General features: G+C 40.4%; 53 protein-coding genes and 1 pseudogene (1 of these 54 running past the window's edge). 45 read left to right on the top strand and 9 right to left on the bottom strand.

Annotated elements, in window-relative coordinates:
- From EAF07_RS06840 to srtB, 27 genes are all read left to right on the top strand, one after another.
- Positions 1 to 952, top strand: the 3' portion of a protein-coding gene (locus EAF07_RS06840) for an alpha-ketoacid dehydrogenase subunit beta (protein ID WP_121835855.1). Its footprint begins 47 nt before the window's first position; only the last 952 of its 999 coding nucleotides appear in the window; its start codon lies beyond the left edge, outside the window; the stop codon is at positions 950 to 952.
- Positions 953 to 1,121: 169 nt separating this feature from the next.
- Entirely contained in the window at positions 1,122 to 2,507 is a 1,386-nt protein-coding gene (locus EAF07_RS06835) for a dihydrolipoamide acetyltransferase (RefSeq protein ID WP_121835849.1), read from the top strand.
- Between the two features lie 282 nt (positions 2,508 to 2,789).
- The gene (lpdA, locus tag EAF07_RS06830) at positions 2,790 to 4,556 is read left to right on the top strand and encodes a dihydrolipoyl dehydrogenase (protein ID WP_121835848.1); all 1,767 of its coding nucleotides are present in this window, start codon (positions 2,790 to 2,792) and stop codon (positions 4,554 to 4,556) included.
- 853 nt (positions 4,557 to 5,409) lie between these two features.
- Positions 5,410 to 6,366, top strand: coding sequence for an ABC transporter permease (locus EAF07_RS06825; protein WP_121835847.1), 957 nt, complete (start codon positions 5,410 to 5,412; stop codon positions 6,364 to 6,366).
- On the top strand, positions 6,359 to 7,327 hold the full coding sequence (locus EAF07_RS06820) for an iron chelate uptake ABC transporter family permease subunit (protein WP_121835846.1): 969 nt from the start codon (positions 6,359 to 6,361) through the stop codon (positions 7,325 to 7,327). Before EAF07_RS06825 ends, EAF07_RS06820 begins: the two co-directional genes overlap by 8 nt.
- Entirely contained in the window at positions 7,327 to 8,079 is a 753-nt protein-coding gene (locus EAF07_RS06815) for an iron ABC transporter ATP-binding protein (protein WP_183121672.1), read from the top strand. Before EAF07_RS06820 ends, EAF07_RS06815 begins: the two co-directional genes overlap by 1 nt.
- Positions 8,080 to 8,092: 13 nt before the next feature.
- Complete coding sequence (locus tag EAF07_RS06810) at positions 8,093 to 9,094, top strand: siderophore ABC transporter substrate-binding protein (RefSeq protein WP_121835844.1); 1,002 nt, start codon at positions 8,093 to 8,095, stop codon at positions 9,092 to 9,094.
- Positions 9,095 to 9,435: 341 nt separating this feature from the next.
- The gene (locus EAF07_RS06805) at positions 9,436 to 9,753 is read left to right on the top strand and encodes a PadR family transcriptional regulator (protein WP_121835843.1); all 318 of its coding nucleotides are present in this window, start codon (positions 9,436 to 9,438) and stop codon (positions 9,751 to 9,753) included.
- Positions 9,750 to 10,859 (top strand): DUF4097 family beta strand repeat-containing protein, encoded by a 1,110-nt coding sequence (locus tag EAF07_RS06800; protein WP_121835842.1) that lies wholly within the window; start codon positions 9,750 to 9,752, stop codon positions 10,857 to 10,859. Before EAF07_RS06805 ends, EAF07_RS06800 begins: the two co-directional genes overlap by 4 nt.
- A gap of 93 nt (positions 10,860 to 10,952) precedes the next feature.
- The gene (gene lplA / locus EAF07_RS06795) at positions 10,953 to 11,942 is read left to right on the top strand and encodes a lipoate--protein ligase (protein ID WP_121835841.1); all 990 of its coding nucleotides are present in this window, start codon (positions 10,953 to 10,955) and stop codon (positions 11,940 to 11,942) included.
- A gap of 11 nt (positions 11,943 to 11,953) precedes the next feature.
- The gene (locus tag EAF07_RS06790) at positions 11,954 to 12,625 is read left to right on the top strand and encodes a hypothetical protein (RefSeq protein WP_121835840.1); all 672 of its coding nucleotides are present in this window, start codon (positions 11,954 to 11,956) and stop codon (positions 12,623 to 12,625) included.
- A 110-nt stretch (positions 12,626 to 12,735) separates the two neighbouring features.
- Positions 12,736 to 13,932, top strand: a complete 1,197-nt coding sequence (locus EAF07_RS06785; RefSeq protein WP_121835839.1) for an argininosuccinate synthase — start codon at positions 12,736 to 12,738, stop codon at positions 13,930 to 13,932.
- Positions 13,933 to 15,315, top strand: coding sequence for an argininosuccinate lyase (gene argH / locus EAF07_RS06780; RefSeq protein WP_183121671.1), 1,383 nt, complete (start codon positions 13,933 to 13,935; stop codon positions 15,313 to 15,315).
- A 93-nt stretch (positions 15,316 to 15,408) separates the two neighbouring features.
- Positions 15,409 to 15,675, top strand: a complete 267-nt coding sequence (locus EAF07_RS06775) for an ACT domain-containing protein (protein WP_121835837.1) — start codon at positions 15,409 to 15,411, stop codon at positions 15,673 to 15,675.
- A 10-nt stretch (positions 15,676 to 15,685) separates the two neighbouring features.
- On the top strand, positions 15,686 to 17,023 hold the full coding sequence (locus tag EAF07_RS06770) for a PFL family protein (protein WP_121835836.1): 1,338 nt from the start codon (positions 15,686 to 15,688) through the stop codon (positions 17,021 to 17,023).
- A 189-nt stretch (positions 17,024 to 17,212) separates the two neighbouring features.
- A complete protein-coding gene (locus EAF07_RS06765; protein ID WP_121835835.1) occupies positions 17,213 to 18,175 on the top strand; it encodes an alcohol dehydrogenase catalytic domain-containing protein in 963 nt (320 codons plus the stop codon).
- Between the two features lie 46 nt (positions 18,176 to 18,221).
- On the top strand, positions 18,222 to 18,683 hold the full coding sequence (locus tag EAF07_RS06760) for a MarR family winged helix-turn-helix transcriptional regulator (protein WP_121835834.1): 462 nt from the start codon (positions 18,222 to 18,224) through the stop codon (positions 18,681 to 18,683).
- Positions 18,670 to 19,398, top strand: a complete 729-nt coding sequence (locus EAF07_RS06755; protein ID WP_121835833.1) for an ABC transporter ATP-binding protein — start codon at positions 18,670 to 18,672, stop codon at positions 19,396 to 19,398. The genes EAF07_RS06760 and EAF07_RS06755 overlap by 14 nt, the downstream gene beginning before the upstream one ends.
- The gene (locus tag EAF07_RS06750) at positions 19,391 to 20,917 is read left to right on the top strand and encodes an ABC transporter permease/substrate-binding protein (RefSeq protein WP_121835832.1); all 1,527 of its coding nucleotides are present in this window, start codon (positions 19,391 to 19,393) and stop codon (positions 20,915 to 20,917) included. Before EAF07_RS06755 ends, EAF07_RS06750 begins: the two co-directional genes overlap by 8 nt.
- Positions 20,918 to 20,926: 9 nt before the next feature.
- Positions 20,927 to 21,448, top strand: a complete 522-nt coding sequence (locus EAF07_RS06745; protein ID WP_121835831.1) for a DinB family protein — start codon at positions 20,927 to 20,929, stop codon at positions 21,446 to 21,448.
- Between the two features lie 10 nt (positions 21,449 to 21,458).
- Positions 21,459 to 22,283: an SDR family oxidoreductase gene (locus EAF07_RS06740; protein ID WP_121835830.1), complete on the top strand. Its 825-nt coding sequence runs from the start codon at positions 21,459 to 21,461 to the stop codon at positions 22,281 to 22,283.
- Between the two features lie 8 nt (positions 22,284 to 22,291).
- Positions 22,292 to 23,152 carry a hypothetical protein gene (locus EAF07_RS06735; RefSeq protein ID WP_121835829.1) on the top strand — a complete coding sequence of 287 codons (861 nt, stop codon included), beginning with the start codon at positions 22,292 to 22,294 and terminating at the stop codon, positions 23,150 to 23,152.
- A gap of 126 nt (positions 23,153 to 23,278) precedes the next feature.
- On the top strand, positions 23,279 to 23,635 hold the full coding sequence (locus tag EAF07_RS06730; RefSeq protein WP_121835828.1) for a MerR family transcriptional regulator: 357 nt from the start codon (positions 23,279 to 23,281) through the stop codon (positions 23,633 to 23,635).
- 156 nt (positions 23,636 to 23,791) lie between these two features.
- Positions 23,792 to 24,838: a zinc-binding dehydrogenase gene (locus EAF07_RS06725; RefSeq protein WP_121835827.1), complete on the top strand. Its 1,047-nt coding sequence runs from the start codon at positions 23,792 to 23,794 to the stop codon at positions 24,836 to 24,838.
- A 319-nt stretch (positions 24,839 to 25,157) separates the two neighbouring features.
- Positions 25,158 to 25,841: a histidine phosphatase family protein gene (locus EAF07_RS06720; RefSeq protein ID WP_425452096.1), complete on the top strand. Its 684-nt coding sequence runs from the start codon at positions 25,158 to 25,160 to the stop codon at positions 25,839 to 25,841.
- A 646-nt stretch (positions 25,842 to 26,487) separates the two neighbouring features.
- Positions 26,488 to 26,913 (top strand): hypothetical protein, encoded by a 426-nt coding sequence (locus EAF07_RS06715; protein WP_121835825.1) that lies wholly within the window; start codon positions 26,488 to 26,490, stop codon positions 26,911 to 26,913.
- 89 nt (positions 26,914 to 27,002) lie between these two features.
- Positions 27,003 to 27,836 carry a class B sortase, LPKTxAVK-specific gene (gene srtB / locus EAF07_RS06710; protein ID WP_245962709.1) on the top strand — a complete coding sequence of 278 codons (834 nt, stop codon included), beginning with the start codon at positions 27,003 to 27,005 and terminating at the stop codon, positions 27,834 to 27,836.
- Between the two features lie 178 nt (positions 27,837 to 28,014).
- Here srtB and EAF07_RS06705 read toward each other — a convergent pair.
- A pseudogene (locus tag EAF07_RS06705) lies at positions 28,015 to 28,423 on the bottom strand (type II toxin-antitoxin system death-on-curing family toxin).
- Positions 28,420 to 28,641, bottom strand: a complete 222-nt coding sequence (locus tag EAF07_RS06700) for an AbrB/MazE/SpoVT family DNA-binding domain-containing protein (protein WP_121835823.1) — start codon at positions 28,639 to 28,641, stop codon at positions 28,420 to 28,422. Before EAF07_RS06700 ends, EAF07_RS06705 begins: the two are co-directional and overlap by 4 nt.
- 834 nt (positions 28,642 to 29,475) lie before the next feature.
- On the opposite strand from EAF07_RS06700, the gene hrcA reads away from it, so the two are divergent.
- From hrcA to EAF07_RS06660, 8 genes are all read left to right on the top strand, one after another.
- Positions 29,476 to 30,510 (top strand): heat-inducible transcriptional repressor HrcA, encoded by a 1,035-nt coding sequence (gene hrcA, locus EAF07_RS06695; RefSeq protein WP_121835822.1) that lies wholly within the window; start codon positions 29,476 to 29,478, stop codon positions 30,508 to 30,510.
- A gap of 2 nt (positions 30,511 to 30,512) precedes the next feature.
- Positions 30,513 to 31,076: a nucleotide exchange factor GrpE gene (gene grpE / locus EAF07_RS06690; RefSeq protein ID WP_121835821.1), complete on the top strand. Its 564-nt coding sequence runs from the start codon at positions 30,513 to 30,515 to the stop codon at positions 31,074 to 31,076.
- A 533-nt stretch (positions 31,077 to 31,609) separates the two neighbouring features.
- A complete protein-coding gene (gene dnaK / locus EAF07_RS06685; RefSeq protein ID WP_121835820.1) occupies positions 31,610 to 33,433 on the top strand; it encodes a molecular chaperone DnaK in 1,824 nt (607 codons plus the stop codon).
- A 525-nt stretch (positions 33,434 to 33,958) separates the two neighbouring features.
- Entirely contained in the window at positions 33,959 to 35,095 is a 1,137-nt protein-coding gene (gene dnaJ, locus EAF07_RS06680; protein ID WP_121835819.1) for a molecular chaperone DnaJ, read from the top strand.
- Between the two features lie 231 nt (positions 35,096 to 35,326).
- Positions 35,327 to 37,333, top strand: coding sequence for a hypothetical protein (locus EAF07_RS06675; RefSeq protein ID WP_121835818.1), 2,007 nt, complete (start codon positions 35,327 to 35,329; stop codon positions 37,331 to 37,333).
- Between the two features lie 212 nt (positions 37,334 to 37,545).
- Entirely contained in the window at positions 37,546 to 38,994 is a 1,449-nt protein-coding gene (locus tag EAF07_RS06670) for an amidase (protein WP_121835817.1), read from the top strand.
- Positions 38,995 to 39,094: 100 nt separating this feature from the next.
- Positions 39,095 to 39,955, top strand: coding sequence for a transporter substrate-binding domain-containing protein (locus EAF07_RS06665; RefSeq protein ID WP_121835816.1), 861 nt, complete (start codon positions 39,095 to 39,097; stop codon positions 39,953 to 39,955).
- Positions 39,956 to 40,048: 93 nt separating this feature from the next.
- The gene (locus tag EAF07_RS06660; protein WP_121835815.1) at positions 40,049 to 40,720 is read left to right on the top strand and encodes an amino acid ABC transporter permease; all 672 of its coding nucleotides are present in this window, start codon (positions 40,049 to 40,051) and stop codon (positions 40,718 to 40,720) included.
- A gap of 131 nt (positions 40,721 to 40,851) precedes the next feature.
- Here the strand turns inward: EAF07_RS06660 and EAF07_RS06655 are convergent, their stop codons facing one another.
- Together EAF07_RS06655 and pdxR are read right to left on the bottom strand one after the other, a co-directional pair.
- On the bottom strand, positions 40,852 to 41,313 hold the full coding sequence (locus tag EAF07_RS06655; protein ID WP_121835814.1) for a hypothetical protein: 462 nt from the start codon (positions 41,311 to 41,313) through the stop codon (positions 40,852 to 40,854).
- A gap of 347 nt (positions 41,314 to 41,660) precedes the next feature.
- Complete coding sequence (gene pdxR, locus EAF07_RS06650) at positions 41,661 to 43,061, bottom strand: MocR-like pyridoxine biosynthesis transcription factor PdxR (protein ID WP_121835813.1); 1,401 nt, start codon at positions 43,059 to 43,061, stop codon at positions 41,661 to 41,663.
- A 188-nt stretch (positions 43,062 to 43,249) separates the two neighbouring features.
- On the opposite strand from pdxR, the gene truA reads away from it, so the two are divergent.
- The 4 genes from truA (at position 43,250) to EAF07_RS06630 (ending at position 45,856) form a co-directional block, all read left to right on the top strand.
- On the top strand, positions 43,250 to 43,999 hold the full coding sequence (gene truA, locus EAF07_RS06645; RefSeq protein WP_121835854.1) for a tRNA pseudouridine(38-40) synthase TruA: 750 nt from the start codon (positions 43,250 to 43,252) through the stop codon (positions 43,997 to 43,999).
- Positions 43,989 to 44,753, top strand: coding sequence for a bifunctional hydroxymethylpyrimidine kinase/phosphomethylpyrimidine kinase (locus EAF07_RS06640; protein ID WP_121835812.1), 765 nt, complete (start codon positions 43,989 to 43,991; stop codon positions 44,751 to 44,753). Before truA ends, EAF07_RS06640 begins: the two co-directional genes overlap by 11 nt.
- Complete coding sequence (locus tag EAF07_RS06635) at positions 44,740 to 45,201, top strand: ECF transporter S component (protein WP_121835811.1); 462 nt, start codon at positions 44,740 to 44,742, stop codon at positions 45,199 to 45,201. Before EAF07_RS06640 ends, EAF07_RS06635 begins: the two co-directional genes overlap by 14 nt.
- Positions 45,202 to 45,292: 91 nt before the next feature.
- Complete coding sequence (locus tag EAF07_RS06630; RefSeq protein ID WP_121835810.1) at positions 45,293 to 45,856, top strand: TIGR01440 family protein; 564 nt, start codon at positions 45,293 to 45,295, stop codon at positions 45,854 to 45,856.
- Between the two features lie 302 nt (positions 45,857 to 46,158).
- Here EAF07_RS06630 and EAF07_RS06625 read toward each other — a convergent pair whose 3' ends face one another.
- Entirely contained in the window at positions 46,159 to 46,989 is an 831-nt protein-coding gene (locus EAF07_RS06625) for a mechanosensitive ion channel family protein (protein WP_121835809.1), read from the bottom strand.
- Positions 46,990 to 47,084: 95 nt separating this feature from the next.
- On the opposite strand from EAF07_RS06625, the gene tig reads away from it, so the two are divergent.
- Positions 47,085 to 48,368, top strand: a complete 1,284-nt coding sequence (gene tig, locus EAF07_RS06620; protein WP_121835808.1) for a trigger factor — start codon at positions 47,085 to 47,087, stop codon at positions 48,366 to 48,368.
- A 76-nt stretch (positions 48,369 to 48,444) separates the two neighbouring features.
- Here tig and EAF07_RS06615 read toward each other — a convergent pair whose 3' ends face one another.
- On the bottom strand, positions 48,445 to 49,161 hold the full coding sequence (locus EAF07_RS06615) for a class I SAM-dependent methyltransferase (protein ID WP_121835807.1): 717 nt from the start codon (positions 49,159 to 49,161) through the stop codon (positions 48,445 to 48,447).
- Between the two features lie 73 nt (positions 49,162 to 49,234).
- Between EAF07_RS06615 and EAF07_RS06610 the strand changes: the two genes are divergently transcribed.
- Positions 49,235 to 49,630 (top strand): single-stranded DNA-binding protein, encoded by a 396-nt coding sequence (locus tag EAF07_RS06610; protein ID WP_121835806.1) that lies wholly within the window; start codon positions 49,235 to 49,237, stop codon positions 49,628 to 49,630.
- A 73-nt stretch (positions 49,631 to 49,703) separates the two neighbouring features.
- Here the strand turns inward: EAF07_RS06610 and pflB are convergent, their stop codons facing one another.
- Positions 49,704 to 52,031 (bottom strand): formate C-acetyltransferase, encoded by a 2,328-nt coding sequence (gene pflB, locus EAF07_RS06605; protein ID WP_121835805.1) that lies wholly within the window; start codon positions 52,029 to 52,031, stop codon positions 49,704 to 49,706.
- A gap of 230 nt (positions 52,032 to 52,261) precedes the next feature.
- Here pflB and dinB point away from each other — a divergent pair, with 230 nt between their 5' ends.
- Positions 52,262 to 53,356, top strand: coding sequence for a DNA polymerase IV (dinB, locus tag EAF07_RS06600; protein WP_121835804.1), 1,095 nt, complete (start codon positions 52,262 to 52,264; stop codon positions 53,354 to 53,356).
- 117 nt (positions 53,357 to 53,473) lie between these two features.
- Here the strand turns inward: dinB and EAF07_RS06595 are convergent, their stop codons facing one another.
- The gene (locus tag EAF07_RS06595) at positions 53,474 to 53,953 is read right to left on the bottom strand and encodes a hypothetical protein (protein ID WP_121835803.1); all 480 of its coding nucleotides are present in this window, start codon (positions 53,951 to 53,953) and stop codon (positions 53,474 to 53,476) included.
- Between the two features lie 69 nt (positions 53,954 to 54,022).
- Complete coding sequence (gene yaaA, locus EAF07_RS06590) at positions 54,023 to 54,736, bottom strand: peroxide stress protein YaaA (protein WP_121835802.1); 714 nt, start codon at positions 54,734 to 54,736, stop codon at positions 54,023 to 54,025.
- A gap of 77 nt (positions 54,737 to 54,813) precedes the next feature.
- Between yaaA and EAF07_RS06585 the strand changes: the two genes are divergently transcribed.
- From EAF07_RS06585 to EAF07_RS06575, 3 genes are all read left to right on the top strand, one after another.
- Entirely contained in the window at positions 54,814 to 55,245 is a 432-nt protein-coding gene (locus tag EAF07_RS06585) for a hypothetical protein (RefSeq protein ID WP_121835801.1), read from the top strand.
- A gap of 61 nt (positions 55,246 to 55,306) precedes the next feature.
- Positions 55,307 to 56,380 (top strand): M24 family metallopeptidase, encoded by a 1,074-nt coding sequence (locus tag EAF07_RS06580; RefSeq protein ID WP_121835800.1) that lies wholly within the window; start codon positions 55,307 to 55,309, stop codon positions 56,378 to 56,380.
- Between the two features lie 10 nt (positions 56,381 to 56,390).
- Positions 56,391 to 56,843: a deoxycytidylate deaminase gene (locus tag EAF07_RS06575; protein WP_121835799.1), complete on the top strand. Its 453-nt coding sequence runs from the start codon at positions 56,391 to 56,393 to the stop codon at positions 56,841 to 56,843.
- Positions 56,844 to 57,671 lie beyond the last annotated feature (828 nt).

Genomic DNA, 57,671 nt, shown 5'->3' with positions numbered 1-57,671 from the left:
AATGAGCGAAGAAATGCGTAAAGATGAGAACATCTTCCTTATGGGTGAGGACGTTGGTATCTATGGTGGTGACTTCGGGACATCTGTAGGTATGCTTGCTGAGTTTGGTGAGAAGCGTGTTAAAGACACCCCAATCTCTGAAGCAGCGATTGCCGGTGCGGCAGTTGGTGCTGCGATTACTGGACTTCGTCCAATCATCGACCTTACTTTCATGGACTTTATCACTATTGCGCTTGATGCGATTGTCAACAATGGTGCGAAAAACAACTACATGTTTGGTGGTGGTTTGAAAACTCCTGTTGTTTACCGTGTGGCTTCAGGTTCAGGTATTGGTTCAGCAGCGCAACACTCACAATCACTTGAAGCGTGGTTGACACACATTCCAGGGATTAAAGTGGTTGCTCCAGGTAATGCTAACGATGCTAAGGGGCTTTTGAAATCAGCTATCCAAGATAACAACATCGTTATCTTCATGGAGCCAAAAGCGCTTTACGGTAAAAAAGAAGAAGTGACTCAAGACCCAGATTTCTACTTGCCACTTGGTAAAGGTGAAATCAAACGCGAAGGTACAGATATCACTATCGTATCTTACGGTCGTATGCTTGAGCGCGTGTTGCAAGCGGCTGAAGAAGTTGCTGCAGATGGTATCAATGTTGAAGTTGTTGACCCACGTACGCTTATCCCACTTGATAAAGAAATCATTATCAACTCAGTTAAGAAAACTGGTAAATTGATGCTTGTCAACGACGCCTACAAGACTGGTGGTTTCATCGGAGAAATCGCAACAATCGTTACAGAAAGCGAAGCCTTTGACTACCTTGACCACCCAATCGTACGTTTGGCGTCAGAAGATGTGCCAGTACCGTACGCACGCGTTCTTGAACAAGCAATCTTGCCAGACGTTGCCAAAATCAAAGCAGCGATTTACAAAATGGCAAACAAAGGAAACTAATTTTCCAACTTAGACGTTTAGGGCTAAAGCTGACGAAAGTTAGCTTTAGCTCGATAGTTTCTGTGTAGTGAGATTATGAGTATTGAATTGGTATTTGAACTAATTGCCTTTTCTCACCACAAGGAATTATCATAAAAGAAACTTTCTAATAAAACTGAAAGGAAAAAACATGGCTTTTGAAGTAATCATGCCGAAACTCGGTGTTGACATGCAAGAAGGTGAAATCATCGAGTGGAAAAAAGCTGAAGGTGACACGGTCACTGAAGGCGAAGTCCTTCTTGAAATCATGTCAGATAAGACAAATATGGAGCTTGAAGCAGAAGAATCAGGTGTTCTTTTGAAAATCACTCGCCAAGCTGGTGAGGTTGTTCCAGTTACTGAAATTATTGCTTATATTGGTGAAGCTGGTGAGAGTATTTCGACGTCAGCTTCTGAAACAGTTACTGAGGTGGCAGATCCAGTTGAAGCAGCTGTTGTTGCACCTAAAGTAGAAGCGCCAGCAGTTGTTGCAGCTACACCACAAAATCATGGTGGTAAGGTTCGTGCAACGCCAGCAGCTCGTAAATTAGCTGCTGAACAAGGTGTTGACCTTGGTCTTGTACCTGGAACGGGTGCGAATGGTCGTGTGCATAAAGAAGATGTTGAAAACTTTAAAGGTGCACAACCTAAAGCAACTCCACTTGCTGCTAAAATTGCAGCTGATAAAGGAATTGACCTTGCAACTGTTGTTGGAACAGGTGCTCGTGGTAAGATTACCAAAGAAGATGTCCTTGCTCTTGTAGCGCCAGCAGTTGTTGCAGAAGCAGTACAAGCACCAAAAGCTGAAGAAAAACCGGCTAAAGAATTGCCAGAAGGTGTTGAAATCATCAAGATGTCAGCAATGCGTAAGGCTATTTCGAAAGGTATGACGCACTCATACTTGACGGCTCCAACCTTTACGCTTAACTACGACATTGACATGACGAACCTTATGGCGCTTCGTAAACAAGTGCTTGAACCAATCATGAATAAAACAGGTCTTAAAGTGACCTTTACAGACCTTATCGGTCTTGCTGTTACACGCACGTTGATGAAAGAAGAACACCGTTATCTTAACGCTTCTCTTATCAATGATGCTCAAGAAATTGAGCTGCACAAGTTTGTAAACATTGGTATTGCAGTTGGTCTTGATGAAGGCTTGGTTGTACCAGTTGTTCATGGTGCGGATAAGATGAGCTTGTCAGACTTTGTGGTGGCGTCTAAAGATGTCATTAAAAAAGCACAAACTGGTAAGTTAAAAGCAGCAGAAATGTCAGGTTCAACCTTCTCAATCACTAACTTGGGAATGTTTGGTACGAAGACATTTAATCCAATTATTAACCAACCTAACTCAGCAATCTTGGGTGTTGCCTCAACAGTTCAAACTCCAGTTGTTATTGATGGTGAAATCAAAATCCGTCCAATCATGGCACTTTGCTTAACAATTGACCACCGTATTGTGGATGGTATGAATGGTGCTAAATTCATGGTTGACCTTAAGAACTTGTTGGAAAACCCATTAGAATTGTTAATCTGATAAGAACATGCTGCTATCCCATTAAGGGAGTCCGGTAATAATCGTCACTCTTGATGGGATGGCTTTGAGGCGACGAAGTCGCTAATACTTGCTTTGTACCATAGTGGAAATTAAGCTCTTATCGTAGTAAAATAAAAATAAGAAGCTGGGCTATTATCAGTGGTATCGTTTGTAATTCTCCAACAGAAATGAATTGACGGTACTGATTGATGGTCTTTGCTCTGCTATGTGACGAAAGCAAAAAAGAGAAATAAAGCTTTAACCGAAAGGAAACTAAATAAAATGGCTTTTGAAGTAATTATGCCTAAACTTGGCGTTGATATGCAAGAAGGTGAAATCATCGAGTGGAAAAAAGCTGAAGGTGATACAGTCACTGAAGGTGAAGTTCTTCTTGAAATCATGTCAGATAAAACAAATATGGAACTTGAAGCAGAAGAATCAGGTGTTCTTTTGAAGATCACTCGCCAAGCTGGTGAAGTTGTTCCTGTTACCGAAATCATTGCTTACATTGGTGAAGCTGGTGAGACTATCGCAGACGCGTCTGCTGCAACTCCAGCTCCTGCTGAAGTAGCACAAGCTACAGCTGATCTTAAAGCAGCTGGTCTTGAAGTGCCTGCTGCACCTGCTGTTGCAGCGGCCCCTGCTGCTGATAAAGCTCCGCTTGCAGACAATGAGTACGATATCGTTGTTGTTGGTGGTGGACCTGCTGGTTACTACGCAGCTATCCGTGGTGCTCAACTAGGTGGTAAAATTGCTATCGTTGAAAAATCAGAATTCGGTGGTACTTGTTTGAACGTTGGATGTATCCCAACGAAAACTTACCTTAAAAATGCTGAAATTCTTGATGGTCTTAAAATTGCAGCAGGACGTGGTATCAACCTTGCTTCTACGAACTATGCGATTGATATGGATAAGACTGTTGACTTCAAAAACTCAGTTGTTCGTACCTTAACAGGTGGTGTTAAAGGTCTTTTGAAGGCTAACAAAGTAACGATGTTCAACGGACTTGGTCAGGTGAACCCAGACAAGACAGTTACTATCGGTTCAGAAACCATCAAAGGTCGCTCTATCATCCTTGCAACAGGTTCAAAAGTATCACGTATCAATATCCCTGGTATCGAATCACCACTTGTATTGACTTCAGATGATATCCTTGACCTTAAAGAAATGCCAAAATCACTTGCTGTTATGGGTGGAGGTGTCGTTGGTATCGAGCTTGGACTTGTTTGGGCATCATATGGTGTGCCAGTTACTGTTATCGAAATGGCCGACCGCATTATCCCAGGTATGGATAAAGAAGTGTCACTTGAACTTCAAAAAATCCTTGCTAAGAAAGGCATGACCATCAAGACGAACGTTGGTGTGTCAGAAATTGTTGAAGCTAATAACCAATTAACATTGAAACTTAACAATGGTGAAGAAGTTGTTGCTGAAAAAGCTCTGCTTTCTATCGGACGTGTCCCACAATTAGCAGGACTTGAAAACCTTAACCTTGAAATGGATCGTAACCGTATCAAAGTTAATGCCTACCAAGAAACATCAATTCCAGGTATCTATGCTCCAGGTGATGTGAATGGTACGAAAATGCTTGCTCACGCTGCTTACCGTATGGGTGAAGTGGCTGCTGAAAATGCAATGCATGGTAACGTTCGTAAAGCAAAACTTGACTACACACCAGCCGCTGTTTACACACACCCAGAAGTGGCTATGGTTGGTTTGACTGAAGAACAAGCGCGTGAACAATATGGAGATGTTCTAGTTGGACGTTCTAGCTTTGCTGGAAATGGTCGTGCCATCGCTTCTAATGAAGCACATGGTTTTGTTAAAGTGATTGCAGAGCCAAAATACCATGAAATCCTAGGTGTTCACATCATCGGACCTGCAGCAGCAGAACTTGCTAATGAAGCATCAACAATTATGGAAGCTGAATTGACAGTTCATGATGTTGCACAATCAATCCACGGACACCCAACCTTCTCAGAAAACATGTATGAAGCCTTCATGGATGTTCTTGGAGAAGCTATCCATAACCCACCACGTCGTAAATAAGAAATGACTTAAAGATTCTAGTATATAGTGCTAGAGTCTTTTTATGCTTGTTCAGAACAGGAATAGTCCTTTTTATAGTGTTTTATCTTTAATACTTAACAAAAATCAAAAATTACTTTTTTGCTTCTTTCTTAGAAAGGTGCGGACGCAAGCAACCTCCTTTGGAGTTTCATTGCTACTTTTTGAGCCTAGGTCTCAAAAAGTCCGTTATAATCAAGAGTTTACTCTTGATTATAATACCACCATGGCGAAAGAAGCGCTGGGAAATTGATACCTTTATTGGTCCTTTAGTTTGCTCAATATGCTAATTTTGATTTTTATAGAGTATAAAATAGTAAACTCGTTTAAGATAAATTGTCTCAGTCACAATGAATTCCCCTTCAATATATGGTTGTTTTATCATATCTTATTGCTGGTATTTTCTGCAATCATTACGAGCGACGAAGTCGCCACAACTAGCACTTTCCGCAGTGGTGATAACACTAAAACTAATAAGTTTTAGTGTGTGTGGGTGAAATTGTCCAGTGGACAGTTTCAGCCTGAGCTTAGAAACCTGGGAGCGAAGGAAACCTAGGCTTGCCAAGAAGGAATGGAACTCTGTAGGAGGGGAGGTTCTGATACTGACTTCGTCAGCTTCATTTCCCACCTCAAAAGGTCTCCTAGACCTTTTGAGCGCCCCACACCCATTAGGAGAAGTGCTAACAAAAATACTAAATAAAAACTAATTGATTTTATCAGTATTTAGAATCACTTTAATGTTATTTAAAATGCTTAGATTAACTTGACGACGATTTGATATTTTGTTAATTTAAGAGGTATTGCAATGCTTTGTAGGCTTTGAGGGAGGTAACTCATGAAAGCATTAAATGGGTTAGTCCCTGTGTTATTTATATTGATTTTTTTATCTTTAACGATTGGGGCTAGTTCCCAGTTTTCTTGGCTAGGCTTATATCAAGGTGATGATATGGCTAGTCACGTTTTTTGGCAGTCACGTTTGCCAAGAACTTTAGCTATTTTATTATCAGCTGGAGCGATGAGTTTATCTGGCTTACTCATGCAGACAATTACACAAAATCACTACGCAGCGCCATCAACTGTAGGAACTGTCGAGGCGGCACAATTAGGGATGTTAGTGTCACTCTTCTTTTTTCCACGGGCGACCTTGTTTCAGAAAATGGTCTTTGCCTTTAGTGCTGCTATGTTAGCCACGCTCTTTTTTATCAAGGTTGTGCGTCGGTTACAGTTTAAGGAGAAATGGCAGTTGCCTTTAGTTGGAATGATTTATGGTGGGATGATAGGGGCCTTTGCACAAATGATTGCTTATCGTTTTAATCTGGTACAGTCTATGTCCTCCTGGACGCAGGGATCATTTGCCATGATTCAGACGAAGCAATATGAATGGCTTTTCTTAAACCTTGTGATTTTAGGAGCCGTTTGGTATTTTTCAGAAGGATTCTCGCTGATGAGTCTAGGTGAGGATACAAGTCGTGTACTAGGTCTTCCCTTTGAACGTATGGAAGGACTTGCCTTATTGTTGATTTCGCTGACGACAGCAACAACGATGATTACAGTTGGAGGTCTTCCCTTTATTGGGATTATTATTCCTAACTTGGTGCGTTTGCATATTAGCGAACACTTGAAAAATTCTCAGGCTGTAGTGGTGTTAGCGGGTTCTTGCCTCGTACTAGCTTGCGATATCTTTGCACGGTTAGTCATCCGTCCTTATGAGGTATCAGTTTCTCTAATTTTAGGTATTTTAGGGTCATTGGTCTTCATTTTACTCTTGTGGCGAGGTGAGCGACATGGGTAAGATGCAATCTAAACGTCGGCAGTTATTGTGGTTACTGATTATTTTGGCAATAGGCTGTGCAGTACTCTATACTTATCCTTTTGGTGGTCGTGTGGTTCCTTATATTTTGAAGTTGCGGCTACGGAAAGTTTTGACTTATGCCCTTGTGGCTGTTATTGCAAGCTTTTCAACCATTAGTTTTCAGACTATCACAGGAAATCGCTTTTTAACCCCATCAGTTCTCGGGCTAGAAAGTCTTTACGTTCTCATGCAATCTGTTTATCTTTTTTTCTATTGGAAATGGATTGAGCAACAGGCACCGAATCCCATTGTGGAATTCCTCGTGGTTTTGCTGATTCAATTGCTGTTCTTTGGTCTTTTGCAACCGATTATTCGTAACTTATTGACCAAGGGATTTGGAACGATTTTACTCATCTGTATGTCATTAGGAACCTTGTTTAGAAGTTTTTCGACTTATTTGCAGGTACTTATGGATCCTAATGAGTATGACAAATTGCAGGGCAAACTTTTTGCTTCCTTGCAACATGTTAATACCGATGTGCTTGCTATTGTAACGGTTCTTGTGGCCAGCTCTGCTATTTTCCTTTATCGTAAAAGTGCGATTCTGAATGTCTTTTATCTTGGGAAATCTAATGCGACGCTTCTTGGGGTTGATGTGGAAAAAACGCAACAGACGGTCCTGTGGGTGGTAGTGCTATTGGTGTCTGCCTCGACAGCCATGGTTGGTCCGATGAGTTTTTTTGGCTTTATGGTGGTCAATATCGTCCATCAGTTGCTTAACTATTATGAACACAAGTGGTTGTTTGGTGTGGCTAGTTTGTTAGGATTTGTGGTCTTAGTGATAGGCCAAGGTGTTTTAGAGCGGTTATTTAACTACCAGATCACGATTGCCATGTTGGTGGAACTATTAGGTGGAGCCTTTTTCTTCTATTTATTGTATAAGGAGCGGATGACATCATGATGAAGATGGCACAAATTGTAAAATCTTACGGAGACAAAGCTATTTTAAAGGCTGTTAATCTGGATATTGCTCATGGGCAATTTACGGCTTTTATTGGACCGAATGGAGCTGGAAAATCAACACTTCTGTCAATCATGAGTCGGCTCTTGGTTAAGGATGAAGGGCTCTTGATGATCAAGGGTCAGGAAATTGAGGCTTGGCATTCGGCTGAGTTGGCAAAAGAATTGACCATGCTCAAACAGCAAATTCATTTTCAAGTCAAGTTCACTGTCGAAGAGCTAGTTGCTTTTGGGCGCTTTCCTTACAGTCAAGGTCGTCTGACAGCAGAAGACCATGCTAAAATTAATGAAGCACTGACTTATATGGACTTGCAGGATTTACGTAGTCGGTTGATTGACACCCTGTCAGGTGGGCAATTACAGCGGGTCTATATTGCGATGGTCTTGGCACAAGATACTGATATTGTCTTGTTGGATGAACCTTTGAATAACCTTGACATTAAGCAAGGGATTGCGATGATGAAAACTTTGAGACGTTTGGTTGATGAATTAGGGAAAACAGTCGTTATCGTCATCCATGATATTAATATTGCCAGTCAATTTGTCGATCAGATGGTTGGTTTTAAAGAGGGGGAAATCTTTTGCCGTGGAACCCCTCAAGAGGTGATGACAAAAACGATTTTGGATGACCTCTATAACATGGATGTTATTGTTGATGAAATCCATGGCAAACGCATTTGTATTTATCACTAAAAAGGAGACAGATATGTCAAAAACAATGAAACGATTACTTAGTGCAGTAGCACTTGTTGCAACATTTATTTTAGTAGCTTGTGGTTCAAAAACAGCTAAAGAGGAGACACCAAAGGAAACGAAAGCAGTTCCAGCAGAAGTAACGATTAAAGCGGAAAATGGGGATATCACTGTTCCAACGAACCCTAAAAAAATTGTTGTTCTCGATTTGGGAATGGCCGATACCTTACGTGCATTGGGGCATGAAGATGCGATTGTTGGTATGCCGTCTCAATCTTTACCAACTTACTTAGCTGACCTTGGTAAGAAGGATTCTGTCACAAATGTTGGTAACTTGAAAGAAGTTAATCTCGAAGCGATTGCTGAATTGGCACCTGATGTCATTATTGCTTCAGGCCGAACTCAAGGGAAAATTGCAGAATTTGAAGAAATTGCACCGACAGTTTACTTTGCTACAGATAGCGCTGACTATCTTAATTCGGTTAAAAACAATGTGACAGAAGTGGCTAAACTGTTTGGCGATGAAGCAGTAAAAACAGCCAAAAAAGAATTGGCAGAGCTAGATAATATTGTTTCTATTGCCACAAAAGCTAATGACGGAACAGCTCAAACAACCTTGATGGTTCTTTTGAATGAAGGAAATATTGCAGGTATCGGATCGGAAGGTCGCTATGGCTTTGTCTATAATACTCTAGGTTTCAAGCCAACAAGTCTTGAGATTAAAGAAGAAGCGCGTGGCGGTCGCCGTGGTGGTGGCCATGGACAAGGGCTCAGCTTTGAATCAATTGCAGAAGTTAATCCAGATACGATTTTTGTTGTAGATCGCACCCTTGCTATTGGTGGTGATACGTCAACCAATGCGGACGTCCTTAATAACGCGTTGTTACAAGGAACAAAGGCTGGTCAGAACAAACGTATCATTACGCTAACATCAGACCTGTGGTACCTATCAGGTGGTGGACTTGAGTCAACACGCCTCATGTTTGAAGAAGTTGCTGAACACGCAGGAAAATAATTAATAAGATGAACTCAGACAGGAAAAGTAGTCTGAGTTTTTTGCTGTGCAAAATTGTCTAGTTTCCAAATTATAATAGACTGAGAAAGGAATAGGACAAGAAAAGGAGCTACTGCTAGAACTAGCTTTCATCCCATTTTTTAACGATATCCTAACCTTTACTCAATTCACTATCGAAAGGGCTTTCTTAGGTACTTGTCACCCACATAATCCAAGGATAAGCGTTGATAAGCAATTCAGGGTGTCAATTATTTTTCAGTTTTTACTTGCTTTTATGGAATTATAGGTTTATAATCTATATATACTTAAATTAAGCATATGTAAAAATTAAGGAGGTTGATATGTATTACCCTATTCCATCCCCTGTGATTGAGTTTCTGGTGCTGGGGATTGTGGCTGAGCAAGATTCTTATGGCTATGAGATTAGTCAGACCTTGAAATTGCTCACTCCCATCAAAGAGTCAACGCTTTACCCTATTTTGAAGAAAATGGAGCTGAGCGCTTATCTCGAAACCTATTCGGAAGCTCATCAAGGAAGACAACGCAAATATTATCGTAGAACCACTCTAGGGAGCCAACAGTTTACGTATTTAGAAGAAGAATGGCTGCGCTACTCAGCAGCAATTCTTGACATGGCGAAAGGAAGATTGAAAAAATGACAGGACAAGAATTTTTACAGCGTTTAGAAATGGCTTTGGCTAGTTTAACAGACAGTCAAAAGCAAGAAGTAATGGCTTATTTCAAAGAATACCTTGCAGAAGCTGGGGATAATGCGGAGGCAATTGCTGAGCTTGGTCATCCAGAAGAAGTGGCTAAAGAACTGGTTGGGCAATTTCAAGAAAAAGGCATTTTAGAAGAAAGAGCCCAAGAGCTAACCGTTCGTGAGTCATTGGCTGATGTGACAACTCTTCAAATCACTTTACACGATTTTGATGTGATTGTTGAGCAGGATGATGTGTCAGAAGTTGTTATCGAAGCGGTAGAAGAGGTGAAAGAACTCTTAGCCATCTCAAGAGAAAATGGTAAGGTCACTATTGCGCAAACTTCTGATACGGCACGTTATAAAACCATTTCTATTTTAGGGTTATTTTCAGTCAAGACAAGAATGGCGTCTGGAGTAACGGTAAAAGTACCACGAAGTACGAGTTTTAAAACGGTTACGGTGACGTCAAGGGATGGCGATGCAACATTATCAGGAGTGACTGCTAATCAGGCTGTTGTGACATTAACAAATGGTGATTTAGAGTTAAAAGATTGTCGCATTGCTGATCTCAAAATGACCTTGCAAAATGGTGATGGAGAAGTAATCCATAGTACTATGGAGAATGTTTTAGGAAATTTGCAAAATGGTGACTGTGAGATTGCTGAGTGCCAACTGGGAGTAGCTGAGTTTTATTTAGCCAATGGTGATTTAGAATTAGAAAAGGTGGAAAGTCACGAAACTCTCGAATTACAACTGTCAAATGGTGACCTGATCTACCGTCACGGTAAGGCTGATCATGCAAGGGCAAAATTATCCAACGGAGACGCAACGGTGTCAGATCTTGATTTTAAAGATTTAATGCTAACACATCATTGTGGAGATGCCGCTGTTTCCTTAAAAGACGGCCAGGCAGAGGACTTAGCTATAGTGGTTGAAACAAAATTTGGAGATTATCGCGTGTTAGGTCATTCTGGAGAAAATGGTCGGTATACTCATATCAATCATCAAGCGACTCGCCAACTAACAATCACCAATCACTTTGGAGATGTTTCAGTTAACTAATACCTCTTCACTTTTTAGAGTAAGTGAAGGCTTTGGGCTTGTCTTTTGCGACCGTTTTCACTAAAATAGAAGTATCTATAGGAGGATTAACCTGTGAAATATATTGTTAACACATCAAATAACCCAGCTTATAATATTGCTCTTGAAGCCTATGCTTTTAAAGAATTGCAAGGTGAGGATGAGCTTTTTATCCTTTGGATCAATGAGCCTGCCATTATCATCGGAAAACACCAAAATGCGGTGCAAGAAATCAATAAGGAATACACAGATGCTCACGGTATCCATGTGGTTCGTCGTCTGTCAGGTGGCGGAGCTGTTTACCATGACCTTAATAACTTGAACTACACCATCATTTCTAACAAGGCTGACGAGGGGGCATTTGACTTTAAAACCTTCTCACAACCTGTGATTGAAACCTTGGCTGACCTTGGGGTAACAGCCTCATTTACGGGACGTAATGACCTTGAGATTGACGGTAAGAAATTCTGTGGTAATGCGCAAGCTTATTACAAAGGGCGCATGATGCACCACGGTTGTCTACTCTTTGATGTGGATATGACTGTTCTTGGCGATGCCCTCAAAGTCTCAAAAGATAAGATTGAATCTAAGGGAGTAAAATCTGTCCGTGCGCGCGTGACGAACATTTTAAATGAGTTGCCAGAGAAAATCACCGTTAATGAATTTTCAGATAAGCTTTTAGATAAGATGAAAGAGCATTATCCTGATATGACAGAGTATGTTTTGTCAGAAGATGAGTTGGCTAAAATCCAACAATCTTACGAAGAACAATTCTCAACCTGGGACTGGAACTATGGTACGGCACCAGATTACACCGTCGAACGTTCGGTGCGTTACCCAGCAGGTAAAATTACAAGCTATATTAAGACTGAAAACTCTGTAATCGAGACTATCAAGATTTACGGGGACTTCTTTGGAATCGGCGACGTCTCAGATATTGAGCAGCTCCTTATCGGCACGCGCTATGAGTATGCGGATGTTTTGGAGAAATTGCAGAGCATTGACACGACACACTACTTCTCACGGATGACAACAGAAGAAGTCGCAAAAGCAGTTGTGGCATAGGACAGGAATAGATGAAAAAGTTAGGAATTTTAAGTCTTGTGGTTTGTGTCACTTTACTTTTTTCTGCCTGCCAGAAAGGAAATAAATTAAATCAGGGAAACATTGAGAGAGATACTGAGAAGGTTGTTGAAGCCAAGACAGAATCGTCACAAACTACGGTATCTACTAGCTCAGAAATCCGTCAGGAGGCGCAAACCACTATTGCTGAAACATCAGAAGTTGCGGCTATTGAGAGCAATCGTAAGTGGGAAAATGCCTACGCCTGGTCTTTAGAACAAATTGGATCGGACCAGACCGAAGGGCATGCGACTCATTATGCCTTTTATGATATTGATAATGGTAGCATGGAACTGATTACAGGTCATGCTGGCAGTGATGGACAGATGTTTCTGGCATCAATTTATTACCTCAAGTCAGGGGTTTCGACCTATCTAGCTGAGTCCTATGTTCGCTCTGCTGGAGGTGGCCGAGCTGCTGCTATCATCTTTACTGACGGAATAGTTTCTCAATATTTTTGGCATTCTGGATCTGGAAATGGCGAAGCCTATCTCTATCGTTTACGGGCTGATAATAGTGGCCATGATATTCTTGACCAACAGTCCTTTGAACAAATTCAGTTCCCGGATTATCAGACAGGCCGAGATGAGGTGGACATTCAGCGTTTTGATTGGCATACATTTTAGAATAAAGATACGAATAAACAGGGAAAATTTCCCTGTTTTTGCTTTTTTATATTGACAAAGGAATAAATATGCAATAAAATGGCTTTATTCTCAAAAAAGGAAGTATATTTATGTCAAAAGAAAAAGTGATTTTAGCCTATTCAGGTGGTCTTGATACGTCCGTAGCTATTACTTGGTTGAAAAAAGATTATGATGTCATTGCCGTTTGTATGGATGTTGGTGAAGGAAAAGACCTAGAATTTATTCATGATAAGGCTTTGACTGTTGGTGCCATTGAATCGTATGTGCTTGATGTTAAGGATGAATTTGCTGAAGAGTATGTTCTCCCAGCCCTTCAAGCCCATGCCATGTATGAGCAAAAATATCCTTTAGTATCTGCTCTTAGCCGTCCTATTATTTCTAAAAAATTGGTGGAAATTGCTCACAAGACAGGTGCGACAACGATTGCTCATGGTTGCACTGGTAAAGGAAATGACCAAGTGCGTTTTGAAGTTGCTATTGCAGCACTTGATCCAAACTTGAAAGTGGTAGCTCCAGTCCGTGAGTGGAAATGGTCACGTGAAGAAGAAATTGAATATGCTAAAGCAAATGGTGTTCCAGTTCCAGCTGACCTTGATAATCCTTATTCTGTTGACCAAAACCTTTGGGGTCGTGCCAATGAATGTGGTGTCTTGGAAAATCCATGGAACCAAGCACCAGAAGAAGCCTTTGGAATTACAACCTCACCAGAACAGGCACCAGATACTCCTGAATTTGTAGATATTACCTTTGTATCTGGAAAACCTGTTGCCATCAATGGTGAAAAAATGAAACTAGCTGACCTTATTCAAACATTAAACGTGATTGCTGGTGCGCATGGTGTTGGTCGTATTGACCATGTTGAAAATCGTTTAGTGGGTATCAAATCACGTGAAATTTATGAATGCCCAGGAGCCATCACATTGTTGACTGCTCATAAAGAAATTGAAGACTTGACCTTGGTACGTGAAGTGTCTCATTTCAAACCAATCCTTGAAAATGAATTATCAAACTTGATTTACAATGCTCTTTGGTTTAGCCCAGCAACTAAAGCCATCATTGCTTATATTAAAGAAACGCAAAAAGTGGTTAATGGGACAGCTAAGGTGAAGCTTTATAAAGGACATGCTCAGGTTGTGGCTCGGAAATCTCCGAACTCTCTTTACGATGAAAATTTAGCAACCTACACGTCAGCAGATAGTTTTGACCAAGACGCAGCAGTTGGCTTCATCAAACTGTGGGGGCTTCCTACTCAAGTAAATAGTCAAGTTAATGGAACTAAGGATTAAATCATGGTAGGAAATCATAAATTATGGGGTGGTCGCTTTGAAGCTAGCCTCGAAAAATGGGTGGAAGAATTTGGGGCGTCAATTTCCTTTGACCAGAAAATGGCAGAGCAGGACATAACAGGATCCCTTGCTCATGTCACGATGCTCGGTGAGAAAGGTATTATTGCTAAAGAAGAAGCAGAGCAGATAAAATCTGGCTTAGAGGAACTTTTGATAGATTACAAAAATGGGCAACTTACCTTTGATGTAACCAACGAAGATATTCACATGAACATAGAAGCCTTACTAACCGCTAAAATTGGTCCAGTGGCTGGTAAGCTCCACACAGCTCGCTCGCGTAATGACCAAGTGGCAACGGACATGCACCTTTATTTAAAAATGAAGTTAGACGAAGTCCTAGCTAAATTAAAAAATCTTCGTCAGGTTTTGGTGGACTTAGCTGACAAGCATGTGGAAACCATCATGCCAGGCTACACGCATTTGCAGCATGCGCAGCCGATTTCGTTTGGGCACCATCTGATGGCTTATTATAGTATGTTTACTCGTGATGCGGAGCGTTTTGAATTTAATGTGAAACATACTGATTTATCACCACTGGGAGCAGCAGCCTTGGCAGGAACAACCTTTCCGATTGACCGTGAGAGGACAGCGCAGCTTATGGGCTTTGCCAAACCTTACAGCAACTCCTTAGATGCTGTATCTGACCGTGATTTTATTTTGGAATTTTTAGCCAATAGCTCTATTTTGATGATGCACATGAGCCGTTTATGTGAGGAAGTCATTAACTGGTGTAGTCACGAATACCAATTTGTGACCCTGTCAGATACCTTTTCAACAGGTTCTTCTATCATGCCTCAGAAGAAAAATCCTGATATGGCGGAGCTGATTCGGGGGAAATCAGGTCGTGTTTATGGTAATTTAATTGGGCTTTTGACGGTTATGAAATCCCTGCCTCTGGCTTATAACAAAGACCTCCAAGAGGATAAGGAAGGTATGTTTGATACGGTGGAAACCATTACAGTATCCCTTGATATTTTAGCTGGCATGCTGAGCAGTATGACTGTAAATGATAAGCGTATGGCAGAGTCAACCGAAAAAGACTTTTCAAATGCGACAGAGTTAGCAGATTACCTTGCTACTAAAGGATTGCCTTTCCGTGAAGCCCATGAAATCGTAGGTAAATTAGTCCTAGAATGTACCAAGGCAGGACACTATTTGCAAGATGTTCCCTTGGCACGTTATCAAGAAATCTCTGACTTGATTGAAGAAGATATCTATGTAGCTTTACAATCAAAAACAGCAGTTGAGCGCCGTAACTCACTTGGAGGCACAGGATTTGAACAGGTGAGATGGCAGATTGAGATGGCGAAGAAGGAATTTTAAAATAAAACGTTCGATTTATACGGACGTTTTTTGGTTTAAATAGAATGTTTGGAAAGTTTATGCTAAAATAAACAAAAAGATAAGGAGTTTGATATGAAAGCTATTGTAACGGTTGTTGGTAAAGATGGAAAAGGGATTGTAGCAGGCGTGGCAGGTAAATTGGCTGAGCTAAATCTGAACATTGATGATATTTCTCAGACGGTTTTGGATGAGTATTTTACCATGATGGCGGTGGTATCATCTGAGGAGAAACAGGATTTCACGGCTTTGCGTAGCGACTTGGAGGCCTTTGGACAAACGCTGAATGTCAAAATCAATATTCAAAGCGCAGCTATTTTTGACGCCATGCACAATTTGTAAGAGGTGACCTATGGATATTAGACAAGTTCGTGAAACAATTGATATGATTGAGGAGCAGCACTTCGATATTAGGACCATTACGATGGGGATTTCCCTCTTGGATTGTATTGATTCGGATATTGAAAAAGCTGCGCAGAAAATTTATGACAAAATTACAACTAAGGCAGCGAATTTGGTAGCGGTGGGTGATGAGATTGCAGCAGAGCTGGGGATTCCCATTGTCAATAAACGTGTCTCTGTAACGCCAATTGCGCTTATCGGAGCTGCAACGAATGCGACAGATTATCTTCCGCTAGCACATGCGCTTGACCGTGCAGCAAAGACGATTGGCGTTGATTTTATCGGTGGCTTTTCAGCTTTAGTACAAAAGGGTTACCAAAAAGGGGACGAGATTCTCATCAACTCCATTCCGCAAGCCCTAGCTCAGACAGATAAGGTCTGTGCGTCTGTCAATATTGGATCAACCAAGTCGGGTATCAACATGACCGCCGTCCGTGACATGGGGCGTATTATTAAGGAAACAGCTGACGCTTCTGACATGGGGGCAGCTAAATTGGTGGTATTTGCCAATGCGGTTGAAGACAACCCTTTTATGGCGGGTGCTTTTCATGGGGTCGGCGAAGCTGATGTCGTGATCAATGTTGGGGTCTCAGGACCTGGTGTGGTAAAGCGTGCTCTGGAAAAGGTGCGTGGTGAGAGCTTTGATGTTGTGGCTGAAACGGTCAAGAAAACAGCCTTCAAGATTACTCGTATCGGTCAATTGGTCGGTCAGATGGCGAGTGAGCGCCTTGGTGTTAAGTTTGGGATCGTTGACCTCTCGCTTGCTCCAACACCAGCAGTAGGTGATTCTGTGGCGCGTGTGCTTGAAGAAATGGGCTTGGAAACTGTCGGCACACACGGGACAACAGCTGCGCTTGCGCTTCTTAATGATGCTGTTAAAAAAGGTGGCGTGATGGCATGTAACCAAGTCGGTGGACTCTCAGGTGCCTTCATTCCTGTCTCAGAAGATGAGGGAATGATTGCGGCGGTGCAGAGTGGCTCTCTTAACTTGGAAAAACTAGAAGCTATGACGGCTATCTGTTCCGTTGGTTTGGATATGATTGCCATTCCAGAGGACACGCCTTATGAGACTATTGCAGCTATGATTGCTGATGAAGCAGCTATCGGGGTCATCAATCAGAAGACAACAGCTGTTCGCATTATTCCAAAAGGCAAAGAAGGCGACATGATTGAGTTTGGAGGGCTTTTAGGAACAGCTCCGGTTATGAAGGTCAATCAGAACTCATCAGCAGATTTCATCCATCGAGGCGGACAGATTCCTGCACCAATTCATAGTTTTAAGAATTAGTTCATCAACAGATATCAGTAGAGAAATTTATAAGAATAACAAATGAAGATTGGAGAAACACTCAAAAGGGTCTTTCTCAGTCTTCTTTTTATTTTTTCAAAAAAATAGTAAAAATGTTTGACTGTTTTCCAGATGAAGTGTACAATGTCTTTAAATAGTAAAAATATTTGACTAAATAAGGAGGTTGTGATGAAAGCCGTGGTAGTTAATCGTCCAGGTAGTTCCGATGTTTTAGAGTTAGTTGAGAAAAGCATTCCAAAGGTTAGAAATGGGTGGTCCCTAATCTGTGTCAAAGGTTTTGGCATTAATCGTTCAGAAATTTTCACGAGACAAGGTCACTCTCCTAGCGTCTCCTTTCCTCGTGTGCTTGGTATAGAGTGCGTGGGAGTAATTGTTGAAACGACGGATCATAGTCGCTTGCCTGTCGGTCAGAAGGTCTTGTCAACTATGGGCGAAATGGGGCGAGCTTTTGATGGTTCTTATGCGGAGTATGTTTTAGTACCAAATGAGCAAATTTATCCAGTGGAAACCAATTTGACTTGGGAGGAATTTGCGGCTGTTCCGGAAACCTTTTTCACAGCTTATGGGTCTATGCAGCAGCTACGTTTAGAAGATGGTGATCGGATTTTGGTCCGTGGAGCCTCTTCGGGTGTCGGTGTGGCTTTTACAAAATTAGTCAAGGCGATTTTCCCTAAGTGTCAGGTTTATGGGTCTGTCCGTAATCGTCAGAAAGAAGCGCAGCTTTTAGCCGTTGGCTATGATGGCGTTATTGTCGATAAGGATGGGAAACTGGAAACGGACCTGACCTTCCATAAGGTGTTTGAGCTAGTAGGGCCAAGCAGTATCAAAGATTCCATTGCTCACATGGAGATGTATGGCATTGTTTGCAGCACGGGGCTTCTGGGAAACCAGTGGTATTTGGAAGAGTTTGACCCGACTTATGAGTTGAGAAAAAATATCTATCTGACCACTTTTTATTCTGGTAATGTTTCGGAGGAACAATGGCAGAGCTTGTTTGACGTGATTGAGCACTATCAGATTGATGTCAAGCCAGAGAAGGTGTTTAGTCTAGATGATATCAGATTGGCACATGATTATCTTGAAAGCTCACAAGCATTTGGCAAAGTCATTGTGAGAAATAAAGAACGCTAATCCCATTTATAATGGATGTGCTGTCACCAAATTGAAAGGAAATCTTATGAAAACCGATTTAGAAATGAAATCCTATGTGCGTATCATGGATGAACAAGCTGCGCTTTATGAAAACTACGCGAGAAAACATGGCATGCAAAGCAAATCCTTGCAGCTCTTGCTATGGGTGACGAATTATCCACTAGCGACTGGAAACTATGTGACTCAAAAATTGCTAGCAGAGAAAACGTACTCAACCAAGCAGGTTGTCAATGCCACTGTTAAGAGTTGGCAGAAACAAGGCTATGTCGAATTGCGAGAAAATGCCAGTGACAAACGCCATAAATTAGTCGTTCTGACTGAAAAAGGCAGAGAGTTTGCCTCAAGTGTTGTTGAGAAACTCAATCGTATTGAAAATGAAGCGGTTCAGGTATTGACAGAAGAAGAACAACAGACCCTGACAGCCCTGACTGCCAAGTATAATGCTGCTTTGAAATTAGAAATGGAGAAGGCCTATGATAAGATTTGAAGAGGTAACGAAACGCTTTGGAAGTAAGACCGTTCTGGACCATCAAACATTTGACATTGCGGATGGGGAATTCTTAGTTTTGGTTGGGCCATCAGGCTCAGGGAAAACGACCATTCTCAAGTTGCTTAATCGTCTGGTTGATTTGACTGAAGGGAAAATCATCATTGATGGCAAGCAACAAAATCAACTGGATTTACGTGAACTGCGCCTGTCTATGGGCTATGTCTTGCAACAAATTGCACTTTTTCCAAATCTGACTGTGGCTGAAAATATTGCCGTTATTCCAAAAATGAAAGGCTGGAGTAAGGACAAAATTGCAGAAAAAACACGTGATTTACTTGAAAAGGTTGGACTACCTGCGGCTGCTTACTTGAACCGTTACCCAAAAGATTTATCGGGTGGTGAACAACAAAGGGTTGGAATTGTTCGTGCGATTATTGCCGAGCCAAACTTTTTACTGATGGATGAACCTTTTTCTGCTCTGGATCCGATTAGCCGTGAACAGTTGCAGAAATTGACTAAGGCACTCCATGATGAGTTTCAGATGACGACAATATTTGTCACGCACGATGTTCGCGAAGCCTTAGAATTAGCAGATCGTATTGCCGTTCTTAATCAGGGACGTATTGTACAGTTAGCGACACCGCAAGAGCTGTTAAGCCACCCTGCTGATGCCTTTGTTCAAGAATTATTTGGAGGTGTGCTTGATGACTAATTTAATAACGACATTCCAAGATAGATTTGATGAATGGCTGCTAGCCTTGATTGAGCACTTACAAATTTCCTTGATTGCTCTTTTGATTGCTATTGTGATTTCGGTGCCACTTGCTATTTTACTGAGCAAAAATAAACGCTGGGCAGAGCTGTCCTTGCAAATGACAGGTATCTTTCAAACCATACCTTCTCTGGCCTTGCTAGGACTTTTCATTCCTTTTATGGGAATTGGGACGTTGCCTGCGGTAGTAGCGCTAGTGACTTATGCGATTTTCCCGATTATGCAAAATACCATTACCGCCCTAGATAGCATTGATCCTAGTCTGGTTGAAGCCGGTACAGCTTTTGGGATGACTAAGTGGGAACGGCTAAAAACTTTTGAAGTTCCTATCAGTCTTCCGATTATCATGTCAGGGATTCGGACGTCAGCTGTGATGATTATTGGTACGGCAACCTTGGCGTCACTCATTGGGGCTGGGGGCTTAGGTTCCTTCATCATGCTGGGAATTGACCGCAACAATTCCTCGCTCATTCTTCTTGGTGCCCTGTCTTCTGCGGTGTTGGCTGTCCTCTTTAATGCGGTTTTGAAGCTTTTGGAAAAGGCAAAGCTGAGAACCATTTTAGTTACCCTGTTGGCCATTGTGTCTGGACTCTTTGTCTCCTATGCGCCAGCCCTTTTCCCCAAAAATGAACCGACTAAGGAAACGATTACCGTTGCAGGAAAATTAGGGGCAGAGCCTGAAATCCTAATCAATATGTATAAGGAACTCATCGAGCAGGACACTGATATAAGGGTTGAGTTGAAACCAAGTTTTGGGAAAACCAGTTTTCTCTACGAGGCTCTTAAAGCTGGTCAGATTGATATCTATCCTGAATTTACAGGGACAGTGACAGGTTCTTTATTGAAAAATTCGCCCCAACTATCAAATGACCCTGAAACGGTTTTTGAAGCAGCGCGTGAAGGCATTTTAGCGCAGGACAATCTGGTCATGTTAAGGCCGATGGCTTATCAAAACACTTACGCTCTTGCAGTGACACGTGACTTTGCAGAGGAGCATGGCCTGACAAAAATTTCAGATTTGGCTAAGGTACAAGACCAATTAGTTGCAGGATTTTCATTGGAGTTTAATGACCGTGCAGATGGCTATCCTGGCTTACAAAAACTGTATGGATTAAATTTCAAGGTAAACACTATGGAGCCAAGCCTTCGCTATCAAGCTATTCAAACAGGAGATGTGAACCTTATTGACGCTTATTCAACAGATAGTCAAATCAAGCAATATGATTTAGTGGTCTTAGAAGATGACAAACAGCTCTTCCCGCCATATCAGGGAGCACCGCTTTTGAAAAAAGAGTTATTAGACAAGTATCCAGAACTGGAAAAAGTCCTAAACCGGTTAGCTGGCAAAATTTCTGAGAGCGATATGTCCGAGATGAACTACCAAGTTGATGTCAAAGGAAAACCAGCGGCGGAAGTCGCACATACTTATTTAGTGGAAAATGGATTTATTGAAAACTAGGAGAAAATGATGACAAGATACAAAGAATTATTGATTGATGACCTCACACGCGCCTACGAGCGGTTTGGAAGAGCTTTTGAAGGTGTGACTGTGGAGCAGGCTAATGCCTTTCCAGCTGCACAAATTGCTCCGCAGATTAAGTCAATGACCTGGCTACTTTGGCACACGGCAATGGTCTTGGATATTCAGATAGCAGAGTTAGCTGGTACCGAATGGCTTTATCACCAAGATTGGAAGACAAAGTTACCAGAAAACAAAAGTCAAAATCCAAGTTGGTTACATACGCTAGAAGAGGCACAAACCATCACAGTGGATAATTTTGACGATCTCTTTGCTTATTTCAAGGCAGCAAAAGAGCAAGCAGTTGCTTATATTGACAGTCTGACTGAAGACAGCCTTGATGATATTGTGGATGAGTCTTGGACACCAGCGGTAACTCGTGGGGTACGCTTGGTATCAACTTTAGATGATGTGACCATGCACTCAGGTCAGGTCTTTTATGCACGTCGCCTTTTGGGATTGACAGATTAAGGAGGAAATGATGATTGCTATTACTGGAGTGACTGGACATTTAGGAAGTCAGTTGGCACGTGGTTTATCAGAAAAAGGAATTTCAGCTAGACTTTTAGCTCGCCGACCAGAGGCTGTTGAGGTCTTACCTCACACGACCATTCACAGAGCTTATTATGATAATAGCCAAATCACTATTGATAGTCTATCTGGTGTGGATGTTCTTTTTATGGTATCAGCACGAGAGTCAGTTAATCGTGTCAAAGAACATAAAGACTTGATTGATGCCGCAAAAACGGCTGGGGTCAACCATATTATCTATACAAGTTTTTACAACGCAGCTCTTGATGCGACCTTTACCTTGGCGCGTGACCATGCCATGACTGAGGATTACATCAAACAAAATGGTTTTACCTATACCTTTTTACGTGATAATTTTTATATGGATTTCTTTGTTGATTTGGCTAATACTTACGGTGAGATAAAAGGACCCGCTGGTAAGGGAAAGGTGTCTGCTGTTGTTCGTGACGATGTTGTCAGCGTTGCGCTAGCCATTCTTCAAAATCCTGAAAAATGGGAAAATGAAACCTTGGATATGACGGGTCCTGAAGAATTGACCTTGTCAGAAATGGCAGAGCAAATTAGTAATATATGGGATAAGAAGATTTCATATGTTGAAGAAAGTGTTGACGAAGCCTACGTCTCTCGTAAAGTCTGGGAAGCAGAAGATTGGGAATACGACAGTTGGGTATCTACTTACACGGCTATTGCCAGAGGTGAACAGGCTGGAGTATCACATGATATAGAGAGGGTTTTGGGCAGAAAGGCAACAAGTCTTTCTCAGTTTCTAGAGTGAGCATAATGATGTCAAAAAAAGAAACCAATCACATAAGAATTGTCCCAGCTGGTAAATTTTTAAAACTCTTTAAAAAGGACTCCCTCTACCAGACACCGATTTTTAGAAGAAATAAAGATCGTAAAAACCTCTACTTCATCATTGTGTTTAAGTTGGATGACAAAGACAGTCTGTACGTGTTGAACCGATCAAAATTGGGCTACAGCGACAATTGGCAACGTATCAAAACCTTTACCCCATCACAACTTTACCAAGCTTTATTAGCGGTTCCTCATCGAGGGCAAATTTCGATTCAGATTTTACAGGTGCCAAGTGATCGAAAGAACCTCAAATCCTACATTACTTACTATGAACCTCAAGAGATTGATAGGCTATTGTCTGGGAAAATAGCTGACGCAGACACCTACGATCCCTTTCGAGACGCCCATTCAGCTCTTTTTCATAAAGAACATGAAGGCGATAACTTTGTTCCTAAGGAAGATTATCAAGGAATCCAAGATTTTCACCCCTTTTTAAGAGACGGTGACCAAGTCTTTTCACTGCCCTGCTTTTACCAAGATCCCGTCCGTAAAATGACCATCAAGCTCCAACTGATGGGCTGGTACTATCTAGACAAACAATTAAAAATCAGCTGGAAGCCTGATAATCAAAGTAATGCCCGCTGGCGCTCGTCCCTTCTTGCCATTGATCGAAAAACGCGCCGCTATTTCTTTCAAGGCAACATTTATCAGCAAAAAGGAACAGATCCAGTATTTCTTGAGTACCTGCAATTTGACGCTAAAGACAATATCACTGCGCAGCAAGAATTTCATCATTTAATAGAAGAAATCAAAAAACAAGAGCGACTAGCTCTGATGAAAATGAGATAGCAATACTAATAAGGCGAGACTTTTTAAAGTCCGCCTTTAGTTTTTACTTGACTTGGAGTGCACTTCAAGGTTTATAATAAGGACAAGATGAAAGGAGGCGGTCATGAATATTAAAAAGTCAGTGAAATGACGGGGATTTCCGCAGATACCATTCGTTACTACGAGAGGATTGGTTTGATTCCACCTGTAACGAGAAATACGTCAGGAATCCGTGATTTCACAGAGCATGAGGTGCAATTGTTGGAATTTGTCCGCTGCTATCGTAATGCTGGTGTGGGCGTGGAGCCTTTGATTGAGTACATTCAATTATTGAATCAAGGAGATCAGACCGTACCAGCTCGTATTGAATTGTTATCTGAGCAGTTAGAGGACATGAATCAGCGCTTAGCAGAGTTAACGCAGGCGCGTGATCGTTTGCAGTACAAGATTGACAACTACAAGAATGGTATTCTCCCTCATGAGCAAGAATTATTTGACGAATAGAGGAGTGACTAACGGCAGAAAACGAAATAGTCTACTCAAATCCGATTTTTGAACTAGGACTTGACTTGGAGTGCACTCCAAGGTGTATGATGATACTATCGAAAGAAAGGAGTAGGATAGTTGGGATGTTTTCCCTGCTATCCGAATATAGAAAAAATGAAAACTGCTATTTTTGAAAAAGCTGGCTCTATGATTATTGAAGAAGTGGCAAAGCCAACAATTCAAGCCAGTGATGATGTGATTTTAAAGATTGTTCGTGCCTGTGTCTGTGGGTCAGACCTCTGGTCTTATTCACACGGAGATGCGCGTGATAACCATACCAATAACTCTGGTCACGAAGCGCTAGCCATTGTCGAAGAAGTCGGACCAGACATTACAACGGTAAAACCTGGTGATTTTGTCATTGCTCCTTTTACACATGGTTGCGGTCACTGTGATGCCTGCCGTGCTGGATTTGACGGGACTTGTGACAATCACCCAGCCCCAACCAACTGGGGTGGCGGTTTCCAAGCTGAGTATCTCCGTTTCCACTACGGAAACTGGGCTCTCATCAAGGTTCCAGGACAGCCATCAGACTATTCTGAAGGCATGTTGAAATCCCTCCTCACCCTTGCTGACGTCATGCCAACTGGCTACCATGCTGCGCGCGTGGCACAGGTCGAAAAAGGAGACAAAGTGGTCGTTATCGGAGATGGTGCCGTTGGGCAGTGTGCGGTTATTGCGGCAAAAATGCGCGGAGCTTCTCAGATTATCATGATGAGTCGCCACGAAGACCGTCAGAAACTCGCGCTTGAGCTAGGAGCTACCGCTGTCGTAGCCGAACGTGGTGCAGAAGGGATTGCCAAGGTACGTGAAATCTTAGGCGGAGGTGCTGACGCAGCTCTTGAATGTGTCGGTACAGAAGCTGCCATCGAACAAGCCCTAGGTGTGCTTCATAATGGTGGACGAGTAGGTTATGTTGGAGTACCGCACTATAATAACCGTGCTATCGGCTCAACCTTCGCACAAAACATCTCCTTCGGTGGTGGATCAGCATCTGTAACAACCTATGTCAAAGGTGGACTTCTAAAAGCCGTCCTAGATGGAGATATCAACCCAGGTAAAGTCTTCACCAAAATCTACGACCTCGCAGATGTCAACCAAGCCTACCAAGACATGGCAGATAGGAAAACGATCAAGTCAATGCTAGTAGTCGCTGAATAAGTCAATTATTCGATGTTATAAAATGAAAGAGCCTACGACTCATAAATTTGAGTAATAGGTTCTTTTTAACACTAGCTAAATATTGGTGTAATACTCATCCAAAATCAAAATTGGCATTTTAGAACTTCTAACATCATTGATAAATCAGCAAACGAAGTGAGGTTAACAGGTTTTAGTTAGTATTATGTTCAACTTATGGTAAACTATAAGGGAGAGAATTAAATAGAAGGAGAGCGTTCAGCTATTGATGACTGAACATGGGTGATCAGCTAGGTTTTGAATGGAGATTTTAAATCTATTAGTTTACCCCACACATGTTATGACGACACGTTTATTTATTGCACGACATGGTAAGACGATGTTTAATACTATTGGAAGAGCACAGGGGTGGTCGGATACGCCTTTAACTGCAGAAGGTGAAAGAGGTATCCGTGAGCTTGGGCGTGGTTTGCGTGAGGCGCAGCTTGATTTCCAATCGGCTTATACCAGTGACTTAGGGCGCACAATCTTGACCTTGGATATTATCTTAGAAGAGATGAAGTTATCCCGCCTTCCTCATACGAGAGATAAGCGCATTCGTGAGTGGTGTTTTGGCAGTATGGATGGTGGCTTTGATGTTGATTTGTTCCATGGCATCTTACCACGTATTTTCAACCGTTCACACAAGGAGTTAAGCTATCAAGAGATGGCTGAGGGGATCTATGAGGCTGATACAGCTGGTTGGGCTGAAACGTGGGAACAGCTGAGCGGAAGAATTTTAGATGGTTTCACAAGCATTGCCAAGCAAGTTGAAGCTGGCGGTGGTGGCGATGTCCTTGTTGTCAGTCATGGAATGACGATTGGGACCTTCCTATCCTTGATTGACCCAGATTATGTGAAATCGACTTATATCGCTAACGGTAGCATTACCCAAGTCACATTTGAAGATGGGGCATTCACGATTGAGACGATCGGTGATCTCTCTTATCGTGAAAAAGGGGCAGAGCTGTTAGCTTTAAACTAATCTATTGAGATAAAAAGGTGTAGAGGTGTGTGCTTCTACACCTTTTTCTGACACTTTGTGAAGTGACCTAAAAATGACAACAGTCAATCAGTCGTAATATAATCAATCCTAGATTGGTAGCATTTTTTAATAGAAATATAGAAAGAAATTGTTGTTACGTATATTATTTCAACTAGAAGTGATGACATGATACGAGTTGAGTAAAATCGAAGCATAAAATATTCTTTTGATATTAAATTAGAAACAAGTCGCAACTGTAGCATGTTTTTTATCTGCTAGTTGACTACAGTAAAAAAACAGTTGTTATGGAAGATAATCTCATCTTTTTTCTTAAATAGACAATAGCCTCTCGTTTGTTTTTAGACACCTGTTCAGTTATAAAAACCATATTTTATACAGTTTTTGATGCAATACATAAAGATGAATATATACTATTGTTCGCTTTTTGTGTGTTTTTGAAGAGTATTTTAAAGTAAACATAGTCCTAATGTGGATTTTTTCTAATAAATAAGGAACTTTAAAGCCTAAAATGACTTAATTTTTTTCAAAAAAGAAACAAAAAACCTTGACATCGATAACAAAAAGGTGTATTATTATTTTTTTAGGATGATAATCCTAGAAAAAGAAAAAATAAGAGGTTCTCAAAATGAAAAAATTTGCATTTTTATCACTTGCAGCATTGACACTTGCAGCTGCTACACCTGTATTAGCTCAAGGACCAAACTTCCAAGGTAACTACGATGCAGCTCAAACAACTCGTAACGATGCTGCTGCTAAAGCTTTCCTTTACGAGCAACTTGATGCAGCTAAAGTTCTTGTAGTTGACGCAGAAGCTGAAGTGGCTCGTGCTCAAAAAGAATACGATGCTAAAGTTGCTGAAATCAACGTTCTTAAAGCTCAACTTGCAGACGTTCAAGCTAAAGTAGGTGCTGCTGAAACTGCACCTAAAGCTGAAGACAAAAAAGCTGAAGAAGCTCCAAAAGCTGAAACTAAAAAAGAAGCTAAAGTTGTAAAAGCTGCTAAAACTGCTACTACTTCTAAAGCTCTTCCAAAAACATCTGCAGTAAAATAATTTAAGATTATTTTCATAAAAAAAGGCTGTCTTATACGACAGCTTTTTTAGTAAAAAGATAAGGATACATGATGACAAGCAGACGACAAATGAAAAATAAAAAATTATTTCCAGTCTTATTTTCTATCTTAGCAGTTGCTCTAGTTGCTATTGGTGGTTACTTCTTCTTTAATAAAAACCAATCCTCTAACACGAATACTGGTAATTTTCCAAAAACAGAGCAAAAAGCCACTAAATCTGAATCCAAGAAGGCAACCTATACTGTTAGTGCTGAAGAAAAAGAATATCTAGCTAACCGCTTTGCTGGATTATCAGCGACTAACTCAGAAACAGTAGGTTACGTTTATGCTCCTGGAACGTTATTAGATGAACCTGTTGTTCAAACGACAGACAATGCGACCTATCTTGACAAAACCTTTGAAGGTGAGAATGTTCCCTTGTTAGGTGCTGTCTTTATGGATATGGACAATTCTAAAAATTTTGATGATGAGTTGACATGGCTATTTGGCCATGCTCGTGGAAGTAAGGTTCCTGACCATCGGATGTTCAAGGTGGTTAATTACTATGATGATCAAGCTTTTTTTGATGAACACCCTTATGTCGTTATTGAGACACCTGAGCGTAAATACTATTATGAAGCAGCCTTCTTGATTATTGTCCCTGAGACGACAGCTTTCTATAAAACAGAGTTTGCAAGCAAAGCTGAATTTAAAGAGCAATTGACAGAAGTTCAAAAGCAGTCGCATACAAGCAATAAAAATATCGTGATTAACGAAAATGATAAATACCTTGTTCTTTCGACTTGCCGTGAAGATGATGATACCATCCGTAGCAATCTTTACATGCGTCAAATTCCAGACGAAGAACTTCCAGAATTCTTGGAAAAACATGGTGATCAGTTAACTTATACACCAACTCGTTAATCTTGCTAAAACCCCATTTCCATAATTGGAAATGGGGTTTTTAGATGAGAATATGAAGACTTTTTGCTAGAGTGAATATTGGACATGTCCATCTGCCTTTCTATACTGAGTTGGGCATATCAGACGAATATGTCTTTTTCTGTTGCACGTCATTTTACAACGCGGGACCACTTTTTAATTATAATTTAGTTATATTTCCATCTTGTTTGAGAAAATGAATCATTGTTTCCTTTAATTCTTCGAAGTCTCCCTGAAATGTAGCAATTTCAATTGTTTTTTTTCAGTCCATCACTTAGTGAGAGATGGGACTGATAGCCATTCATTGCTAGAAACATATGTAAGGCAAGAACGGCAGTTCGTTTATTGGCATTGTAAAAAGGGTGTTTCTTAATCAAGTTTATCCAGATGATAGCCCCCTTGCTGTAAATATCTGGATAGAGTGTTTTTCCAAAAATCTCTTGTTTAGGCTGTTCAATAATCATCTGCAAGCTATTAGGATCAGCTATTCCAACGGGTTCTTTGGGAGAATATTTCCCAATAACCATAACATTGATTTTGATAATATCTTCAGCAGTTAGATACCTCATCTATCCACCAATTCTTTCAAGAGTTCATCGTATTGGTTCATTGCTTTTTCTAGTTCTCTGTCGAAATCAAATTTTGGCTTGGCTTTACGGATGATGACATTATTTCCTGAAGTGACAAATTCAATTTCTTCGCCAATTTCTGCTCCAAGTGTTTCTTTAATTTTATTTGGAATTGTGATGACAGTGCTGTTTCCTGTTTTTCTTAAAATAACATTCATGATTCCACCTCGTTTTTTGTATATACATTATAAAATGAATATACAAAAAAGTAAAGTAAATACATGGTTCTTTCAATTACATTATCACTTTCGAATGATATAAATGTTAAGTATGTTAGTGTTTTACTTGACACTTAGACTAACCTTTGGTATCTCTAAACATAGAAAAAGAGGTTGGGACATAAAATATCTCAACCTTCTATTTTTAATGGCATTAACATTAACAGATTGACGCAGTGGTTGATTGGAAGTCCTAACTGGACACTTTTTCATTTTCAAGTGTCCACCTAAAATAGTCCACTGGACTATTTTGCTACCACGCAATCGTTAGCGGCCATCCTATACGAATGTGATGAACTTCGTTCATCTTATTTCCAACCTCCAAAGGTCTCCCAGACCTTTGGGGCTGTGCGGATGTGGGAGTGAAACTGTCCAGTGGACAGTTTCAGCCTAAGCTAAGAAACCAGAGAGTGAGATCTAGGCTTGCCAAGAAGGAATGGAACTCTGTAGGAGGTCGCTTCCGCCCCACACCACATTAGGAGAAGTGTTAACAAAAATACTAAATAAAAACTAATTGACTTTAAAAAGTAATTTTTGATTTTTGTTAAGGATAAAAATATTCCTAAATATTAAGATAACTGATTGGCGCAACAGGCAGTATGATAGCTGTTTAATGGCTTAATCAAAATGATACTAGGTCTCTAGACCGATTTTTAGCACTCTTGTAAAAAGAGTGCTAATTTTGTTGACAAGGGCATAAAAAAGAGTATAATAGAATCATGAGTTAGCACTCAGATATAAAGAGTGCTAAGATGAAAGAAGGTGACGTCTCTCATGATAACTGAACGTCAGAATGACATTTTGAATTTGATTGTTCAGATGTTTACACAGACGCGTGAGCCGGTTGGCTCAAAAGCCTTACAGGATTTGATTGCTTCGAGTTCTGCCACGATTCGAAACGACATGGCAAAGCTTGAGAAATTAGGTTTCTTGGAGAAAGCTCATACGTCAAGTGGGCGTCTGCCTAGTCGAGCTGGCTTTCAATATTTTGTGACGCATTCGCTGAATCTAGATAGCATTGATGAGCAGGATGTCTATGAGGTGATAAAGGCTTTTGATTTTGAAGCGTTTAAACTGGATGACATTCTCGGTGCGGCGAGCAACCTATTGTCGGAAATGACAGGTTATACAGCGATTGTTCAGGATGTTGAGCCGACTCGTCAGAGGCTAACAGGCTTTGACATCGTTCAATTGTCGAGCCACGATGCGCTGGCGGTACTAACCCTTGATGAGTCTAAACCTGTGACGGTGCAGTTTGCGATTCCTAAAAATTTCTTGACCAGTGATTTAGTCACTCTTAAAGCGTTGATCGATGAGCGTTTTTTGGGAAAAGCGGTGCTAGACATCCATTATAAGCTGAGGACGGAAATTCCTCAGGTGGTTCAAAAGTATTTTAAAACCATCGATAATGTCTTACCACTTTTTGATTACATTTTTAGTCATCTCTTTAAGGAAACGGTTTTTGTTGCTGGAAAAATAGCTGCGCTAACGTATGCTAATCTAGCCATCTATCAGTTCCTAGATAATGAACAAAGGGTCGCACTAGAATTACGCTCTGCCATTTCCCAAGAGCAAATGACCAAAGTGCAAGTCGCAGAGAGCAAGGAGCCTGCGCTATCGGAGTTGACGGTGATTAGCCATCAATTTCTTATTCCTTACCGGGGGATGGCGCTGATGAGCTTGATTGGTCCTGTCGAGATGGATTATCGTAGGATAGTGAGTCTCATCAATATTATCAGCCGCGTGATGGTTGCTAAGTTGACCGATTACTATCGCTATCTCAATAGTAACCACTATGAAGTGCATTAGAGATGAAAGCATTTATTAAGAAGTTAAGGAGGCACCTTGTGTCAGAAGAAGTAAAAAACGAAGAACTTCAGGAAGAAGCTGTCGAAACCGCTGAGGAAGTGGTGGAAGAGACAACAGAAGTTCCTGAAAAATCAGAATTAGAATTGGCTAATGAGCGTGCTGAGGATTTTGAAAATAAATACCTCCGTGCGCATGCCGAAATGCAAAACATTCAGCGCCGAGCTAATGAAGAGCGTCAACAATTGCAACGCTATCGCTCACAAGACTTGGCTAAAAAAATCTTGCCAAGTTTGGATAATTTAGAGCGTGCCCTAGCTGTTGAAGGTCTGACAGACGATGTCAAAAAAGGCCTTGAAATGACGCGTGATAGCCTTATCCAAGCGCTGAAAGAAGAAGGGGTTGAAGAAGTTGCTTTAGAAACCTTTGACCACAATCTTCACATGGCTGTTCAAACCCTGCCAGCAGATGACGAACACCCAGCGGACACTATCGCTGAAGTCTTCCAAAAAGGCTACAAACTTCACGAACGCCTACTGAGACCAGCTATGGTGGTGGTGTACAACTAGTCACTAATGATGGCCATTAAAATGGCTCATCATTAGACGGCAACCGTTATGGCGGATTGCCTAGACTCCTTACTAGCTCGATAACAAAATGATATCGATTTTGTTATCTCACGTCGCAACTATCCAATAGTAACGGCATCGAAATAAAATAATCTCGTCCGAAATGACGGTAAACTATGACAATAAGAAATAAAATTGCTATCTCGGACGCGTCAGCAATGAAGCGAACGAAGTGAGCAAAGTACGATATTTTCCGCTCGTGGTGAGAGTAACAGTTGCGTCAGTAACCGTTATGAGGAAATTCTTGAGACCATAGGCTCAAGAATTAAGGATGGAACTCCGTAGGAGGTCGCTCCTGTCCCCACAACTTAAGGAAAATATTAAAAGAAAACATTAACATAAAAGAGGAAAATGAAAGGAATTGAACCCGAACGGAAAGCTCGGAATTTAGATAAATCGCCTTGTGTGCAAGCAGACTGCGTTGATTTCCTAAAATTCTAATCGCTTTCTCGGCGTTCTTGGTATCTTATATTATGTCTAAAATTATTGGTATTGACTTAGGTACAACAAACTCAGCAGTAGCAGTTCTTGAAGGAACTGAATCAAAAATCATCGCAAACCCAGAAGGTAACCGTACAACACCTTCAGTAGTGTCATTCAAAAACGGTGAAATCATTGTTGGTGATGCGGCTAAACGTCAAGCGGTAACAAACCCAGATACCGTTATCTCAATCAAATCAAAAATGGGAACTTCTGAAAAAGTTTCTGCTAACGGTAAAGAATACACTCCACAAGAAATTTCAGCAATGATTCTTCAATACCTTAAAGGTTACGCAGAAGATTACCTTGGTGAAAAAGTAACAAAAGCAGTTATCACTGTTCCAGCTTACTTTAACGATGCGCAACGTCAAGCAACGAAAGACGCTGGTAAAATTGCAGGTCTTGAAGTAGAGCGTATTGTCAACGAACCAACTGCAGCAGCTCTTGCTTACGGTATGGACAAAACGGACAAAGATGAAAAAATCTTGGTATTCGACCTTGGTGGTGGTACATTCGACGTTTCAATCCTTGAATTAGGTGATGGTGTCTTCGATGTATTGGCTACTGCTGGTGATAATAAACTTGGTGGTGACGACTTTGACCAAAAAATCATTGATTTCTTGGTAGAAGAATTCAAGAAAGAAAACGGTATTGACTTGTCAGCTGACAAGATGGCGCTTCAACGTTTGAAAGATGCTGCTGAAAAAGCGAAAAAAGACCTTTCAGGTGTGACTCAAACACAAATCAGCTTGCCATTCATCACTGCTGGCGCTGCTGGTCCTCTTCACTTAGAAATGAGCTTGTCTCGTGCGAAATTTGATGATTTGACTCGTGATCTTGTTGAGCGTACAAAAGTTCCAGTTCGTCAAGCTTTGTCAGATGCAGGTTTGAGCTTGTCAGAAATCGACGAAGTTATCCTTGTTGGTGGTTCAACTCGTATTCCAGCCGTTGTAGAAGCTGTTAAAGCTGAAACTGGTAAAGAACCAAACAAATCAGTTAATCCTGATGAAGTTGTTGCTATGGGTGCTGCTATCCAAGGTGGTGTAATCACTGGTGATGTTAAAGACGTTGTCCTTCTTGACGTAACACCATTGTCGCTTGGTATCGAAACAATGGGTGGTGTCTTTACAAAACTTATTGACCGTAACACAACTATCCCAACATCTAAATCACAAGTCTTCTCAACTGCAGCAGACAACCAACCAGCCGTTGATATCCACGTTCTTCAAGGTGAGCGCCCAATGGCAGCAGACAACAAGACGCTTGGACGTTTCCAATTGACAGACATTCCTGCGGCTCCTCGTGGTATTCCACAAATTGAAGTGACATTTGACATCGACAAAAACGGTATCGTATCTGTTAAAGCAAAAGATCTTGGAACACAAAAAGAACAACATATTGTGATTAAATCAAATGATGGTCTTTCTGAGGAAGAAATCGAACGCATGATGAAAGATGCAGAAGCTAACGCTGAAGCAGATGCAAAACGTAAAGAAGAAGTTGACCTTCGTAATGAAGTTGACCAAGCTATCTTTGCAACTGAGAAAACGATCAAAGAAACAGAAGGCAAAGGCTTCGACGCAGAACGTGATGCCGCTCAAGCAGCTCTTGACGAATTGAAAGCAGCGCAAGAAGCAAACAACCTTGACGACATGAAAGCGAAACTTGAAGCGCTTAATGAAAAAGCACAAGCTCTTGCAGTGAAAATGTACGAACAAGCTGCCGCAGCACAACAAGCAGCGGGTGGTGCAGAAGGTGCACAATCAACTGACAACGCAGGTGACGATGTCGTTGATGGAGAGTTTACTGAAAAATAAGATGTGAGAGCGTAAAAAGAACGACAGAAAAATAGGAGATTGACAACGGGTGCTTGCACCCTAGGAAATCTATCTTTTTTCCGAAGTTCTTAGCTCGAACTCAGTTTAGCTGGCTTTACCCACTTGGTGAAAACTAGAAACGAGTGAGAGAATATTCTTTCGACGTAACACAAAAACAATCACAGAGGTTGAATCCCAGCCTCTGTTTTTGGGTAAAAGCGATAATGTTAAAGCGGTCGAAGACCGTCTAATCGGATAAATCCGTCGTAGCGAAAGCGTCAAATCATCTCTACCCTAAAAATTCAAGAGGCTGGGATAGTTTTGCCAAAAAGGAATGGAATTCCGAAGAAGGTCGCTTACGCCCCACGCGACTTAAGGTCTTGTCCAAAAATGAAACCTTTATAGAAAGGAAATGAACCCGGGCTACGGACTGTGCAAAAAAGATAGATTTTTCTAGGATGCAAGCATCCGTTGTCAAATCTCCTATTTTTGCAGTGTCCGCTTAACGCCCTTGGTATCTTAATTATGAACAATACGGAATATTACGATCGTCTTGGCGTTTCTAAAAACGCTTCGCAAGACGAAATTAAAAAAGCTTATCGTAAGATGTCTAAAAAGTACCATCCAGATATTAACAAGGAGGCTGGTGCTGAGCAGAAATATAAGGATGTTCAAGAAGCTTACGAGACATTAGGTGATGAACAAAAACGTGCGGCTTACGACCAATATGGTCCTGCGGGGGCCAATGGTGGCTTCGGCGGCGGTGGTTTTGAAGGCTTTGGAGGTGCTGGTGGTTTCGGTGGCTTTGAAGATATCTTCTCATCATTTTTCGGAGGAGGCGGAGGGATGCGTAATCCTAATGCCCCTCGTCAAGGTGATGACCGTCACTACCGTGTTGACTTGACGTTTGAAGAAGCCATCTTTGGAACGGAAAAAGAAGTCAGCTACCAACGTGAGTCAGAGTGTAACACCTGTGGTGGTAATGGCTGCAAACCAGGTACAAGTCCTGTAACTTGTGGTCGTTGTCATGGTCAAGGGGTTATCAATGTGGATACGCAAACGCAACTTGGTATGATGCGTCGTCAAGTGACTTGTGACGTCTGTCATGGTCGTGGAAAAGAAATCAAAGATCCGTGTCAAACTTGTCGTGGAACAGGTCACGAAAAACGTGCTCATAAAGTCTCTGTTAAAATTCCAGCAGGTGTTGAAACAAGCCAACAAATTCGTTTAACAGGACAAGGAGAAGCTGGTTTCAACGGCGGTCCTTACGGAGACCTCTATGTCATTATAAACGTCAAACCAAGCGACAAATTTAAACGTGACGGCACAACGATTTACTACAGTCTTGATTTGAACTTTGTTCAAGCAGCGCTAGGAGATACTGTGGAAGTGCCTACCGTTCATGGCGATGTGGAAATGACCATCCCAGCGGGAACGCAAACTGGAAAAACCTTCCGATTGAAAGGTAAGGGAGCACCAAGATTGCGTGGTGGCGCTCAAGGAGACCAACATGTGACAGTCAACGTTGTGACACCAACAAAACTCAATGACGCTCAAAAAGAAGCTCTTAAAGCCTTTGCGGCAGCAAGTGGCATGAAAACAGTTCAGCCAAAGAAAAAAGGTTTCTTTGACAAGGTAAAAGACGCTTGGGAAGAAATATAGATATATTTATGCAGAGGATTGTTCCTCTGTTTTTTAATTTTATACTAGAAAATTTGTGGTGGAAAACGTCGGTATTATATTTCTGAAATTGCTATTTTTGTATGTTTTTCAAACAACATTAGAATTTATACAGGTGTCTGTATAGTATTTTGTCAGAAGTGATTGAAATATTTGATAAAATATGTGAGAATATTTACAAAGCAGTTTTAGGACAATATAGGGAGAGGTATTATGGCAGTTTCAAAAATATTAAAATCTATTGAAATTTTTCGTGAAGAGAATAATATTGAGTTGGCAACTAAGAATTTTTTAGAGAGAGTCTATAAAGATACAGGAATCACAAATGAACAGATTAATGTTCTTGTTGATGATGAAGCTTTAGAAAATTTTGTAGATCTAAAAGTGATAAAAGATGATATTTTAAAGAGTAAACAAGTTAAGGAAAATTTAGCAACAGAATTTTCATCAGAAAAAATTGATTTTGAAGAGTATAAGATAGCTTTTATGAAATCTTACTATCTTAAAATTTCCAAGTTTTTTAATGAGTTAATTTTAGTTGTTTTAAGTTTGATAATTCCGACAATTGTTCAATTGTATTTCATTGATAAAGTTTCTGTGCTTAGTGCAGTTTGGTTGACAATTCCTATTACCATCTTTAGTTTAATTAGAGAAAGTAATATCATGGACTTTTTGGCTTTGAAAAATAGCTATAAAGGGATTGTAATCAAGGACTACTTTAAAAATGTATTTAGAGGAAATTCTAAAAATAAACTTTTTAATATTTTATTATTACCTTTTTATTTGATAAAATGGCTTCTTTCATTTTTGCATTCTTTCATTTTTCAGTACAAGTTTCAATTATTGTTCTATGTGGCACTAATTGTTCTTTTGACAGTGGGCTATCAACAGGTTACTGAAATTTTTGGATTTAATAGAAATAAAGAGAGTAAAGTGGTATCAACATCTTTATCAGCTACTAAATTAGAAAGCAAACAAATTAAGAAGAAAGAAAAAACTTTAGTTGTAAAACCTTTATTAGATGAAGAAGTTGTTGAAAATGAAGTCAATCAAGTTGTTTACTTTCCGGGAGAAGGACAAGATACAGTAACAGAACAGGCAAAGGAAAAAGAATATTCTTATATTGCGCCTAATACAGGTATATATTATTTTGAACTTTTAGATATAAAGCAGGGAAGTTATTTAGATGTTGATTTACTAGATGAGTCAGGTAAACAAATTGCACAACTTGACATGCAGGGAAAAGGAGTAGAGTTAGAAGCTGGAAAAACGTATAAAATAAAAGTTGCTCGAAGTGGATCTGATTTATCATATCGTTTGAAAGTAACTGTTGCTAAGAAAATATTAGATATATCAAAAGGTACGACTGTGAAAGACTCTATTGTTTTTCCTGGGCAAGCAAATATTTATTCTTATACTGTTGCAAGAAATGGGAGTTATCACTTCGAATTATCAGATGTTGTTGCAGGTTCAAGTTTTGAGGTTTATGTCCTAGATGGTTTAGGTAATAAATTAGATAGAGTAGGGTATGAAGGTTTCACTTTTGAACTAAAAGAGCATGAAACGTATACATTAGGAGTGCGTCATTATTCAAGTTATGAGTTGAGTAACTATACCTTAAATATTGGAGTTCAAAAACCTATCGAGAAAGTAGATGATTATACTAAAGTTAAAGACAGTATTGAATTTATAGATCAAGTGAATCACTATACCTTTAAAGCGCCAGAAAAAGGAATTTATGGATTTGGAATTACTGATAAAATGGCAGACACTGACCTATCTGTAGTCATTTCAAATAAACTAAAAGAAGAGTTAGGAAAAATATCTTCTTATCAATCCTCTACAACGGTTGCTTTGGAAAAAGATGAAGAATATGTGATTTCAGTGCATCAAGAAAAAGGTTTGACTAATTATATCCTTAAAATAGGTTATGCCAAACCTGAACGCGATATTTTGCAAGAAACAACGTTAACAGATGAAATGAGTTTTTCAAAAGAGGTACACAACTATAGATTCATTCCATCCGCTACGAGCAGTTATTCCATTTCTTTGACAAATGATGTTGCTGATATTGCTGTACTTGATGAGTATGATAATCCAATTAGTGGGAACTATAGAAACGAATTTGAACTCAATAAAGGGAAAAAATATACAATCCAACTGATTCAAAATGGAGATTTAGGAAAATATGAAATTAACATTAACAAAATGAAGGAATAGATGAGAGTTATCTCAAGGGTGTGACAAAAGGAATAAAAATTCGTTGAGGACATTTTTGGTCTCGCCATATCATATAAAGTTAAATTAAAGGGTAGAACAATAAATCTGAAAGATATGATAGTAAAAGGTTATATCGCTATAACCCATCAGCAAGAAGAAATTCTTGCTGATTTTTTCATTTCATGATAGGCTACAAGAAAGGAGAATAAGCGATGACATGGAAAGATGCGACAGAACAAGCAAGTGCGATTAAGTCTGGAAAAATATCTGCAAAGGAATTAGTTCTTGAAACAATTGAGAAAATTGAAAAACTCAATCCAGAGTTGAATGCCGTCGTTTCAACACAATTTGATGAGGCTTTGGAAAAAGCGACTGCGCTGACAGATACCAAAGTGCCATTTGCAGGTGTACCAATATTACTTAAGGATTTAGGGCAAAATCAAGTAGGACAATTATCAACATCAGGTTCAAGGTTATTTGCCCACTACCGTGCTAGTCATGATGATTACTATACTAAGAAAATTCAAGAACTAGGTTTTATTGTCCTAGGTCGTACTAATACCCCTGAATTTGGCTTTAAAAACATTTCAGATAGTCAGCTTCATGGTTCGGTTAACCTTCCTAAGGATTATACGCGTAATGCTGGTGGCTCGTCTGGTGGTGCGGCAGCAGCTATTGCTTCTGGGATGGTTCAAATAGCTGGAGCTTCTGACGGGGGTGGTTCTATCCGTATCCCAGCAAGCTTTAATGGTTTGATTGGATTGAAGCCTACACGTGGGCGTCTGCCTGTGGGACCTTCCTCCTACCGAGGCTGGCAAGGAGCCTCTAGCCACTTTGCCCTCACCAAGTCTGTCCGTGATACCAGAGCCCTTCTTTATGGCATGCAGACTTGCCAGCTAGAGAGTCCTTTTCCTCTCCCTATGCTTTCTCAGGCATCTCTTTTTGGAAAAATAGCAGAGCCCTTGACGATTGCTTACTGTTTGGAATCACCAATTGGGACATCAGTTTCTAAGGAAGCTCAACAAGCGGTACTAGAAGCAGTAGATACTCTTAAACAACTGGGACACAAAGTTGTTCAGCTAGATAGTCTTCCTGTAGATGGTATTGAAGTCATGAAATCTTATTACCTCATGAACGGTGTGGAAACCGCACAAATGTTTGATGAGATTGAACAATCTTTTAAAAGACCAATGACCATTGATGACATGGAATTGATGACTTGGGCGATTTACCAAAGTGGGCAAACCATTCCAGCCAAACGTTATTCAAAAGTCTTACAGGATTGGGATAGGTATAGTGCCGTCATGTCTGATTTTCATCAAACATATGATCTTTTATTAACCCCAACGGTAGCAGACGTGGCGCCAAAACATGGACAATTTACGCTTTCCAAAACTTTGCAAGAAAACCTCAGACAAATGGATACTTTTTCAATGCTTGACCAGCAAGATTTGATTTGGCAAATGTTTGAACACAGCTTAGCTTGGACACCTTTTACCCAGTTGCAGAATCTGACGGGGCAACCAGCTATTTCCCTGCCAACATTTGAGAGAGAAGATGGCTTACCAATAGGTGTGCAATTAGCAGCAGCCAAGGGGCGTGAAGACCTACTCTTAACCCTTGCCGCACAGCTTGAAGAAAATCATTTTCTGAAAATGTAAACGCCTCATTTTCAGGTTAAAATAGTTGTCTTGTCAAAGTGATTGTGATAAAGTTAGGGAGTTGGTCGCCAAAGACCAGCTAAGAATAGGAGAATCATAAATGTTTAAAAAGTTGTTGACCTCAGCAGCCTTGCTTTCTGCCCTTGTATTGACGGCGTGCTCATCTAATGGTGAAAAAGCTGAACAAACACAATGGGATAAAATCAAAGAAGCTGGTGTCCTTAAAGTTGCAACTCCAGGGACGCTTTTCCCAACATCATATCATGACGACAGTGAAAAACTTGTTGGTTATGAAATTGACATGATGAATGAAATTGGTAAACGTCTCGATCTTGAGATTGAATACCAAGAAATCGGTGTTGCGGAAGCTTTGACATCAGTAGACTCAGGAAAAGTTGATGTGTCGGTCAACAACCTTACCCCAACAGCAGAGCGTCGTGAAAAATACAACCTTTCAGAGGCTTACAAATACTCTGTGAGCGGGATGATTGTCCGTGAAGATGGCTCATCAAACATCACAGCAGAAGACCTTTCAGACTGGAAAGGGAAAAAAGCTGGTGGTGGCGCTGGAACGACCTTTATGAAAATTGCTGAAAAACAAGGCGCAGAACCAGTGATTTACGATAACGTGACCAATGACGTGTACCTTCGTGATGTGTCTACAGGTCGTACAGACTTTATTCCAAACGACTACTACACACAAGTCATCGCAGTAAAAGTGATTACGGAAAAATTCCCAGATATCAAAGTTAAAATGGGAAATGTTAAGTATAATCCTAACGAATCTGTAATCGTCATGAGCAAAAAAGATGACAGTCTAAAAAAAGAACTTGATAAGGTCATCACAGAAATGAAAGAAGACGGCACGCTTAAGAAAATCTCTGAAACGCATTATGCTGGTCAAGATTTGACAAAACCTGCCGAAGATGCCGACAAATTACCAGTAGTCAATATTGACTAAGGTTTTCTACATTTGACTTGTTTGTAATAACCACTAAAGAGGTCAGGGAGTGTCCCAACCTCTTTCTTACTCTTAAAAATGAAAGGTGTAGTTATGTCTATCAATTGGCAGGCGATTTTCGACCCCAAATTAGCCCTAGAAGCGATTCCTGATATTCTTCAAGGATTGCCTTATACGCTAGCGTTGTCTTTGATTGGATTTGGGTTGGGGATTTTCTGTGGCTTTTTCGTTGCTCTGATAAGGATGTCAAAAGTCTTGCCTCTGCGTTATCTAGCAATTTGGCATGTATCCTTGATGCGCGGAGTTCCCCTCATGGTGCTGCTTTTCTTTATCTATTTTGGTCTGCCATTTATGGGAATTCAATTAGATGCCATCGTCGCCTCTATCATTGCTTTTACAGCCATGTCTAGTGCCTATATTTCAGAGATTATCCGCTCAGCCCTAGCAGCGGTTGATGTAGGCCAATGGGAAGCTGCGCGCTCGCTAGGTTTGCCGACGTCAGTCATTTATCGTAAGATAATTATTCCACAAGCCTTTCGCATTGCTCTGCCACCGCTTAGCAATGTCTTTCTGGACATGATTAAATCAACCTCGCTCACAGCCATGATTACAGTCCCTGAGATTTTTAACAAGGCAAAAATTGTCGGCGGTGCCAAATCAGATTATATGACTGTCTACATTTGTGTTGCCTTTATCTACTGGCTCATCGCCACCTTCTATGCCTTGGGACAAGGTATCTGGGAAAAGAAACTCCATACTTACTGATTGCCAAGATGAGCTTTCTGAGATGAATTGACTTTGTACACATTTTGTCTAGAAGGTGAAAATGTTTCCTATTACAAACAAAAACAGCTTTTCGTCAGTTGAAAAGCTGTTTTAGCATTTTTTTACGCTGTTTAGCGACTAGAACTTCTAGAGATTAGTAAAGCTCCTTTAGGATAAATTCCTTCGAATACTTTGTAGTGTTGTTCTTCGGTTAGAATATAGCTCAATTCAGGGTCTTTATTCAAATTGTCATTGATTGTCTTATAAAAAGTAGCTTCATCTAGTTTTGAGCCAGAATGATTAGAAAGGTCGTAATCTCTATAAGTTTCATATTCAATTTCAAATACAGCCATAATACCGTTGTGAACTTCCGCTAAATCTTTACCATTGTTAAAATATCTAAAGCTACGTTCTTGCAGGGTTTGATAGAGTTGTTCCTTGGCTTGAGTAACTGGATTAGTTTGCTGTGAACTTTGGATAGCAATAGCTTTTGCTTCTGTAATGGTCAAAGCTCCTGCCAATGTTAAGCCTGTTAAGGCAGTTCCTAGTAATGTGATTGCCTTTTTAGTGAAATGATTTTGTTTTGCACTCATGTCAGTGCCCTCCTTAAATAACATTATGATAATGTTACTATAACGAATGGAGGTCATTGTGTAAATACTGTTCTAGCAACTTTTGTGAAATCTTTGGCTTATCTTTATCTTATGTTTATGTTGTTAATAATATATTAAGAAACTTCGTTTATGTTTTGAGAATATCGTGTTAATCAAGTTCTGTTTAGATGAAAACAAGGCTGAGCCTAGGAGCATTTTTGTAGACGAATATGAGCTGCCTATATAAGCAGGAAGTAAATTTAGTGAGAGGTTTACTGTGGATAATGTCATCACGATTTTGAGTGTCTAGATGAATTGATTTTGGAAATATAAGACAATAGGATTGGTTACAAAACCTCTTCCAAAGTAGCTACCAAATGAACAAATTCCTCTGTGGTCATATTAGCGTATTGAATGACGAAGTGATTTTGAGGAACCGTAGCTTTGTTGTGGGCAAAGTCGCTCAAGGGGCTTAAGAGAATACCCTTCTGACGGCAGTTTTTGACTAAATCTTTTTCGTTTAAATCTGTTTTGACAACCAAAACAAAATGCAACCCTGAATGGTCCTCTGTAATGGTAATCTTGTCTTTGAGAGGGCTTTTTTTGATGGTCTGATGACAAGACTCAAGTTTTTTCTGATAGCGCAACCGCATGCGACTCAGGTGTCTTTCAAAATATCCCTGTGAGATAAATCGTGCTAAGGTGTACTGTTCCAAATTGGAGACGGTCGGTGAATAAAATCCCAGTTTATCGTGGAAGGTTGCTAATAACTTTGGTGGCAAAATCATGTAGGCAATGCGGAGCGTGGTCAACAGACTTCGACTAAAAGTATTCATGTAGATAACCTTGTCGGATTGGTCAATTTCTTTGAGGCTGGGAATGGGGCGGTGCTTGAAACGAAATTCACTATCGTAATCATCTTCGATAATGTAACGATTGTCAGCTTGGCTAGCCCACCCCAATAATTGATAGCGTTTATTCACAGGTAACACCTGACCTGTGGGAAACTGGTGCGAGGGAGAAATATGTAAAATATCTGCTCTGCTTTGTTCCAAATCCTTAAGATTAATGCCATCGGCGGAAATTGGTAGGTAGGTAAGAGGAATCTGGTGGGAAAGGTAAACCTTAGCGATACGGCTGTATGATGGGTCTTCAATGGCGATGTGCTGCTTGGGACCAAAGAGCTGACTGATCAGGGAGTAGAGGTATTCGGTGCCTGCTCCGATAATAATCTGCTCAGGAGAGACAAGCATACCACGGAAGTCATAGAGGTGCTGGGCAATGGCTTCTTTCAAGTCTTGAACACCACCGCTGGGTGCGGGTTCCAGTAACTTATGGGAATCTTGATTAAGCACCTGCTTGAGTAAATTACTCCAGACGCTAAAGGGAAAATCTTGCTGGTGCTGATAGGGTTTGGCCGGAACAAGTAAGGAGTTATCCACAACTGGACTGGTAGTTTTGTGGAAAACTGGTCTGATTGGGGAGTCAGTTGATATTAGGACATGCTGAATATCAGAGACAAAGAAACCGCTATTTGGTTTACTGTAAAGGTACCCCTCGGCAATCAATTGCTGGTAGGCAGTGTCCACAGTTGTGACGGACAAGCCTAGATGTTTAGCCAATTTGCGCTTGGATGGTAATTTTTCATGTCCCCGGAGTTTAGCGGTGGTAATATCGTTTTTGAGGGCGAGATAAAGCTGTTGATAAAGTGGTTCAGATTGATGTGGGTTGAGGTTGTAGGTCAGCATAGAAACTCCTTTTTGACATCTTAAAAAAAGACTAAAATGATTATTTATATCATACCAGTTTTTGTTAGAATAAGTCTATTAATTTTTATTAAAACTGTTCAGTAATGCTATTTCTGTGGATAATGAGTCTCTCTCTATGGGGCTTGTCTTATTTGCACAGGGCTTGTTTTCTTGCTATAATGCTAGTCATGGTAAGATATAAAGCGATTATTTCATATGACGGTAGAGATTTTTCAGGTTTTCAGCGTCAGCCTCATGCGCGGAGCGTTCAAGAGGAAATTGAAAAGACCCTTTTGAAGCTTAATAGTGGTGTTCCTGTCACGATTCACGGTGCAGGTCGAACAGATGCAGGTGTTCACGCCTATGGACAGGTCATTCATTTTGACCTCCCTCAATTGCGCGATGTGGAAAAACTGCGCTTTGGTTTGGATACGCAGTGTCCAGACGATATTGATATTGTTGAGATTTCAATTGTTCCAGATGATTTCCATGCTCGCTACAATAAGCACAGTAAGACCTATGAATTTTTAGTGGACACCGGTCGTCCTAAAAATCCTATGATGCGCAACTACGCTACCCATTATCCCTATCCAGTGGATTTGGCTCTCATGCAAGAAGCCATCAAGGACCTAGTAGGAACGCATGATTTCACAGGTTTTACCGCTTCAGGAACCAGTGTTCAAAATAAGGTACGCACCATCACTCAGGCGACGGTTGTTGTCGATGACAAAACAGGGTTTCTAGTCTTTACCTTTTCTGGTAATGGTTTTCTCTATAAGCAAGTACGAAATATGGTAGGTACTCTGCTGAAAATCGGAAATGGGCGCATGGCAACAAGTCAGATTCGAACAGTTTTAGAATCCAAAGACCGCAACTTAGCTGGTCCAACAGCAGCAGGAAACGGTCTGTATCTAAAGGAGATCACTTATGAAGAGTAAGTATATTTTGGCAATTTCAGGAAATGATATTTTTAGTGGTGGCGGTCTTCACGCTGATTTGACCACCTACACCGTTAATGGACTACATGGCTTTGTTGCCGTGACATGTCTGACTGCTATAACTGAGAATGGTTTTGAAGTTTTTGGTACAGACTCGAATATCTTTGCACATCAATTGGCTTCCCTCAAGGATGTCCCTTTTGCAGGGATTAAATTAGGCCTTCTTCCAAATGTGGAAATAGCAGAGCAGGCATTGGATTTTGTAAAGGCTCATGCAGATATTCCAGTAGTTTTAGATCCTGTCTTGGTCTGCAAGGAAAGTCACGATGTTGAGGTCTCAGCTTTGCGTGACGAACTTCTCAAATTTTTCCCTTATGTGACCATTATCACACCAAATCTGGTAGAAGCTGAGCTATTGACCCAAAGCAGTATCAAAACCTTGGACGATATGAAAGTTGCCGCTAAAACCCTGTACGAACTTGGCGCTAAAAATGTCGTGATTAAAGGTGGTAGCCGTCTGGATGATACGGTTGCAACGGACGTTTTCTATGATGGAACAGAGTTGGTTGTCCTTGAAAGTCCAGTGATTGCTAGAAACAATATCGGTGCAGGTTGTACCTTTGCTTCCTCTATTGCCAGCTATTTAGTTGCTGATAAGACAGCTCAGGAAGCTGTTCGTGATGCTAAAGCATTTGTGCATGCGGCGATTCAAAAATCTGACGATTATGGAGTGATTCAGTATGAGACAAACTAAAACAAAACAACTCACGCTGTTAGCGATTTTAACAGCTCTGACCGTCGTTCTTGGACTTTTTGTCAAGATACCTACAGTTAAGGGAGTAACCACTTTATTAGATGCAGGCATTTTCTTCGCAGCTTTTCATCTGGGTAAAAAGGAAGGCGCCATTGTCGGAGGGCTATCAGGCTTTCTTTTTGACTTGATTGCAGGATATCCACAATGGATGTTTATTAGTTTGGTTGCCCATGGAGGTCAAGGCTATTTAGCAGGTTTTACTGGGAAAAAACGTTACCTTGGGATTCTCTCATCTGTGATAGTTATGGTAGCAACCTATTTTGTAGCTTCTAGTGTGATGTATGATGTCACCGCCGCTACGGCAGATATTATTACTAATATCTTACAAAATGTGGTTGGTATTCTCGTTGGCTTGACTTTGGTAAAAGCAGTAGAGCAGGTGAAATGAAAATAGTAGCACGATATGTTCGGATCTACCGTTAGAAGAATAGCGGTAGGTTTTTATGTTTCGTGATATAATATTAAAAAGGGAGAGAACGATGGATTTAAAGCAATTAGCAGAAGAAACAAGACAGATTATTACAGACATTCTTAACCGCTCAGCTATTAAAAAAGGACAAATTTTTGTCCTGGGTTTGTCATCTAGCGAGGTGGCAGGTGGTGTGATTGGAAAAAATTCTAGCCGAGAAGTCGGGCAAGTTATTGTGAAAACGATTCTAGACGCTTGTACGGAACGTGGTATTCATCTAGCCGTTCAAGGATGTGAACACTTGAATCGTGCTCTTGTGGTTGAACGTGAAGTCGCAGAGCAATACAATCTTGAAATTGTTAATGTCCTACCTAGCCTACATGCGGGTGGCTCTGGGCAGTTGGCAGCCTTTGATTATATGACCAATCCAGTTGAGGTAGAAGAGCTTGTTGCTCACGCAGGAATTGACATTGGAGATACGTCAATTGGTATGCATGTCAAACGTGTTCAAGTGCCGTTAAGACCGATTCAGCGTGAATTAGGAGGTGCCCATGTGACAGCTCTTGCTAGTCGTCCGAAACTTATTGGCGGTGCGCGTGCTCTCTATCAAGAAGACGAGATTAGGAAAAATTAAAGTCATTTGAACTAGATTTAATATATCGTCACTTTTGACTTGCCGTACTTTTTTAGGAAAGCCCTGTTTTCCCCAGTTACAGAGCCTCAAAGACCCCATTGGAGCCTTTGGAATGTCTGCGTCACAGCTCTTTGTTTTATACTCCTCCAAAATCAAAATTAGCATTTAGAACCTCTAATATAGTGTTTTAGCTTTTTTTGATTTTTGTTAAGTATTAAAGTTAATTCATTCGACTATAAAACACAGAAAAAGGCTCAGAATGTTTCGTCCTTAAAACGAGACTTCTAAGCCTTTTTAGTCTATTATTTTGGTGAGGTGCTAAAGGTATTTGCTGTAGGTAAGGCAATATTCTCTTTCACCAATCCTTCTTGATACAGTCTGAAAAATTGAGAGTAGATACGATTTTGTTGACCATTTTGAACAAAAATATCCACACGATAGATGAATTGCCCATTTGGGAGTGTTCGTGGTCCAATGAGTGTTGGTACACCGACAATTTCAGGATAATTTTCCAATTGTTCATCATTAATAGCTTGAATAATCTGCCCAATTTTTTCTAAATTGCTATGGGCAAAAATCGGAATATCAATTTGTACCCGCATATCACCTCGCGATTTATTGCTGACGATGGTGATGTTACGATTTGGAATGAAATGAAGCGTACCGTCAAATCCTCTGATTTGCGTTGTCCGAATACCGACACTGGAAATATTCCCAATGATGCTACCAATTTCAACCGTTTCACCTACATCGAATTGATTTTCCAAGAGAATGAAGAAACCATTAAGAACATCCGATAAGAAGCCTTGTGCCCCAAGTCCAATAGCCACCCCGGCAATTCCAGCTCCTGCTAGCAGGCTTGAAACAGGCACCCCGATAATCGTCAACATCCAATAAATCAAAATGAAGTAGAGGGTATAATTAAGAGCGCTGTGCATCAATTTGATTAAGGTTTTCTGACGAGCAGGTTTAGTCTGAGAAAAGGTTAAGGATTTTTCGATGGTATGTTTAAAAGCAAAATGGCAGAGCTTTTTAGTTAGCGTAAAAAGGATGAGTAAGAGAAGAAGTGAGACGAGCTTTGTTCCTAGCTCCTCCAAGTGCCAAGAAATAAGATAGTTTTCGATAATTTTCATACGTCTAGTTTACCAAAAAGTAACGTAAAAAACTTTAAAAAACTCATAAAATATGGTAAACTAAGCTGTATAACATTTTTTAAGGAGAATGACTAATGTCAGTATCATTTGAAAACACAGCAACTAACCGCGGTGTCATCACATTTACAATTAGCCAAGAGCAAATCAAACCAGCTCTTGATAAAGCATTTAACCGTATTAAAAAAGATTTGAACGTTCCAGGTTTCCGTAAAGGTCAAGTGCCACGTCCAATTTTTAACCAAAAATTTGGTGAAGAAGCGCTTTACGAAGATGCATTGAACAGCATCCTTCCATCAGCTTATGAAGCAGCTGTTACTGAACTTGGACTTGATGTTGTTGCACAACCAAAAATTGATGTGACATCAATGGAAAAAGGTCAAGACTGGACAATCACAGCAGAAGTTGTGACTAAACCTGAAGTTAAACTTGGTGACTACAAAAACCTTGCTGTTGAAGTAGAACTTTCTAAAGAAGTTACTGATGAAGAAGTTGATGCTAAAATTGAGCGTGAGCGTAACAACTTGGCTGAATTGGCTGTTAAAGACGGCGCGGCTGAAAATGGCGACACTGTTGTTATCGATTTCGTAGGTTCAGTTGACGGCGTTGAATTTGATGGCGGAAAAGGTGAAAACCACTCACTTGAACTTGGTTCAGGTCAATTTATCCCAGGCTTTGAAGAGCAACTTGTAGGCGCTAAAGCTGGTGAAACTGTAGAAGTTAAAGTAACATTCCCAGAAGAATACCACGCAGAAGATCTTGCAGGTAAAGCAGCACTCTTTGTAACAACAGTTAACGAAGTTAAAGCTAAAGAAGTTCCAGCTCTTGACGACGAACTTGCAAAAGACATCGACGAAGAAGTTGAAACACTTGATGAGTTGAAAGCTAAATACCGCAAAGAACTTGAAGCAGCTAAAGAAATTGCATTTGATGACGCTGTAGAAGGCGCAGCTATTGAGCTTGCTGTAGCAAATGCTGAAATCGTTGAATTACCAGAAGAAATGGTACACGACGAAGTTCACCGCGCTATGAACGAATTCATGGGCAACATGCAACGTCAAGGTATCTCACCAGAAATGTACTTCCAAATCACAGGTACAACTCAAGATGACCTTCACAAACAATACGAAGCAGATGCTGATAAACGTGTGAAAACAAACCTTGTTATCGAAGCAATCGCTAAAGCAGAAGGTTTCGAAGTATCAGATGAAGACATCGAAAAAGAAATTAACGACCTTGCAGCTGAGTACAACATGGAAGTTGAACAAGTTCGTAGCCTTCTTTCAGCTGACATGCTTCGCCATGATATCACAATGAAAAAAGCTGTTGAAACAATCACATCAACTGCAACAGTTAAATAAGAATCTTAGAAACGTTGAGCTAATCTAGACACGTTTCATGATAACGAAAAAATCTTCCAATTGTGGAAGATTTTTTCTATACCTTTTTTACTAAAGTGAGGTGCTGTAAAAAAGAAATATCCTTATAGGGGGTTAAATCAGCAACAGCTAATTCAGCTTTAAGCAAGTTGTCTAACCATCCCTCTTCTGATTTGACGGAGTTGGGTTGTAGGGCGTAGAAGGTGCGTAGTCCACGGTAGTTTTGCAGAGTGAGAGAGGTATATTCTTTTAAATCCTCAAAATCATAGGTTGTTCCATTCGCAAAAGAGAGACTCTCGTAGCTTTTCCCGTCCAATAAGTCTAAAGCGAGATTGATGTCGTTGCTAAAAACCACAGCCTGCATGACTTTACCGACTTGATTATGCTTAATCAGAGATAATTGTCCGCCTGGAACCAGCAAACGCTCAAATTCACTGAAATAGCTTGGTCGCTCATCTTCTGGGATATATTCCATGACATTGTGACAGATGATGGCATCAAATTGTGCGTTTGGTAGTTGTTTCAAAGCATCCAATGAGCCATGGATTTTAGTAAAGCTTTTCCCAGCATCAGCAAATAACATATCGGCATTAGGTTCGATAGCCGTGACGGTATTTTCTTGGGACAAATGCTGAGCAGTCAAGCCGAAACCAGCTCCAAAATCAAGTATTCTTTTTCCTTTGATACCTTCCAACTGAGCAAAAATCAATTCATACATGATTTTCCCCCACGGCTGTGTTAACATCTCTTTATAAGTTTCTAAATTAACAGACATCTGATCCTCCTTTTTGTCATTATATCACATTTTTAATTTCTCTTACGAATAGTAAGGTAAGGAGGTACAAAACATGTACAATAAAGTGATTATGATTGGGCGTTTAACGTCCAATCCTGAAATGGTTAAGACTGCCACAGATAAAGCTGTTTCTCGAGTAACTATTGCGGTTAATCGCCGTTATAAGTCTAGTTCTGGTGAACGTGAAGCAGACTTTGTCCAAGTTGTTTTCTGGGGACGCCTAGCAGAAACACTTGCAAGTTATGCGTCAAAAGGTAGCCTCGTTTCCATAGATGGTGAGTTGCGGACTCGTCAGTATGAAAAAGCAGGGCAGAAACACTATGTGACTGAAGTGTTAGGTCATGGATTCCAGTTGCTAGAAAGCCGTGCCCAACGTGCTATGCGAGAAAATAATGTAGCGGATGAATTGGCTGATTTGGTCTTAGAAGAAGAGGAATTGCCATTTTAAGAATAAGAAAAATCTAGGATAGATTTCCTAGATTTTTTCTATTTAGTCACCGAATGACTTTTCTGAAACAGGATTAGTTGCCTGAAACTTCAGAAGCGTAATCATCCATTGAAAGAACTTCGTGGAAGACACGTTGTGTCAATTCAGTTTTTTGTTCTTTAGTGAGGTATTTAGTGTTTACGCAGTATCCAGAGATACGAACGATAACATCTTCACCATCCATGATTTTCTTGTAAACGTCGTTCAAGTCCATAACGTTCAAGTTAACGTGTTGACCACCGTTTTCGAAGTAACCATCAAGGATTGTTACCAAGTTATCAACTTGCTCATCGTGTGTTTTACCAAGAGCGCGTGGTGATACTTGAGTTGTCAATGAGATACCGTCAGCAGCATATGAGAAGTCAAGGCTTGACAATGCGTTCAAGTTTTGCAACCAACCACCTTTAGCTTTGTTTGATGGGTTAGCACCTGGTGAGAAGAACTCAAGTTGTGACAAGTTAGTTGTACCATCTTCGTTGAGGTAAACACCACGGTGAACTGGAGAGTTACCAGTTTGTTTAGAGTAAGCAACGTTTGAAGTGATTGTAAGAAGTGATACAGTTGCTTCAGCGTTCTTATAAAGTTTGTGGCTGCGAAGACGAGTTGTGTAAGCTTCAATCAACCATTCAGCTAATTCGTTTGAACGAGGATCGTCTTCACCCCAACGTGGGTATTCACCAATTGTTTCGTAGTCGTAGATGTAACCATCTTCGTCACGGATTGGTTTAACAGTAGCGTATTTAATAGCTGACAAAGTATCAACAGTATTTGCAAAACCACAGATACCGAATCCCATGTTAGCACGTTGGTGACTTGGCAAGAATGCCATTTGAACAGCTTCGTAGTTGTATTTATCAGTCATGTAGTGAATGATGTTAAGAGCGTCTACGTAAGTATCAGTCAACCAGTCAAGTGATTTTTCAAAGTTAGCTTTAACAGTATCGAAGTCAAGAACGTCATCAGTAACTGGCTCGATGTCAAATACTTTATAGTCTTTGTGAACATCGTCATAACCACCGTTAAGACCAGTAAGAAGAGCTTTAAGGACGTTTACACGAGCACCGAAGTACTGAATGTTGTGACGTTGTTCTTCGTTTTCTGGGTCAAGTGGAGATACACAGCATGAGATACATGACATTTCACCGTAACCATCTTTAGCCATTGTTGTTACACCTTCGTATTGGATAGAAGAGTGTTTGTGGCTCATGTGCATACAGTAACGACGGAATGCGTATGGCAATTTATCAGTCCAAAGAACTGTCAAGTTTGGCTCTGGAGAGTTACCGATGTTATCAAGAGTGTTCAAGAAACGGTAGTCCATTTTAGTAACACGGTGACGACCGTCGTTACCCATACCAGCCATAGAAGTTGTGATGAATGTTGGGTCACCTGAGTAAAGGGCATCGTATTCTTTAGTACGAGCAAATTTAACGGTACGAAGTTTCATAACGAAATCATCAACAAACTCTTGGATTTCACTTTCAGTGTAAGTACCACGAGCAAGGTCACGTTCTGCGTAAACGTCAAGAACGATTGGCACACGTCCAAGTGAAGTAGCCGCACCATTGATCACACGACATACAGCCATGAAAGCAATGTTAGTCCATTGGATAGCTTCTTTTGTATCGTAAGCAGGACGACGAACATCAACACCGTAAAGATCACCAAGGCGAACAACTTGTTGCAATGCTTGGTACTGCATGTTGATTTCTTCACGAAGACGAATAGTTTCTTCGTCGATTTCAGTGATTGCGTTCCAGTCGTTAACTTTTTCTTGCATCAAGTAGTCAGCACCGTACAAAGCAAGACGTGCGTAAACCCCGATGATACGTCCACGTGAGTAAGCGTCTGGAAGACCAGTAACTGTGTGGGCGTGACGAGCACGACGGATATTTGAAGTGTAAGCGCGGAAGATACCGTCATTTACAGTTGTAACGTGTTTAGTGTAAATTTCGTGAACGGCTGGATCTGGCTCATAACCATGTTCTTTAAGAGCTGTTTCAGCCATACGGATACCACCTTTTGGCATGAAGTTCAATTTGAACAATTGGTCATTTTGAATACCGAAAATCAATTCATCTTCTTTAGAGATGTAACCAGCGTCAATGTCGGCGATTGAAGTTGGGCGTGTATCCATTGGGAAACGTCCTTCAGCTTCATAACCAGCTTTTGTTTCATCTACGATTTTTTTGATTTTGAGTGAGCGCTCAGTTGGACCAGCCAAGAATGACTCATCGCCATCATAAGGTGTGTAGTTTGCTTGAACGAAACGAGAAACGCTAGCTTTTTTTTTCCAGTCAGTTCCTTTAAATCCGTCCCAAGCTTTTTCAAAAACATCAGTGTTTGTTTTGACAGTTACCATAATAGGTCTCCTTAAAATTCTAGTAACAAAATCATCTGTTACAATTTACGAATTCATTGTATCACACAGTAAACGGTTTCAGCAAGCATAAAACTTGACAAAAAGACTTTTCTTTTGTAATACAGTTATTTGATTTTTTATAAACTGTACTATAAATTTGAAAACACATGAAAGAAATGTAAAAGTGTTATAATAATGTTGTAGTATTTACAGAAAGAAGGCGATTGCTTGTGTTGATTTTTCCTCTCATCAATGACACATCACGGAAAATTATTCATATTGACATGGACGCTTTTTTTGCTGCCATTGAAGAAAGGGATAACCCTGATTTGAGAGGAAAGCCAGTTGTGATTGCTAAAAATCCTCTGGAAACAGGTGGACGTGGTGTGGTTTCAACCTGTAATTACGAGGCAAGAAAATACGGCATTCGATCTGCTATGTCCAGCAAAGAAGCCTATGAACGTTGTCCACAGGCGGTTTTTATCTCTGGAAATTATAGTAAGTACCGTGAGGTCGGGATGCAGATTCGTGAGATTTTTAAGCGCTACACAGACCTTGTCGAACCGCTTTCTATTGACGAAGCCTACCTTGATGTGACAGATAATAAGTTAGGGATTAAATCTGCTATCAAAGTGGCAAAGCTCATTCAACATGACATTTGGCAAGAGGTTCACCTCACCTGTTCTGCTGGGGTTTCTTACAACAAATTTCTTGCTAAATTAGCGTCAGATTTTGAAAAACCAAAAGGTTTGACCTTGATTTTACCAGAAGAAGCGGAGGCTTTCCTAGATAAATTGCCAATTGAAAAATTTTATGGTGTGGGTAAAAAATCAGTAGGACGCCTCCATGACATGGGTGTTTATACAGGTAAAGATTTAAGGCAAATTCCAGAAATGACCTTAATTGATACCTTTGGTCGCTTTGGCTACGACCTTTATCGCAAGGCTAGGGGGATTTCAAATAGTCCCGTCAAGCCCAATCGTATCCGAAAATCCATCGGAAGCGAGCGGACTTATGGCAAATTGCTTTATGATATCGAAGATGTCAAGCTAGAACTTTCTAAAAATGCCCGTCGGGTAGCTGATGTTTTGGAGAGCAATAGCAGAGCAGGAAAAATAGTTGTCATTAAAGTGCGTTATTCAGACTTTTCAACGCTGACCAAGCGTGTCACCCTACCTGTCGTAACTAAAGAATTTAGCATTATCGAGCGAGTTGCCCATGAAATCTACGATAGTTTAGAGGAAAATCCCTTAGGTATTCGTCTTTTGGGAGTGACGGTGACAGGGCTAGAAGATGAAGATGATGAAGTGCTTCTAGATATCTAACTGGGTGTAATCACAAGGTTAAAAGTATTCAAAAAAGTGAGTATGATCCGTTTTTATCATTGAAAACGAAATCGTACTCACTTTTATTTTACAGTGTGTAGGAAAAACAGTTGTTTGTTACTGTTCTTCTTTTTCTTTCAGTGTTTGAGCTTTTCTGAGTGTGAAAACATGGAAAAATCCAAAGAGCAAGACCCAGATTGGAGACAGTAAAGATAAGGTGCCCAGCATTAAAAATTCTAAAATAACAGAGATAACAGCCCATCCAATACCGATATAGTAGACGGTGTAGCTAATTTGGCTGTCTAAATTTTTATTAGCTTTACTACGATTGATAAGGGCTAAAACAGCGATCACAATGGTAACGATAAGTCCCAAGCCAAACGTAAAAAGAGCAAAAGGTGTTGTTGAAAGGTGAAGTGCCTCTAAGGTAATCTCATCTAGACTAGCATAAACCTCAGGTTGTTTCTCCAACATAATTTTATTCACAGCTCCACCTAGCAATGAAAAAAGGAAAAGAACAGCATTTAAAATGTAAAGAACACCGATTGTTGTGTTCCAAGTTTTAAAAGATTGACGAACTTTTTCATATGAAATCATTAAAAAAATCTCCTTGACTTATTTTGATGATACAAGTATATCAAAAATGAAAGTGTTTGTAACGATTTGTTAGGCTTTTTTCACAAAAATTAATTGATTTTCAGAAGAAAGGTCTTCGCGGTAATGAAAATCAGCAAATGTGAGTTTCATCAAATCAGCGACGGTCTGTGCCTCTTGGGCAAGTGCCTGGCTGAGAAAGGCACCTCTAGCTTTTTTAGAAATGGTCGAGTGTGTTTTGAGTTGCCCGTCTTTGTCTTCCATAAAAGTCACTGTTATCAATTGTTTCTTGATGTGACTTGAAAAAATGTCTAAAAACTCACTAGATAGCAGGGACACGATGGTTTCTTGTTGCTTGGCAAAGGCATCGTAATCAGGTCTCCAAAATTCTTTTAATGACTGATTGTTGACCTTGATTTTGGTATGAAAGTCATGGCGATGCTCTGCTATTGGCTCCAGCGCATGAATGATTCCGTAAAACGACGAGGTGATATAAACTGGGCTTTGCTTTGAGATGACATTTTTATCCAGATGTCGGTACATTAAACCATTAAAAAGCGATGTCGCAGGATAAGCAGGTGCAGAATTTTCCACAATAGCCTGCCAACGTGTGGCTTCTTTTTGGGCAGCTGTTTCTGAGATTTTGTAAGCTTTCGCAAGTTCCTCTAAAGATAGTTCTGACATTTCTTGGGCAATAGCGGAGCTTTTTTCAGAAAGCTGGTGAGGTAAAGTCTCTTTGGGAATGTTCATCTCTTTTGCTGTTGGAATCAGAAAGGTTAATGACATAATGCTCTCCTTTGGTGTGATATAATAAGTTTAACAAAAGATGTGTGAGAATACTACTAGGAGAAGGAGATACCTGATTGGAAACTAAAACGAATGCCAAAGGTTGTGTCAAAGTAGGCTGTTTGACGATTTTAGGGTTATTTGTAGTCTTATTGGCTTTTATATTGTTGTGGTCTTGGGAAGGGAAGAGAAAGGATGCCCTTAATCGAGAAATCCTAGTTCAGCAAACTGCCCTCTATATTTACAACCACTATGAGGATGTCAAAACCATTCAGTATGATGAGTTTACTGTGGGTTCCTTTGGACTTGGAAGCCACACTTACGATTTTAAGATTACGGTCAATGGCAGAGCAGAATTTGAGTTAGACATGAATTGGGATTATGAGATTGAACGAGGAGATGAGATAGCCGCATGGGAGACACAAACCCATCTAATGACTGAAAAGTCGCTTCCTACTGAAGAAAAATCCTTACCTGATGATGTCAAAATCATCGACAATACGGATTAAACCTTTTAAATCATCAAAAATCTGTTACAATAAAAACAACGAAATGTCCAAGGAGGAAACTATGCAAACCTATCTTCAAGCGCGTGTTACTAATTTTGTAACGAAACTAGCTCAAACCGATGTTGACGCGATTTTAGTCACTAATTTAACGAATATCTACTATTTAACTGGTTTTTCAGGGACGGCTGGGACAGTTTATATTTCTGGCAAAAGACGTCTCTTTTTGACGGATGCTCGCTATAGTTTAATGGCTAAAAAAGCAGTTCAAGGTTTTGATATTATTGAAACGAGAGCGCCCCTAGCTGAGATTGCTAAGATAGCAGCAGAAGATGGTCTTTCTCGTCTCGGCTTTGATAGTCAAATCAGCTATGCCTATTATCAGCAGTTGCAAGAAACGTTTTCGGGTGTTGTGTTAGTTCCGCAGACTAATTTTACAGAAGAACTACGGATGATTAAGGATGCCATCGAAATTGAAACGATTCGTAAGGCTTGTTCAATCTCTGACCGTGCTTTTACGGATGTTTTGGATTTTATCAAGCCAGGGCAAACAACAGAGATTGATGTGGCTAATTTCTTAGATTTTCGTATGAGAGAGTATGGGGCGTCAGGGATTTCCTTTGAAACTATCGCAGCGTCAGGTTACCGCTCTTCTATGCCTCACGGTCGTGCCAGTGATAAAGTGATTGAAACTGGTGAGACCTTGACCCTTGATTTTGGATGTTACTATAACCATTATGTGAGTGATATGACCAGAACCATTCATATAGGGCAGGTGACGGACCAAGAACGCGAGATTTACGACCTTGTTTTACGTGCTAATAAAGTTCTGATTGAAAAAGCCAAAGCTGGTTTAACTTATCGAGATTTTGATGCCATTCCTCGTCAAGTGATTACTGATGCTGGCTATGGTAACTACTTCACCCATGGCATTGGTCACGGTATTGGATTGGATATTCATGAAGAGCCCTATTTTGGGAAATCTGATGAAACCATTAAGGCTGGTATGATATTGACGGATGAACCAGGTATTTATCTTGAAGGTCAGTATGGTGTTCGCATTGAAGATGACCTACTCATTACAGAAACAGGCTGTGAAATCTTGACCCTTGCACCAAAAGAACTCATTGTTATTTAAGGGGGGAGTTATGGAAGAAAGACTTTCATGGCAAGATTATTTTATGGCAAATGCAGAGCTGATTTCAAAGCGCTCAACCTGTGATCGTGCCTTTGTTGGTGCCGTTTTAGTGAAAAATAATCGAATCATTGCCACAGGTTACAATGGCGGTGTTTCAGCAACGGATAACTGCAATGAAGCGGGACACTATATGGAAGATGGGCACTGCATTCGTACGGTTCATGCCGAGATGAATGCCCTTATCCAGTGTGCCAAAGAAGGCATTTCGACAGACAATACAGAAGTCTATGTCACTCATTTTCCATGTATTAACTGCACCAAGGCGCTGCTTCAAGCCGGAATAACCAAAATTACCTACAAATCGAATTACCGGCCGCATCCCTTTGCCATTGAGTTGATGGAGAAAAAAGGTGTCTCTTATGTGCAGCACGATGTACCAAGTATTCATCTGGGAGAGAGGTAAACGTTAATACTCGTCCAAAATCAAAATTAGCATTTTAGAACCTCTAATACTTTTGATGCACTACCGAACGAAGTGAGGCTAACATGTTTCTTTCGCTATAGTGGTATTCATATCGAGAGTAAACTCTCGATATGAACGGATTTTTGGGAGAACTACAGAAATTGAAAGTCAATTTCGTAGTAGTTCCCCCGCAAGGATGATTAGGGTGGCCGTTGTCGAGTAGTCGACAAGTACATCCAATCATCTACTGCGATAGAGATAAGCTCAAATCTAGCAATGAAACTCCGTAGGAGCGTCCGCACTTTTAAGAAAGAAACAAAAAGTAATTTTTGATTTTTGTTAGGTATAAGAATATTTTCTAATAAAAAAGAGCGGACAGAAGTCACCATGACGATGACTTTTGCCTGCTTTTTTCTATCTACTTTTATAACTTAGTTTTGTTATGTTATTACGTGATAGGAATGCTTATCTTTCTTGAGAGATTGTCATGTTTTGCTCAGAGTAATAGTTTTGATGTATGAAAATTGAAATCATCCTGTTGCTGCCACATTAACTATTGGATTGGGTGAATAAAAAATACCACTGGTGCTTCATAGATATAAATAACAGCCTAAGTGTAGAAAAGCTGATCTCATCGTATTAATTCTCCACATCTTGACATGTTATTTTGAGCAAATATGAGAGCTATCTCTCAGTTCTGACACGACAAACGCATGAAGAAAATATGGCTTACAGAAAAGACTTTCATGGATGAATTCAAAATCCTTCGCTATAATAAAAGTGGAGGATTTTGTTATGGAAGACCTTTTAAATTTCTTGATTACTGTT

This window comes from Streptococcus hillyeri, from assembly GCF_003686955.1.
Lineage (GTDB): Bacteria > Bacillota > Bacilli > Lactobacillales > Streptococcaceae > Streptococcus > Streptococcus hillyeri.
Note: the sequence above shows the minus strand (reverse complement) of the source record. Positions and strands in the feature narration are given on the sequence as shown.

Coding starts and splice junctions, on each gene's coding strand:
- EAF07_RS06760 (WP_121835834.1), top strand. CDS start 18,222: ATGAAAACCGATTTAGAAATGAAATCCTATGTGCGTATCATGGATGAA.
- EAF07_RS06810 (WP_121835844.1), top strand. CDS start 8,093: ATGTCAAAAACAATGAAACGATTACTTAGTGCAGTAGCACTTGTTGCA.
- EAF07_RS06715 (WP_121835825.1), top strand. CDS start 26,488: ATGAAAAAATTTGCATTTTTATCACTTGCAGCATTGACACTTGCAGCT.
- srtB (WP_245962709.1), top strand. CDS start 27,003: ATGAAAAATAAAAAATTATTTCCAGTCTTATTTTCTATCTTAGCAGTT.
- EAF07_RS06740 (WP_121835830.1), top strand. CDS start 21,459: ATGATTGCTATTACTGGAGTGACTGGACATTTAGGAAGTCAGTTGGCA.
- pflB (WP_121835805.1), bottom strand. CDS start 52,031: ATGGTAACTGTCAAAACAAACACTGATGTTTTTGAAAAAGCTTGGGAC.
- EAF07_RS06825 (WP_121835847.1), top strand. CDS start 5,410: ATGAAAGCATTAAATGGGTTAGTCCCTGTGTTATTTATATTGATTTTT.
- EAF07_RS06835 (WP_121835849.1), top strand. CDS start 1,122: ATGGCTTTTGAAGTAATCATGCCGAAACTCGGTGTTGACATGCAAGAA.
- EAF07_RS06745 (WP_121835831.1), top strand. CDS start 20,927: ATGACAAGATACAAAGAATTATTGATTGATGACCTCACACGCGCCTAC.
- dnaJ (WP_121835819.1), top strand. CDS start 33,959: ATGAACAATACGGAATATTACGATCGTCTTGGCGTTTCTAAAAACGCT.
- yaaA (WP_121835802.1), bottom strand. CDS start 54,736: ATGTCATTAACCTTTCTGATTCCAACAGCAAAAGAGATGAACATTCCC.
- EAF07_RS06770 (WP_121835836.1), top strand. CDS start 15,686: ATGGATATTAGACAAGTTCGTGAAACAATTGATATGATTGAGGAGCAG.
- EAF07_RS06765 (WP_121835835.1), top strand. CDS start 17,213: ATGAAAGCCGTGGTAGTTAATCGTCCAGGTAGTTCCGATGTTTTAGAG.
- EAF07_RS06720 (WP_425452096.1), top strand. CDS start 25,158: ATGACGACACGTTTATTTATTGCACGACATGGTAAGACGATGTTTAAT.
- EAF07_RS06775 (WP_121835837.1), top strand. CDS start 15,409: ATGAAAGCTATTGTAACGGTTGTTGGTAAAGATGGAAAAGGGATTGTA.
- EAF07_RS06815 (WP_183121672.1), top strand. CDS start 7,327: ATGAAGATGGCACAAATTGTAAAATCTTACGGAGACAAAGCTATTTTA.
- EAF07_RS06750 (WP_121835832.1), top strand. CDS start 19,391: ATGACTAATTTAATAACGACATTCCAAGATAGATTTGATGAATGGCTG.
- grpE (WP_121835821.1), top strand. CDS start 30,513: ATGAAAGCATTTATTAAGAAGTTAAGGAGGCACCTTGTGTCAGAAGAA.
- EAF07_RS06660 (WP_121835815.1), top strand. CDS start 40,049: ATGTCTATCAATTGGCAGGCGATTTTCGACCCCAAATTAGCCCTAGAA.
- tig (WP_121835808.1), top strand. CDS start 47,085: ATGTCAGTATCATTTGAAAACACAGCAACTAACCGCGGTGTCATCACA.
- truA (WP_121835854.1), top strand. CDS start 43,250: ATGGTAAGATATAAAGCGATTATTTCATATGACGGTAGAGATTTTTCA.
- EAF07_RS06635 (WP_121835811.1), top strand. CDS start 44,740: ATGAGACAAACTAAAACAAAACAACTCACGCTGTTAGCGATTTTAACA.
- EAF07_RS06700 (WP_121835823.1), bottom strand. CDS start 28,641: ATGAATGTTATTTTAAGAAAAACAGGAAACAGCACTGTCATCACAATT.
- EAF07_RS06800 (WP_121835842.1), top strand. CDS start 9,750: ATGACAGGACAAGAATTTTTACAGCGTTTAGAAATGGCTTTGGCTAGT.
- dnaK (WP_121835820.1), top strand. CDS start 31,610: ATGTCTAAAATTATTGGTATTGACTTAGGTACAACAAACTCAGCAGTA.
- hrcA (WP_121835822.1), top strand. CDS start 29,476: ATGATAACTGAACGTCAGAATGACATTTTGAATTTGATTGTTCAGATG.
- EAF07_RS06730 (WP_121835828.1), top strand. CDS start 23,279: ATGACGGGGATTTCCGCAGATACCATTCGTTACTACGAGAGGATTGGT.
- EAF07_RS06625 (WP_121835809.1), bottom strand. CDS start 46,989: ATGAAAATTATCGAAAACTATCTTATTTCTTGGCACTTGGAGGAGCTA.
- EAF07_RS06615 (WP_121835807.1), bottom strand. CDS start 49,161: ATGTCTGTTAATTTAGAAACTTATAAAGAGATGTTAACACAGCCGTGG.
- EAF07_RS06665 (WP_121835816.1), top strand. CDS start 39,095: ATGTTTAAAAAGTTGTTGACCTCAGCAGCCTTGCTTTCTGCCCTTGTA.
- EAF07_RS06820 (WP_121835846.1), top strand. CDS start 6,359: ATGGGTAAGATGCAATCTAAACGTCGGCAGTTATTGTGGTTACTGATT.
- EAF07_RS06610 (WP_121835806.1), top strand. CDS start 49,235: ATGTACAATAAAGTGATTATGATTGGGCGTTTAACGTCCAATCCTGAA.
- EAF07_RS06630 (WP_121835810.1), top strand. CDS start 45,293: ATGGATTTAAAGCAATTAGCAGAAGAAACAAGACAGATTATTACAGAC.
- EAF07_RS06755 (WP_121835833.1), top strand. CDS start 18,670: ATGATAAGATTTGAAGAGGTAACGAAACGCTTTGGAAGTAAGACCGTT.
- EAF07_RS06725 (WP_121835827.1), top strand. CDS start 23,792: ATGAAAACTGCTATTTTTGAAAAAGCTGGCTCTATGATTATTGAAGAA.
- pdxR (WP_121835813.1), bottom strand. CDS start 43,061: ATGCTGACCTACAACCTCAACCCACATCAATCTGAACCACTTTATCAA.
- EAF07_RS06675 (WP_121835818.1), top strand. CDS start 35,327: ATGGCAGTTTCAAAAATATTAAAATCTATTGAAATTTTTCGTGAAGAG.
- EAF07_RS06785 (WP_121835839.1), top strand. CDS start 12,736: ATGTCAAAAGAAAAAGTGATTTTAGCCTATTCAGGTGGTCTTGATACG.
- EAF07_RS06735 (WP_121835829.1), top strand. CDS start 22,292: ATGTCAAAAAAAGAAACCAATCACATAAGAATTGTCCCAGCTGGTAAA.
- lpdA (WP_121835848.1), top strand. CDS start 2,790: ATGGCTTTTGAAGTAATTATGCCTAAACTTGGCGTTGATATGCAAGAA.
- EAF07_RS06655 (WP_121835814.1), bottom strand. CDS start 41,313: ATGAGTGCAAAACAAAATCATTTCACTAAAAAGGCAATCACATTACTA.
- EAF07_RS06790 (WP_121835840.1), top strand. CDS start 11,954: ATGAAAAAGTTAGGAATTTTAAGTCTTGTGGTTTGTGTCACTTTACTT.
- EAF07_RS06580 (WP_121835800.1), top strand. CDS start 55,307: ATGCAAACCTATCTTCAAGCGCGTGTTACTAATTTTGTAACGAAACTA.
- EAF07_RS06575 (WP_121835799.1), top strand. CDS start 56,391: ATGGAAGAAAGACTTTCATGGCAAGATTATTTTATGGCAAATGCAGAG.
- EAF07_RS06670 (WP_121835817.1), top strand. CDS start 37,546: ATGACATGGAAAGATGCGACAGAACAAGCAAGTGCGATTAAGTCTGGA.
- EAF07_RS06805 (WP_121835843.1), top strand. CDS start 9,436: ATGTATTACCCTATTCCATCCCCTGTGATTGAGTTTCTGGTGCTGGGG.
- EAF07_RS06595 (WP_121835803.1), bottom strand. CDS start 53,953: ATGATTTCATATGAAAAAGTTCGTCAATCTTTTAAAACTTGGAACACA.
- EAF07_RS06640 (WP_121835812.1), top strand. CDS start 43,989: ATGAAGAGTAAGTATATTTTGGCAATTTCAGGAAATGATATTTTTAGT.